General features: G+C 46.4%; 43 protein-coding genes and 1 other annotated feature. Of the genes, 24 read left to right on the forward strand and 19 right to left on the reverse strand.

The features are described 5' to 3' along the window. Positions 1–1,320 precede the first annotated feature (1,320 nt). Both GJ688_RS15540 and GJ688_RS15545 read right to left on the reverse strand, forming a co-directional pair. Complete coding sequence (locus tag GJ688_RS15540) at positions 1,321–2,289, reverse strand: UDP-glucuronic acid decarboxylase family protein (RefSeq protein WP_155477506.1); 969 nt, start codon at positions 2,287–2,289, stop codon at positions 1,321–1,323. After that, positions 2,273–3,646: a UDP-glucose dehydrogenase family protein gene (locus GJ688_RS15545; protein WP_155477468.1), complete on the reverse strand. Its 1,374-nt coding sequence runs from the start codon at positions 3,644–3,646 to the stop codon at positions 2,273–2,275. The genes GJ688_RS15540 and GJ688_RS15545 overlap by 17 nt, the downstream gene beginning before the upstream one ends. A 189-nt stretch (positions 3,647–3,835) precedes the next feature. Between GJ688_RS15545 and GJ688_RS15550 the strand changes: the two genes are divergently transcribed. The 6 genes from GJ688_RS15550 (at position 3,836) to GJ688_RS20795 (ending at position 12,740) form a co-directional block, all read left to right on the forward strand. Continuing rightward, entirely contained in the window at positions 3,836–6,391 is a 2,556-nt protein-coding gene (locus GJ688_RS15550) for a glycosyltransferase family 61 protein (protein ID WP_155477469.1), read from the forward strand. 39 nt (positions 6,392–6,430) lie between these two features. Continuing rightward, a complete protein-coding gene (locus GJ688_RS15555) occupies positions 6,431–7,546 on the forward strand; it encodes a glycosyltransferase family 61 protein (RefSeq protein ID WP_155477470.1) in 1,116 nt (371 codons plus the stop codon). Positions 7,547–7,599: 53 nt separating this feature from the next. Then, positions 7,600–8,745 carry a glycosyltransferase family 61 protein gene (locus GJ688_RS15560; protein ID WP_235911033.1) on the forward strand — a complete coding sequence of 382 codons (1,146 nt, stop codon included), beginning with the start codon at positions 7,600–7,602 and terminating at the stop codon, positions 8,743–8,745. Positions 8,746–8,803: 58 nt separating this feature from the next. Beyond that, complete coding sequence (locus GJ688_RS15565) at positions 8,804–9,589, forward strand: radical SAM protein (RefSeq protein WP_170292062.1); 786 nt, start codon at positions 8,804–8,806, stop codon at positions 9,587–9,589. Positions 9,590–9,631: 42 nt separating this feature from the next. Then, positions 9,632–10,837: a glycosyltransferase family 61 protein gene (locus GJ688_RS15570; protein ID WP_155477473.1), complete on the forward strand. Its 1,206-nt coding sequence runs from the start codon at positions 9,632–9,634 to the stop codon at positions 10,835–10,837. Positions 10,838–10,925: 88 nt separating this feature from the next. Continuing rightward, positions 10,926–12,740, forward strand: a complete 1,815-nt coding sequence (locus tag GJ688_RS20795) for a glycosyltransferase family protein (RefSeq protein WP_155477474.1) — start codon at positions 10,926–10,928, stop codon at positions 12,738–12,740. A gap of 113 nt (positions 12,741–12,853) precedes the next feature. Here the strand turns inward: GJ688_RS20795 and GJ688_RS15580 are convergent, their stop codons facing one another. From GJ688_RS15580 to GJ688_RS15590, 3 genes are all read right to left on the reverse strand, one after another. Next, complete coding sequence (locus GJ688_RS15580) at positions 12,854–15,037, reverse strand: glycosyltransferase (RefSeq protein ID WP_155477475.1); 2,184 nt, start codon at positions 15,035–15,037, stop codon at positions 12,854–12,856. Continuing rightward, positions 15,034–17,031 carry a glycosyltransferase gene (locus GJ688_RS15585; RefSeq protein ID WP_155477476.1) on the reverse strand — a complete coding sequence of 666 codons (1,998 nt, stop codon included), beginning with the start codon at positions 17,029–17,031 and terminating at the stop codon, positions 15,034–15,036. Before GJ688_RS15585 ends, GJ688_RS15580 begins: the two co-directional genes overlap by 4 nt. A gap of 113 nt (positions 17,032–17,144) precedes the next feature. After that, the gene (locus GJ688_RS15590) at positions 17,145–17,489 is read right to left on the reverse strand and encodes a hypothetical protein (RefSeq protein ID WP_155477477.1); all 345 of its coding nucleotides are present in this window, start codon (positions 17,487–17,489) and stop codon (positions 17,145–17,147) included. 181 nt (positions 17,490–17,670) lie between these two features. On the opposite strand from GJ688_RS15590, the gene GJ688_RS15595 reads away from it, so the two are divergent. Further along, positions 17,671–18,246 carry a hypothetical protein gene (locus GJ688_RS15595; RefSeq protein WP_170292063.1) on the forward strand — a complete coding sequence of 192 codons (576 nt, stop codon included), beginning with the start codon at positions 17,671–17,673 and terminating at the stop codon, positions 18,244–18,246. Between the two features lie 24 nt (positions 18,247–18,270). On the opposite strand, the gene GJ688_RS15600 is transcribed toward GJ688_RS15595, so the two are convergent. The 10 genes from GJ688_RS15600 to GJ688_RS15645 all read right to left on the reverse strand — a co-directional run bounded on the left by GJ688_RS15600 (position 18,271) and on the right by GJ688_RS15645 (position 28,468). Then, positions 18,271–18,795: a hypothetical protein gene (locus tag GJ688_RS15600; RefSeq protein ID WP_155477479.1), complete on the reverse strand. Its 525-nt coding sequence runs from the start codon at positions 18,793–18,795 to the stop codon at positions 18,271–18,273. A gap of 98 nt (positions 18,796–18,893) precedes the next feature. After that, the gene (locus GJ688_RS15605; protein WP_155477480.1) at positions 18,894–20,156 is read right to left on the reverse strand and encodes a phenylacetate--CoA ligase family protein; all 1,263 of its coding nucleotides are present in this window, start codon (positions 20,154–20,156) and stop codon (positions 18,894–18,896) included. 154 nt (positions 20,157–20,310) lie between these two features. Then, positions 20,311–20,733, reverse strand: a complete 423-nt coding sequence (locus GJ688_RS15610; RefSeq protein ID WP_155477481.1) for a hypothetical protein — start codon at positions 20,731–20,733, stop codon at positions 20,311–20,313. Between the two features lie 162 nt (positions 20,734–20,895). Beyond that, positions 20,896–21,651, reverse strand: a complete 756-nt coding sequence (locus GJ688_RS15615) for an amidohydrolase family protein (RefSeq protein ID WP_155477482.1) — start codon at positions 21,649–21,651, stop codon at positions 20,896–20,898. Beyond that, complete coding sequence (locus GJ688_RS15620; RefSeq protein WP_155477507.1) at positions 21,648–22,991, reverse strand: phenylacetate--CoA ligase family protein; 1,344 nt, start codon at positions 22,989–22,991, stop codon at positions 21,648–21,650. Before GJ688_RS15620 ends, GJ688_RS15615 begins: the two co-directional genes overlap by 4 nt. Positions 22,992–22,996: 5 nt before the next feature. Then, positions 22,997–24,220: a hypothetical protein gene (locus GJ688_RS15625; RefSeq protein WP_155477483.1), complete on the reverse strand. Its 1,224-nt coding sequence runs from the start codon at positions 24,218–24,220 to the stop codon at positions 22,997–22,999. 3 nt (positions 24,221–24,223) lie between these two features. Continuing rightward, positions 24,224–24,874, reverse strand: a complete 651-nt coding sequence (locus GJ688_RS15630; RefSeq protein WP_155477484.1) for a hypothetical protein — start codon at positions 24,872–24,874, stop codon at positions 24,224–24,226. Between the two features lie 31 nt (positions 24,875–24,905). Beyond that, positions 24,906–25,676 (reverse strand): 2-amino-3,7-dideoxy-D-threo-hept-6-ulosonate synthase, encoded by a 771-nt coding sequence (locus GJ688_RS15635; protein WP_155477485.1) that lies wholly within the window; start codon positions 25,674–25,676, stop codon positions 24,906–24,908. A 15-nt stretch (positions 25,677–25,691) separates the two neighbouring features. Then, positions 25,692–26,819 carry a 3-dehydroquinate synthase II gene (locus tag GJ688_RS15640; protein ID WP_170292064.1) on the reverse strand — a complete coding sequence of 376 codons (1,128 nt, stop codon included), beginning with the start codon at positions 26,817–26,819 and terminating at the stop codon, positions 25,692–25,694. 122 nt (positions 26,820–26,941) lie between these two features. Continuing rightward, positions 26,942–28,468 (reverse strand): bifunctional diguanylate cyclase/phosphohydrolase, encoded by a 1,527-nt coding sequence (locus GJ688_RS15645; RefSeq protein ID WP_155477487.1) that lies wholly within the window; start codon positions 28,466–28,468, stop codon positions 26,942–26,944. A gap of 505 nt (positions 28,469–28,973) precedes the next feature. On the opposite strand from GJ688_RS15645, the gene infC reads away from it, so the two are divergent. From infC to GJ688_RS15720, 15 genes are all read left to right on the forward strand, one after another. After that, complete coding sequence (infC, locus tag GJ688_RS15650; RefSeq protein WP_328597384.1) at positions 28,974–29,573, forward strand: translation initiation factor IF-3; 600 nt, start codon at positions 28,974–28,976, stop codon at positions 29,571–29,573. A 37-nt stretch (positions 29,574–29,610) separates the two neighbouring features. Continuing rightward, a complete protein-coding gene (rpmI, locus tag GJ688_RS15655; RefSeq protein WP_155477489.1) occupies positions 29,611–29,808 on the forward strand; it encodes a 50S ribosomal protein L35 in 198 nt (65 codons plus the stop codon). A gap of 61 nt (positions 29,809–29,869) precedes the next feature. Beyond that, positions 29,870–30,226 (forward strand): 50S ribosomal protein L20, encoded by a 357-nt coding sequence (rplT, locus tag GJ688_RS15660; protein ID WP_155477490.1) that lies wholly within the window; start codon positions 29,870–29,872, stop codon positions 30,224–30,226. A 133-nt stretch (positions 30,227–30,359) separates the two neighbouring features. Next, entirely contained in the window at positions 30,360–31,739 is a 1,380-nt protein-coding gene (locus GJ688_RS15665) for a TrkH family potassium uptake protein (protein WP_155477491.1), read from the forward strand. Positions 31,740–31,753: 14 nt separating this feature from the next. Continuing rightward, a complete protein-coding gene (locus GJ688_RS15670) occupies positions 31,754–32,431 on the forward strand; it encodes a potassium channel family protein (protein ID WP_155477492.1) in 678 nt (225 codons plus the stop codon). After that, positions 32,428–33,246 carry a TrmH family RNA methyltransferase gene (locus GJ688_RS15675; protein WP_155477493.1) on the forward strand — a complete coding sequence of 273 codons (819 nt, stop codon included), beginning with the start codon at positions 32,428–32,430 and terminating at the stop codon, positions 33,244–33,246. The genes GJ688_RS15670 and GJ688_RS15675 overlap by 4 nt, the downstream gene beginning before the upstream one ends. Positions 33,247–33,298: 52 nt before the next feature. Then, positions 33,299–33,388, forward strand: a complete 90-nt coding sequence (locus tag GJ688_RS21410; RefSeq protein WP_170292065.1) for a YqzL family protein — start codon at positions 33,299–33,301, stop codon at positions 33,386–33,388. Positions 33,389–33,395: 7 nt separating this feature from the next. Continuing rightward, positions 33,396–33,660, forward strand: a binding site (T-box leader). Positions 33,661–33,731: 71 nt separating this feature from the next. Further along, positions 33,732–34,751, forward strand: a complete 1,020-nt coding sequence (pheS, locus tag GJ688_RS15685) for a phenylalanine--tRNA ligase subunit alpha (protein WP_155477495.1) — start codon at positions 33,732–33,734, stop codon at positions 34,749–34,751. Between the two features lie 120 nt (positions 34,752–34,871). Beyond that, the gene (gene pheT / locus GJ688_RS15690) at positions 34,872–37,331 is read left to right on the forward strand and encodes a phenylalanine--tRNA ligase subunit beta (RefSeq protein ID WP_155477496.1); all 2,460 of its coding nucleotides are present in this window, start codon (positions 34,872–34,874) and stop codon (positions 37,329–37,331) included. 103 nt (positions 37,332–37,434) lie between these two features. Further along, positions 37,435–37,698: a cell division protein ZapA gene (locus GJ688_RS15695; RefSeq protein WP_170292066.1), complete on the forward strand. Its 264-nt coding sequence runs from the start codon at positions 37,435–37,437 to the stop codon at positions 37,696–37,698. Between the two features lie 80 nt (positions 37,699–37,778). Further along, complete coding sequence (gene polX, locus GJ688_RS15700) at positions 37,779–39,485, forward strand: DNA polymerase/3'-5' exonuclease PolX (RefSeq protein ID WP_170292067.1); 1,707 nt, start codon at positions 37,779–37,781, stop codon at positions 39,483–39,485. Between the two features lie 60 nt (positions 39,486–39,545). Then, positions 39,546–40,505, forward strand: coding sequence for a Nif3-like dinuclear metal center hexameric protein (locus GJ688_RS15705; RefSeq protein ID WP_155477499.1), 960 nt, complete (start codon positions 39,546–39,548; stop codon positions 40,503–40,505). A 214-nt stretch (positions 40,506–40,719) separates the two neighbouring features. Beyond that, positions 40,720–41,022 carry an STAS domain-containing protein gene (locus GJ688_RS15710; RefSeq protein WP_155477500.1) on the forward strand — a complete coding sequence of 101 codons (303 nt, stop codon included), beginning with the start codon at positions 40,720–40,722 and terminating at the stop codon, positions 41,020–41,022. A gap of 337 nt (positions 41,023–41,359) precedes the next feature. Further along, positions 41,360–41,986 carry a flavodoxin family protein gene (locus GJ688_RS15715; protein ID WP_155477508.1) on the forward strand — a complete coding sequence of 209 codons (627 nt, stop codon included), beginning with the start codon at positions 41,360–41,362 and terminating at the stop codon, positions 41,984–41,986. Positions 41,987–42,997: 1,011 nt separating this feature from the next. Further along, entirely contained in the window at positions 42,998–43,192 is a 195-nt protein-coding gene (locus GJ688_RS15720; protein WP_155477501.1) for a (2Fe-2S)-binding protein, read from the forward strand. A gap of 103 nt (positions 43,193–43,295) precedes the next feature. Here the strand turns inward: GJ688_RS15720 and GJ688_RS15725 are convergent, their stop codons facing one another. Continuing rightward, positions 43,296–44,603, reverse strand: coding sequence for a methyl-accepting chemotaxis protein (locus tag GJ688_RS15725; protein WP_155477502.1), 1,308 nt, complete (start codon positions 44,601–44,603; stop codon positions 43,296–43,298). 647 nt (positions 44,604–45,250) lie between these two features. On the opposite strand from GJ688_RS15725, the gene GJ688_RS15730 reads away from it, so the two are divergent. After that, a complete protein-coding gene (locus GJ688_RS15730) occupies positions 45,251–46,096 on the forward strand; it encodes a hypothetical protein (RefSeq protein ID WP_170292068.1) in 846 nt (281 codons plus the stop codon). A gap of 26 nt (positions 46,097–46,122) precedes the next feature. Here GJ688_RS15730 and GJ688_RS15735 read toward each other — a convergent pair whose 3' ends face one another. Next, positions 46,123–46,596 (reverse strand): hypothetical protein, encoded by a 474-nt coding sequence (locus GJ688_RS15735; RefSeq protein ID WP_170292069.1) that lies wholly within the window; start codon positions 46,594–46,596, stop codon positions 46,123–46,125. A gap of 335 nt (positions 46,597–46,931) precedes the next feature. Further along, the gene (locus tag GJ688_RS15740) at positions 46,932–47,150 is read right to left on the reverse strand and encodes an SHOCT domain-containing protein (RefSeq protein WP_155477505.1); all 219 of its coding nucleotides are present in this window, start codon (positions 47,148–47,150) and stop codon (positions 46,932–46,934) included. Between the two features lie 85 nt (positions 47,151–47,235). On the opposite strand from GJ688_RS15740, the gene GJ688_RS21060 reads away from it, so the two are divergent. Further along, positions 47,236–47,364 (forward strand): hypothetical protein, encoded by a 129-nt coding sequence (locus tag GJ688_RS21060; protein ID WP_268892086.1) that lies wholly within the window; start codon positions 47,236–47,238, stop codon positions 47,362–47,364. A 34-nt stretch (positions 47,365–47,398) separates the two neighbouring features. Here GJ688_RS21060 and GJ688_RS15745 read toward each other — a convergent pair whose 3' ends face one another. Continuing rightward, positions 47,399–47,812, reverse strand: coding sequence for a VOC family protein (locus tag GJ688_RS15745; protein WP_155477509.1), 414 nt, complete (start codon positions 47,810–47,812; stop codon positions 47,399–47,401). Positions 47,813–48,155: the final 343 nt, after the last annotated feature.

The raw sequence follows: 48,155 nt of genomic DNA on the forward strand, positions 1-48,155 counted from the left end.
GGGTTAGCTTTAGGTTGTATCGAAAAACAGTGAAAAAGCGAGTATTACGGAGAAATGATTAATTTATTGAGGGAGGTATTCCTTTGGAGTGTCATAAAAGAAAGAAAAGCCCTAAGAGAAGAGCCTCTTTTTGTTCAAGTCCTTATGATTCTTCGCACCATTGTCATCATCCCAACTATGAATCGCACCATCTTTGTCGACACCATTATCTACCGATCCATCACTGTCGACATACCCATGACAGGTACCACCGTTCTTATGACGACCTAATTGGCTATATCAACAGATGCTGTGAGGAATATTCGAAAGCTTATAGTAAGTATTATTCATGCTGTTACAGTAGGGAATACTGTGACGACTACTGTAACGATGAGGACCTTAAGATTTGTAATCATAAAGAACATCATGATCGGTTACTACCAAAAGATAGGTGCTGTTGTTGCTGCAGTTGTTGTCGTCGATGTAATAATGAATACTAATTTATTAAGACCAGAAGTCCTCTCGCGAAGGGCCGCTGATGTAGATCGGCGGCTTTTGATCTGTCTATCAACGACCTGTGAGGTTACGAGATATTTTGGAAACGGTGTTTTGAAAAATGTAGCGATTTAAGAGACGATACATATAATGGGAGTGAATAAACGGGCGTTGTTTACGATGAAAGGGTGATGCTCCCTGGACTGTACTATAAAAGATGCATCGACCTCTGTGACGGTAGGTCCCAACGAGGTAACCTGTACATTGGTCGAGTTACCTTGTGAAACGCCAATACCCGGAGAAATTGAGTTTGAATGCTGTGTCCTGTTACGAAAAGTAATTCCGATCCAACTTGAAGCAAATCTGGTTTGTGAAAAAGACAAGTATGAAGAGATCATAGGTCCACCGGTCTGTATCATCGCTTCAGAAATTGTGTTTAAAGAATCAAAATGTTGTTGTACAAAGCAACGGATTAAGGTGTTCGGGATTCCCAAATCCGCTGTAATCGTCGCCTGCCATCCATTAAACGTTGTGAAACATATTGAAATGATCGGGAACGATAATCATCATTGCTTAGCTAATGTGAAAGTGACCGTTTGTTTTGATGCTGTAGTCATATTTTCGGCCGTTGTAGAAGGTAAAACTCGCATCGTTTCACGGCAGTTCTGTAACTTAAGCTGTCATTGTTACTTTTGCGTACCCGAACCTAAAGAAGGGAATCTTGTCGCTAAAGTAAAGATTAGGACCAAGACACCGGTATGCTGGATTTAATCGGTAAAAAAATGGATATGTCAAAGGTAAGCGTGCATTCAAAGCTTAAACAGTGAATGCACGCTTTCGTTTTTCTTATATTTCTTTAAGGGCTTGAAAAGTGGTTAGAATGTTCATCAAGCCTTGCCGTAAAGTAACTTTAGGTTCCCAAGAGAGCAATTGTTTTGCCAAGGTGATATCCGGTTTCCGCTGCTTCGGATCATCTGATGGCAGAGGTAAAAAAGATAGATGTGACGTACTGCCGGTCAATTCAAGGACGATTCTTGCCAACTCAAGCATGGAATACTCCTCGGGGTTGCCCAAATTAATCGGGTGAGCATAATCCGATTCCATCACCAACAATAATCCATCTATCAAGTCGTCAATGTATTGAAAACTGCGGGTTTGGGTCCCGTCCCCATAGATAGTGAGCGGTTTTTCCTCCAGTGCTTGAACGATAAAGTTAGTGATTACGCGGCCGTCATTCGGACGCATCCGAGGTCCGTAGGTATTAAATATACGGACAATGCGAGTTTCAACAGCGTACTTGCGATGATATTCCATCGTGAGGGCTTCCGCAAAACGCTTACTTTCGTCATAGCATGCTCTTTCTCCGACGGGATTCACGTTTCCCCAATAGGATTCCTTTTGGGGGTGCATCGATGGATCGCCATATACTTCAGAGGTGCTGGTCAACAGAAATCGCGATCCTTTTTTTTTCGCCATATCCAACATGTTCTTAGTACCCAAGCTATTGATTAACATGGTATCGATACTCAACCGCTGATAATCTGGGGGACTCGCCGGTGAGGCAATATGCCAGATGAAATCGTAAGCTTGATCAGGGATCACAGTAGTATCCGACAAATCACCTTGAATGAAACGGAAGAGTTCCGGTTGTTCAAGGGCATGACAGAGGTTCTCACAGGAGCCTGTAGATAAATTGTCAATGCCGATAACGTTATGACCTTTTTGAATCAATCGATCGACGAGATGACTTCCGACAAAACCTGCACACCCTGATACGAGTGACAGCGGCTGTTTCGAATTATGAACCGATTCCATAGTAGACAAAGCCGATCGCCTCCAAACAGTTCTTATCCAAAACGTTGCGTCCGTCCACTACCACCTTGTGCTTCATTTTGTCGTAGATCTTTTTCCAATCAAGTTGAGTAAATTGGTCCCATTCAGTGACTAAAATGAGGCCGTCCAGCGAATTGACTAAGTCATATTCATCATTCGCGTATTTTATGGGGAGGCTTGGGTAATTCGCCCTAAAATGATTCATAGCGACGGGATCGTAGACTTTAACGATGGCATGTAGGTCGACCAACTTTTTAATAATTTCTATAGAGGGAGCATCCCGTAAGTCATCTGTATCCGGTTTGAAGGAAAGACCGAGTACACCGATAGACTTGCCGCGCAAGGACTTCAAGTATGACTGGAGCTTTAGAATAGGCACTGTGCGTTGCAGGGAATTCGACTCCAATACAGCCGTTAATACTTTCGGGTTGTAACCGGAGGCACTGGCATCGAAAACTAATCCTTTCAAGTCTTTACCGAAACAGCTGCCTCCCCAACCTAAGCCTGACTTTAAAAAGTGAGGCCCTATCCGTCGATCTAAACCGATTCCGCGACTGATGTCGTGTATATTTCCGCCTAAACGGTCAGAAATATTGGCGATTTCGTTAATAAAAGAGATTTTCATCGCTAGAAAAGCGTTAGAGGCATATTTGATTAATTCCGAACTGATGGGATCTACCTTTATCAGTGGGACTTGAGAAAAACCTTCCGGACGAGGGGGGATGGTGGTAGGGGGATTGAAACTTTGATCTAAGAGAGGGCGATAGAGTAACTCCAGTCGTGCTAACGCTTCTGTGTTTTCGCTCCCGATGACGATACGGTCCGGATAAAAAAAGTCGATGATAGCGCTTCCCTCGCGCAGAAATTCCGGATTACTGGCCACTGCAAAATGGACGTTATCATTACCGGATTGATAAACCCCTTCTTCGATCATCTTCTGAACGATTTTATGGGAGCCGACGGGGACCGTGCTTTTGTTGATAATTACCGGAGATTTATCAGGGGTGAGAAGTTTCCCGATAGATGTGGCGGCTTTACATACGTATTCCAGATTAACGGCGCCGCTTACCTGGTCTGTTGGTGTGCCGACAGTAATAAAGATAAAATCGGCATCGCTTATACAAGTGGATAAATTACTGCTGAAGATCAGTCTCTTCTGCGTCACTTGATCCTGGACGATGGACTCTAAATAAGGCTCAAAAAAAGGAACCCGCCCTTTTAATAAGAGGTTGACTTTTTCTTGATCGATGTCATGGCATTTCACTGTGTTCCCCAGCAAGGCTAACGATGCACCAGTCACAAGACCGACATAGCCGGTTCCGATGATGGCAACGTTCAAACCAAATCACCTCGTTACATTATCTTTCTTGCTAATACATAATCAACTTATTTTTTTGGAAGTAAATTGGTTACGGATTTACGAAATAAGAACCGATCACCTTTCACCTGAATAACATGTGAAGAAAGCGTCTAATAAAGAAAAATCACCCCAAGAGGGGATGATTTTACTAATCTTCCAGGAGGGTTTATGGACAAGCAAAACTTTGACCGGAATTGTCTCTGTTTGCACTTTGACATACCCTTCGCTCGGACTTTTTTTGGTGACTATTTTAATGACAAACAATTCATCACGGTGAGTTGGAAAGGAACAGCTCACATTCAATTGCACGAGGAATGTTACAGCATAGATGATATCAAAAATAGATTTCCTGACGGTTGGGTGCCAGATATGATCTTCGTATGGAAGCCAGAAGATCACGCTAACCCTTTAGGATTGTTCATCGAGAATATCCCGATTCTCGCATTCATTTGCCATTGGGATAGGGGAGGGAGTGCTTTTATTGAGCATCTAGGCGATTACGACTGGATCTTTACTGTCAACCAAGGGAAACGAGTACTCAAAAAGTTCGGTTTGCAACATGTTTCTGCTCTCCCTATGCATAAGCTCAAAGGCGCATTCGAATTGAGAAAGTCGGGAGACACCGTAGACGATGACGAAGAAGAAGAATTTCAGAACATGGTTAGAGATGGGGAAAGGAAGACAGACAGCAAGAAGAACGATGAAGAGCCTGTTCGATTAATTGTTAATTTGCTGACAAAGAATCCACTTTTCTCGCAACAAGGGAGAGTAGACAGGACAGATTCCAGTAAATCTATCCGAGGCCAGGCTTTACAGATTTACAACGCCTCTTACGGAGCAATCGGAAAGATGCTAAACGAGTTTTTCCAAAAGCACTGCGATGACAGCGACAGTTGGTGGCTGAATGCTAGAGGTTGTGTAAAAATGCTCGCTTCCGCTGATGAAAATGTACCTGAGACCGAGAGATTTTTATCGTTTCAGAGCGCATTAGAGGACTGGGAAAATGCAGCGAAAATAGATGATTACTATTTTTTGCCCTTATTTAACTGGTTTAGTGCTCTTGTACTCACTGAGAATTATCGTATGGCTCTCGATGAATTTGACTATATCCGTAAGTACTGTTCACTGGGGAGAAACCATAGTTTCGATGGATTTATTCTTCCGAGAGAGGAAGATGGTTCTGCGGAACGACACAGCATAGAAGTGAGATGTTTTCGAGAGATAATGGGACAGTCCTATTTGATAACCAATTTTTTAAGTGAGCTCTACGAACTGAAAGGTAAAGCCCATATCGCTCTAGGAGAACTAAGCAGCGCTGTTGAGGCTTTTGATATAAGCGTCACCTATCGTGCTACGAATATACGTTCAAGGTATCTACTCGCTTTGGTATTACGAAAAGAAGAAAAGAACCATGATGCAGTAGAACACTTGAAGCTTTTACTAGAATATGATCCCTTTTATTTTGATGGGGTCGTCACTCTCTGTGAAACTTATCAAAGCGCGGGAAAATGGGAAGCATCGAGAGAACTCGCCCTACACTATCTAAATGTCATAGAGACGATGCCAGAGTATGATGGATGGGCAACCCGACTTACAGACTTCTTATCGGTATCGCCAAAGAATTCGATAGGTATTACCGGACTTATGAGTACGAAAGCATGGATAGACATTCAAATTGCTAAACATCGACCAGAGAATGAGATTCTCACAATTGTTCCCTCAGAAGAGATCAAGCGAACCTTGCCGGGAAAAGCAGGTGAAGAAGTTCACTGGATTTTTCGTGATCGAGAAACCTTTACAAGCCCAGAATGTTTTGTAGCAACCATTCCTGAGGGAAAGGTCTATGGAACGATTGGGGCTGTGATCACGCCAGATCAGAGACTATTGATCGATGTTTCGAACATGTTTAATTTCCCGCCGGAGCGACATCCGCTGCTAACTATAGGGAGATTCCCACCACCACAAAAGATCGACGGGACGGTTGCCGTTGTCTCGGCGGCCGGTTGGTGGAACTATTACCACTGGATGTTTGATATCCTGCCCCGTTTTGAGTTGTTACGACGCAGCGGGATTGTTATAGATAAATACATCATTAAGACGAATGTATTAGATTTTCAGAGGGAAAGCTTGCAGTCGCTTGGCATATCTGAAGAAAAAGTAATTAGCCCCGATGACAACGCCTATTATTGCGCGGAGAAACTAGTAGTGCCGTCGTTACCTTCTGTTGTTGATAATATGACCAAGTGGGTTTGTGACTTTTTGCGGAGTAAATTCTTACCGCAAAATCTGGGGGAAGAACCTCATCGTCTTTTATACATTTCTCGTGAACGTGCGCAATGGCGCCGATTGATAAACGAGCCGGAGATCATACAGTTCTTACAGCGTCTTCGTTTTGACGTTGTGTATCTAGAGGGAATGTCCGTAGCGGATCAGGCCCGTCTTTTTTCGCAAGCCAAAGTCATCGTCGCTCCTCACGGTGCAGGCTTATCCAATCTTGTCTTTAGCTCGCCTGGAGTTACAGTCCTTGAATTGTTTGGACCTACGTACGTGAATACAATGTTCTGGGCTTTAAGTAACATTATGGATCATAAGTACCATCATCTAATCGGAGAGGGAGAGCAAGCATCGAGAGATATCGATCCTTTTACAACCGAAAATTATCGTGACGACTTTGTTGTAAACATGGATAACCTCAAAAGCGTAATTGATACATTAGGATTATAGAAAGTGTATAGATAATTTCCGGTTAGGGGGATTAGGTCGATGGATAAATCAGACATGGACTCTCCTCGTATACCGATTAACGCGCTGGAATGGGTGGAAAAAGGTGCTGCTCATCAAGAGAGACCAAGGTATGTACCGGTGATACCGGGCCACATCATTCGTAGGTCGCTCCCCAAAACGATTGAACCTGATGTACATTGGGCTTTTCGAGAAACCAAATTCGATCAACCAGAAATATTTGTCACCGTAATTCCAAAAGGGAGAGTTTGTGGTTCAAATGGTTTTATCATAACACCGGACAATAAACTGATTGCTGATTTGTCTAATTGGTTTAATACTCCAGCCAAAGCTCATCCTATTTTTTCGGGCAAACCGTTGCCGCCGATGAAATATATCGAAGGAACCGTTGCCGTTTTGTCAACGCCGGGCTGGTGGAACTACTATCATTGGATGTTTGATGCATTACCGAGATATGAGATTCTACGGCGAAGCGGGTTTCAAGCAGAAAAATATATTGTCAGCTATTTTTTCTTAGCCTTTCAAAAAGAAACGCTGGAGATTTTAGGAATATCCAGAGAGGCAATGATTGATGCGCGAGATGAATTTCAATTTCAAGCGGAAAGATTACTTGTGCCCTCTTTCCCTGGTAGTCTATTTAAAATTCCGAAATGGGTATGCCAATATCTACGAGATGTATTTTTACCTCATGTAACCATGAATCAGGGGAAAAAGGATTTTCGCATTTACGTCTCGCGTTCTAAGGCCGCATTTCGGAGGTTAGAAAATGAAAAAGCCTTGGAGGATAGGCTATCTTCGCTTGGCTTCGAAAGGGTCGACTTAGAAACTCTCCCTGTACTTGAGCAAATAAGACTATTTGCAAACGCGAATGTGGTGATAGCTCCGCATGGAGCCGGCTTAACCAATCTTGTTTTTTGTCGACCCGGTACCAAAGTGATAGAACTGTTCGGACCGAAGTATATAAATAACGTATTCTGGGCGCTGAGTAATCAAATAGAGCTAGATTATGCATATTTAATTGGAGAGGGAGAAGAACCGCCGAGAGATGTTAACCCCTTCGATACGGGAAATTCGCAGGCTGACTTTACTGTTTGTCTGCAAAAGTTTGAGAGGTTATTAAAAAAAATGAACCTGTAAGGGCAGAAACAGAAGATGTCGGAGACATAATGAGTAAGGGGTTTGTGAAATTGATGGAAAATGAAGATTCTACACATCAAATAAATCGGTTGTCCGTTCCTCACGGTCATGTGACCACAAAAGAATGGGTGTACAAACACAGTGAGCTTCATGATCAAATACAATATATAAGAGTTTTTCCAGAGCATAAGATACAACGGCCACTTCCGAAGCTAAAAGATGGTTCCGTAAATCATGGTGCTTTTTTAGATCAGCAAACCGTAGAAAGTCCAGAAGCATTTGTGGCCGTTATACCTCAAGGTAGGGTTTGGGGTACCGTCGGATTTGTGGCTTCACCTGATAATATGCTGCTATCTGATGTTTCTAACTGGTTTAATACTCCTGCCGATGGGCACCCGGCTTTTGCGAAATCAAGCTTGCCAACAGTCTGTGATTTTGAAGGAAGCGTTGCGGTCTTATCTACTGCAGGATGGTGGAATTATTACCATTGGTTATTTGACACACTGCCTCGGTATGAATTGCTGCGAAAAAGTCATATTGAAGTAGATCGCTTCGTAGTAAGCTTTTTTCCAGACTCATACCAGACAGATACATTAAAAATATTGGGTGTTCCAGAAGTGAAGATGATTCGATGTACAGAAATGAGCCATATTCGTGCAGAGCGACTGGTCATCCCTTCTCTACCGGGATTCATGGGTCGGATCCCAGCGTGGGTATGTGAATTTCTCCGAAGGACCTTTTTGCCGAGTGAAAAACCGAAAGAAAATGGCAGGCTGAGGTTATATATATCCCGGGCCAAAGCGGCGGGAAGAAAGATTATCAATGAAAGCAAACTGTTAGATTTCTTACTTCAACAGAACTTCCAATTATTGTACTTAGAAGAGATCGGTATTCATGAACAAGTTCGATTGTTCTCAAATGCGGAGGTTATCGTTGCTCCCCATGGGGCAGGATTGGCAAATCTTGTTTTCTGTACTCCTGGAACAAAGGTGCTTGAATTGTTGGGACCCCAATATATCAACCCTATGTTTTGGGGACTTTGTTCACATATTCCCTTAGAATACCGCTATCTGATTGGAGAAGGAGAGCAAGATGCCGCCGAAGTAAACGCTTTTAGCAGCGGCAATTATTTAGCCAACTTCGCTGTAGACGTAGAGAAAGTGGAAAGTCAACTTAAAGATTGGATCTCGTTTAAATGACAGACGCAAGCGCGATGCTGAGAACCTCTATGGGTTTATCATGATGGGGGGAACATTGATGGCTGACGTTATTCATACAGCACTTCCCGTGTTGCCCTATATAGAGTTTCATTTAACCGATCATTGTAATTTAGATTGCAAAGCCTGTAGTCACTTTTGTCCAATTGCAGATGAAAACTTTCTTTCATTGAATGAACACTTAAGGGATATGAGTAGACTGGCCGTAATTTTTGAAAATATCGGCCAAATTCGAATTTTAGGTGGGGAGCCCTTACTCCATCCGAACGTGTCGGAGTTTATCAAAACAACGCGCCAATTCTTCCCGTATAGTTATATTACTCTGGTGACGAATGGGATTCTGCTGCCCAAAATGGACGACGATTTTTACAAGACACTAAAAACCTATCAAGTGGGATTAGATATATCCATTTATCCCATAGCCGGGTTAAAAAAGGATGCACTCCTGGTAAAGGCAAAGGAGTACGACATATCTATTTCCATTAGAGAGGCGAATGAGTTTTTTATTAGTTTGAATCCAAATGGTGATTCAGATATAAAGAGTACCTTTGAACATTGTTGGTTAACACAATGTATATTTTTGAGGAATGGAAAGATATATCATTGTGCTTTCGTAGGTCTCGCAGGAACAGTGAATAAAGCTTTTAACTTGGCCATACCCGACTCTAGTATTGATATTCATACAAAAACGGGGTCAGAAATCTTAGATTTTCTCCGTCAACCGCCAGCTGCCTGTGCCTTTTGCACAGGCCATGTATATGTACCTTGGGAAAGGTCAAAAAAGACCTTGCAGGAATGGTGTGCAGTCGTTCGAAGAACCAAATAAAACGCTGTAGCTTACTTGAAGGTTGCAACTAAGGAGGTTGTTATGCGTGCCTTTACCATTAAGAGAGCAGGAAAATTTACTTTCCAGACCTATCCTCCGAAAGAATATATCACTGCGAAAGAATGGATCGAACGGGAAGGGACAAAACACCCGGGAACCCAATATATAAAAATCTTCTCCAGTGAACCGATCTCTCGCCGTCTACCGGGAACACTAGATAAAGAGGCTCACTGGAAGTTTCGATTAGCAGAGGTATTATCCAAAAATATAGAAATCAAGTGTCATGCTCAAATCAATTGGGAATTGTGGAAAAAATACACTTATCAAAGCCCGGAAGCCTTTGTTGCAGTCATTCCCAACGGACGGGTTTGGGGGACAAATGGAACTGTAATTACGCCGGATAATCAGCTTCTGTATGACTTATCCGTGGAGTCAACTCTATTTTTGCCACAAACTCATTCCGTTTTTTTGCAATCGTCTCTTCCGAAAATGGAGAAAATCGAAAAAACAGCAGCGGTGATTACGACTTCCTACGCCGACAGCTTTTATCACTGGATGTTCGATGCATTGCCTCGTTTTGAGTTGATCCGACGTAGTGGGATTTGTCCAGATTATTATATTGTCAATGAATGGTACCCCTATCACAAAGAAGCATTGGATATCATCGGTATTCCCGATGAAAAAATTCTTCATTGTAACCAGTTACAACATTTTGAATTTCCGCTTTTGCTGGCACCTTCACTTCCGGGGATATGGGGATACATACCCCGATGGGTCCATGATTATCTTCGCAGTACCTTTTTGCCGCAAAAAAGTCTACTGATGAAGAAACGAAAATTATATATATCCCGGGCGAAGTCGGCTTGGCGCAGGGTGATGAATGAAGAGGCGTTGAGAGAATTGCTCGAAAAACAGGGCTTTGAAACATACTATTTAGAAGAGCTATCACTGACAGAGCAAGCGGAGCTATTTGCCCATGCGGAAGCGATTATTGCTCCACATGGTGCGGGATTGACCAACTTAGTTTTCGCTTCTCCGGGAGCAAAAGTCATCGAGTTATTCGGTCCCTATTATGTACAGGGACTCTATTGGGCGATGAGTTGCCAAGCGGGTTTAGAGTACTACTATCTGATCGGCGAGGGGCCACAGCCTGCGGAATATGAAGAACCATTTAAGATTCATTCCGAGGATATGCTGATTGACCTTGAAAAGGTAGAAAAATTGCTAGCTATAGCCGGCTTGATGTAAGGCCGGTGTTTTTTTGCCCGTTAACTTCGAGTAAACCTATCCATTATTTATTTATTCAAAAAAGAAATTAAAAAAAAGGAGGGATTCTGTGAACCAGGCTATCAACGATACGAAAGTTCTCTGTATCCATTTTTCCGATACGTTCGCGAAAGCCTTCTTTGGTGAGTATTTTGATGAGAACCGTTACATTACGGTCAGTTGGAAAGAAGATGGCCAGATTCAGATGTCCTCAGACTGTTTTACAATGGAACAGTTAGAACAAAAACTCCCACAGGGATGGCATCCGGAACTGATTTTTGTTTGGTCTCCCGAATTTTATGCCAACCCGATAGGGCTATTTGAGCAGAATGCTCCTGTTATCGCCTTAGTGAGTGATTGGAATCTAGGTTATTCCACCCTGGTGAAGACGTTACACTTGTACGATTATGTCTTCATGGACAAAGAAGGGACTCGTCATTTTCGTTCGCTCGGTTTTGACCATGTATCCTACAGCCCGCTCTACAGTTTTGAACCTCAAGTTCATTTTGACAACGGGAAGGATGAGCGCGATATAGATGTATCCTTGGTGGGCAACATCAATCACGAAGTCCAATATGACCGCTCCTTCTGGCTCAAAGCGCTCTGCGATTTACGAAAAGAAGGCATAGACGTTCGGATTCTTTCAGGACTCTTTGGTGAGGAGTACAATGATATTCTAAATCGCTCCAAGATAGTTTTTAATCGTTCGATACGGTCAGAAATGAACCTTCGTTGCTACGAGGCACCTCGGGCAGGTGCGCTACTAATGGTGGAAGAGGAAAACAGCGAGGTGGATGAGCACTTAGAGCCGTTTCAAGAATATGTACCTTATCGCCGGGATAATTTCGTCGGACTGATCAAAAGGTACCTTACGGATGAAACGAAACGTAAGGCCATGGCTCTGCGGGCGCAGATAAAAATCACGGCGAGGGATAGTTACACCTGTCACTTTAAGAGGATCACCGATATTTTAGAACAATCGGGCTTCTTTGGGAGATACCAAAAGAAGACCGTAACGGTGACGGGTGATGAAATACTCCAGATGCAGGCTAGGCAAGTGTTTAGTGCAACCTATGGTGAATTTCACAGCCTCTTAGGCCGGCTAATCACGCTTCATAATCAACAATGGCCCGATGATTCCACCGCTTGGTGGCTCAACATGCGGGCCTGCGCTCAAATGCTCAACCTGCTCGAAAAGAATCTTGAACCAGAAACAAAAAACAGACAGTTTCAAAGAATACTGTCCGATTGGCAACAGGCGGCCATCATCGATGAGAACGCCTTTGTTCCCCTTTTTAATTTATTTTGGGTCCTAGCAACGTTTCAAAATTATCGGCTAGTTCTCGATATTTTTTCCGATATCCGGCAACGTTGCCTCACGGCCGGTCTGGAAAGTTTTGAGGGCATCTTTTTTCCCCGCAAGTATGATGACTTTCGAGTGGAGCGGGAACGAATCCTCTTCTCATCGCCGATCGAGAGTATCGTTCATTCCCGGCTTACCAATCATATCTTAAGCGAACTTTATGAGCAAAAAGGAAAGGCCCATCACGGTCTCAATGAGCGGGAAGAGGCGATAGAAGCGCTCGAAGCGAGCATAGGCCTTAGAAGCACGAACGTGCAGGCAAGGTACGTATTGGCTCGGATTTTGCTAGAGAAAGAAGAAATCGAGCAGGCTGAGAAACACCTAAAAATGACCTTATATTACGCTCCTTTCTTCTTCCCTGCGGTTCGAGATTTGTGCAATCTTTATGAAGCGCTTGGCGAGGGAAATGCCGCATACTCCTTAGCGAAGGAATATATGCATGTCATCGAAGCCATGCCCAGTTACCGGGGATGGGAAGAGCATTTACGAAAATACCTGTCTCATCAGAACCTTGCCGGGTGAGCATAGTAAACCCCCCGAAATAGACCGATGGTCTTATACCGGGGGGTTATCATTTCCTGTGTTCTTTACAATCCCTAGCGCACTTTTTACCTTAGATCTGCCGCTTATCTCTTTCACATCTCGAAAAAGCGTAAAGGAGAACTTTCGGATAAAGCTTCGCAAACCTGTTGGTGAAACTGCCGCAGCAACTCTTCCATGACGGACTGGAGAAGGTGAAGGGGTAGTTCATCGCGGTCCTGAGACCAATTACCCAGAGCCGTGGAAAGTACGGTAAGGCTTTTTTCGAATAAACCTAAGGTTGCTAAGGTCTTAGCACAGATAAGCAACCTGTAGGTACTCGTTAAGTGATATTCCTCAAGATACTGTTTCAGCGGAATAGACTGTCTTTCGGCGATTCGCACAATCTGCTCAACAGACTGTGAACTTATATCCGGTTGATCGAGGGTCTTTATGAAAATGTCTATCGCTTTCGAGTCATCGCCTTTTTCCGCATAAAGAACGCCCAGTAATAATTCTGCAGCATATCTGCCTGTTCCGGCGAGGACAACATATCGACTCCAAGGGGCGTCGCCCAATTGTAGGCACCGCCGTATAGACACTTCTGCCTCCTGGTAGTTCCCGAGAGAAAGCTGTGCATAAGCCTCAAAATAATAAAGATCGGTGTAATCCGGGAAAAGCAGGATCCCTTGCCGGGCGATTTGAATGGCTAATAGATAGGTTGCCTTTTGCAAAAGAGCATAAACGTAGTAAAAGTAGAGTTCAGCGTCCTTCGGTTCGGCCTTTTCCTGAATACACCGCTCAAAAACTCGAACTGCCGAATCATACTCTCTATCATTGCATTGATAGAGAGTGACATCAGCCGAAATCAGCTTGTCTGCCACTGTCTCCGAATTTCGAAACAGTCGACACATGCCTTTACGGGTTCGACGGGGTATCGATGGGTTTCCGGGAAGCATAGATTCGATTTTAAAGATATAGCCATCGGCATCGCTAGTCGCAACAAGCTGGCTAATTTTTTTCCGGTCCTCGGCACAAAGCGTCTCGTTCGTGTTGACCATAAGAATCCATTTTCCTTTTGCCTGCACGAGGGCCTTCTTTCGGGCGTCGACGATAGGAGTCGTTCGGGAAACCTGCAATACAGTTGCTCCAAATTGTTTGGCCCGTTCTGGCGTTTCATCGAGGGAGCCCATATCGACATAGATGACCTGTTCACCGAGTTCGTGGATACTCTGAAGACATCGGCCGATTTCATTGACTGCGTCATGACCGATAATACAAATGGTAATGTCAAGGTTTGAGTTAAAAGCTCGTTGCTTTTTTACGTTATCGAGAAAAACGGCGGGGGAGGTCCCGTGAAAAGGGGTCTCTGAGGGGTATTGCAAAGAATCGGAGGAAGCAAGATAGCTTTCGAATATTTCATAAGCTTGACTATACCGTCCGCAGTGGTAATGACACATTCCTTCCAGGTATCGTAAGTCTCGATATCCTTTGAATACCTTTAGATAATCGGTGAGATGACTGAGCGCATCGGCATAGCGGCCGAGTGCCATTCGCGCTGCCGTGAGCTTTTTAATCAGAAAAGGTACATAACCCTGTTGAAGTGACGATGTTAACTGTAGGCTCTGTTCAAAGCTAGAGAGAGCCTCTTCGATTTGGCCTAGCCGTAAGTACTCACTTCCCTTGTTATACCAGAAGAAGCCGTCTCTATCTTTTGCTGGGTAATTTTCTAAGATTTGCAGGTTTCGTTGTATTTTTGCGTGAATGTGGGTTTTCGATGGATCGTATCCATAATGAATAATTTTAAGGGAACTCGTACCGACGCAATTCGTGCCTCCGGCTTTATAGAGCGAGGGAAGAATCTGCTCGTGAATTCGACCCGTAAACCGGTACTGTTCTTTATTGCGGAACAGGCGCACCGTCGGAGAACAGATCTCGAGGGTACTTCCAATCCGATTTACGATCTGCAGATGATAAGCTTCGTAAGCAGAAGCTGTGGTGATGTTTATAAGTTCAGTGGCGGAGGCTTCCTCTAGCTCTTCATCACAGTCCAAGACAAGGATCCAATTTCCCCGTGCTTTCTCCAGGGACTTGTTTCGGGCGAAACTAAAGTCGTCCTGCCAGGGTTCTAGAAAGACCTTCGCTCCCATCGCTTGGGCAATTTCTATGGTTGCATCGGTGGAACCGGTATCGACGACGATCATTTCTTCCACATAATCTCGGGCACTGGATAGGCAGCGCCCGATGTGTTCCGCTTCGTTCCTCGCAATTAGGCAAAGGCTGATAGAGCTACTGTTCATGTGAGCAAAGCCTCCCTATAGTAGGCTGCTTTTTTTTCTATCGAGCGGAGCCAGAGGAGAAGTGGCCTAAGTTGGGGAGCGTCATCGGGTATTTTTTGCTGGACGTCACTAGCTAGTACAAAGCAGCTTTTTGCCATTTGTTCTAATGCAGAGGCGGCATAACTTTCATTGGCGGGGTTATGTTTGAGTGCGGTCAAATAATGGTGAAGTGCCTTTTGTGGGGTGGTAAGCCTTTCCGAAGTCCTACCCAGAAGAAAGTGTACTTCGTCGTCATCAGAAAAACCACTCGCGACGGCCTCTACCAATAGGGGATATGCTTTCTCCTCATTCCCTTGAAGAAAGGACAGTTTCCCGAGCAGAAAGAATGCCTCACCGATGTCGTGGCTTTCCGTATAGAGCCGTCGTAAGTGGAGAGCCTTCTCTAGATATCCCAAGCTCTCCATTTCTAGGGCGATCGATAATATCTCTAGAGCGATTTCATCGTTTCGTACAGATAAATCGCTTTCACTGCTACGGTTCAGGATGATCTTGTCCGCAAGCTGTAAGGCTTGGCTCAAGGGGGAATCGAAATCGAAAAAAGTACGGATCAGCGGAGACGCTTCTTTCGGAGGATCTTGAAGCCATAAAATTAGGCAATGATAGAGAAGCCGCTCTCGGGTTGAGGAATCGTGAGGAAAAACCTTCAGGATCGCTTCGGCTTCTTCAAAACGTTTCAAAGGAATAAGGCATTTGATCTTCCATAACAGAAGGATTGGGTCAATCTCTTTGAGTTGGTTCAGACAATCTAAACAGGGTTGGAAATGTTTCCCCGCATATAACAACTGGATAACGATGTGGGTATGAGTGAAGAAGTGTTTTCGTAATCCTTCGGCCGTACTTGGTGTAGCCAGGATTTTTCGGATATTGCTATCTAGCTGTAGTTGAGTATGAAGGGACGATTCTTTCGGCTGGGTCTGAAGGAGCTGTTCGATAGCTTCTTCATGGAGATTGATTTGCGCATATAACTCAGCGAGTTGGAAGTGGGGGAGAGACCCTGTGATTCCTTCCTCTGTCGGATATTCAAAAGGTACTTTGCGAAATAGGAGACATTTTGAGAAGTCAGCGATTGCTTCTTTTCGTCGATTCAGATCTCGGTTTAGACATCCTCGTAGAAAAAATAGGTCTGGATAATCGGAAAAATAAGTCAATCCCTCATTCACGATCTCCAAAGCTAACTCGTATTCTCCATACATGTATAAACAACGGCCGTAATCCCGATACAAAGCCGGCTCAAATCCACGAAAAAAGTCTAGCCGTTCACGGGAAATATGAAAATGTTCTAGCGCCTTGTTGAGGACGCCGAGTGCCATATAACTAACACCGAGGTTGTAGTGATGAAAAGCATTATGGGGATCTAGCCTAATTTCTTTTTCAAGTAAGCGAATATTGCGTTGTGCCTTGTGCTGCTGATCGACGAGCTGCGGATTATATCCATGATGAAGGATGGGAAGTTGGGAATGTATTACTGACCCTAAATGGGCTCTGCGTATACTCGGGATGATTTGTTCGTGGATTTTTCCTTCAAAGCGGTACTCTTGACGGTTGCGAAATAAGCGCAGATTCGTGTGGGTGATGTGGTTATGTCCATCTACCAGTGAATTGACATTGATTACTGTAAAATTCCATCCTTCAACATCAGGCTCAGCGACGAGTTTACGTAAACGCTGAGCCGTATCCAGGGGGAGCTCTTCGTCGGCATCCAAAAAAAGTATCCATTGCTTTGTTGCCTGGCGAATGGATTCATTTCTGGCTGCCGAAAAATCATCCTTCCAAGGGCTTTTAATCAGGGTTGCCCCGAAGGAAAGGGCAATATCCGGTGTCTCATCGATGGACCCGGTATCTACGATAATGATTTCATCCACAAAGGGAGATACACTCTCCAGACACCGGTGCAAATGCTTTGCTTCATTCTTGACGATCATACAGAGACTAATGGATAGGGGACTAAGACACATAAGCTCCACCTGTCTTTAACCTTATCTCTTCCCCCAGCTTATGAAGAATCGGCGAAGTGGTCACAAGGATAAAAAAATCAGACCTAACCATAGGTCTGATAAAATCATTTAGACTATAGTGAACAAGGCATAGTCACGCATTCTGCAGCAAAAATATCGACATCGTAGGTAGCCGAGGCGCAGACCGTCTCACAGATGGGAATTACGGTACCGTTCAAGGCGCCAGGAGTAATGGCATCAACGAATTTCATGGCCACTACCGTACCGCCGGGTGGATTAGTACGGCGTACTCGAACGAGGAACTTAAAGGGACCCTGACTGGCGCAGACCGGACATTCGGGATCGACCGAAACACTTAATTGGATAGCACGGTTTGTGTCACATTGCAATGTAACGGGTACGATCCGACACCGGTTGGGGTCAACAGTGGCTGTGGTCATGGCATCTCTAAGTCCCATTGCAACAACCTCCTGATAAAAAAATTAAGACTTACAATTCCATCATATGGTACTTTACAACAAAGAGTTACTGGATGAGTTATAGACCGATGATGTCCTGTGGAATATTTCACTAGGCACATCGTTTTTTAGAAAACATAGTATGGGTTGGATAGGAGCAAACGAGCGGAGGAATTGCACTATGGAAAATTCTCCTCTTGATCGGTCCACATATAAACAGACTCCCTCGACACAGGTAGTATACAGCCCATTACCGACGGGTCCTGTCGATTACGAATGTATGACCGCCGCGATCCAGTTTGACTGCATCATCCACTTGCACAAAATTGTGCAGAACGAGGTTAAGGCATCGGTTCTTCCTGAGGAAAAAAAGGAAAATATTCGTGGCGATTCTATATCACTGATATCTCCGATAGTTGTACGTAAAGAGGCAAATAGATTTCGCTTTATTCATCCGATTAAGGTTTATAGATTTCCGAGAGATGCGAAAATTAAAGCGGGTCATGTCCTGAACATAAAGGAAAGCACAGAAATCTTCGCTTCGGAGTACGGAAGCTCTAGCAAAACAGATATAAAAGTTACAGTTACCTTTGACGTTCTGCTGTTTCTCTCTGCCTTAATCTTCGGGAAAAATAGGATTTTTATTTGGCAAAGCAGGGGTCTGGAAGCTCATCAATTTTTTCAAGTCCCCTCAACCAGTGAAGGAGATTTTATGGCCCAAAGTCAAATCACCGTCTCAGGCTGGTTTTATCCGTAAACGCAAGGACAAACGGAGGAGAACTTATCTCCTCCGTTTTCTTTTTCTGCTACTTCCCTGTCGGGAAATTCCAGTGAATTGATAAGGAACTTGAGATATGGGTGATGGTGTAGTACCAACAGAAGGATGATTGCCGCTGGTAGCGGGCTTGATATTAAAGCCCTTCAGCATCTCCATGACACCTTGTTGAATGGCCTCCCCGATTTGACTACCTGCACTGGAAGGAGAGGTGTTGTTCCCTAAGGAAGACGCGGATTCGACTTCATGATGATGGTCATGGCGTTCCTTTCTTCTCTTACGGGACGTTTGAGGCAGGGGGGCTCCGATAGCTGGACTGTACGTTTGAACTTGTTCTGACGATTGAACCCCTTCCAAGGAGTCAGAAGCTACGGACGGAAAGGCGGAGGGAATTTGTACGGGGAGGCCCATCGATTCCAACATCTCGCTGATTGCGCCCTGGATGAATTCCGCCTTGTTTTCGGCATGTTTCACCTGAGCCATTTTTTCGGTCATGGAAGAGATCGCCTCTTGAATTCGTTGTTGATCCACTCAATTTGACCTCCTTTAAGATGCAAGAGTCTTTCAACTCCTCACAACATCATATTCCATTCGTTTCCAAAGGACACAACAGAGCCTGTTTTAACCGGTCATACTTTTACGGAAGACAAGTACTTTTGGTTTACCATCTCTGCTGCCGTATAGATATATCGAGGTTTTCCCACAACCCCAACACTGAGCAGTTCATCGCGGTTATAAAGAGTACCTTTCGGAACGATTTGTAGATCCAAGGGCAAGCCGAGTTGCTGCTCCATTCGTTGCTGAGTATCGGCGGTAACCTGATCCTCGGCAGATTCCGCTTCGACGATAAGTTGTAGCCCCTTCTCACCGGGTCCCGCAACCCAGAACCGTTGGCAAGGAAGATGTGAGACAATCGCATCTAGATCCCATAGATCTATGTTTTTGCCGTCGATGGAAATAACCTCTTGCCTGCGACCTCTGACCTGAAGCACTTCATCATTCCCACAAGGGCATGTGTGGGAAGTACGGATCACCCGATCATTGGTAACATAGCGGACAAGCGGTGTGGCCTTCTCTGTCAGTGTAGTTATGACAAGGTAACCGATTTCACCGGGAGCGGCTTCCGTTTGCAGATCTTCTTTCAGTACCTCGAATAGGTAATAATCTTCAAGCAGGTGAAGTTTCCCATTGGAGCAGCCGGTGGCCATCGTACCGGTCTCCGTCGTGCCGTATAATTCGAATACAGGGACGCCCCAGATCCTTTCAAGCAGTTTCCGTTTTCCTGTAGACAGAGGCTCGCCGCCGGTAACTAAAGCTCGCAGTGCAGGAAAGTCCGTAGCCGGATTCATCCCGAGCAGTTCGGCGGTCTCGGCGATCAAAAGCATTTGCATTGGTAAACCGGCGAGAACAGTCACATGTAACTTTTGCATCAGTTCGATAACCCTGGGAAATGGGCTGATCGTCGAACGGGAACTCGCTGCGATGACACTTCCTCCCTGGTCCTGAACGGCGCGATGAACCATATGGGCGATGAGTGAAATCGCATAAGGGAAGCGAATAAGTACGACATCATCCGGTCGGAACTGGACACCGCAGGTATTTATTTGGTCGGCGTTATCTCGCAGGTCTGGTTCGTTGAGCCAGGTGGAAGCGGTAGCGCTCGTCGTCCCAAAGGTTTCATGGTACTGTCGAAGCTCACCAGGGGGCACGGAGACAAAGCCAAAAGGGGAGTGACGAACTAAGTCGTCTTTAAAGGTCAAGGGGAGGGAGCGAAAGTCTTCCATGGAGTGTAAACAATGATTCGGAAGCCGCTCCCGGTAAAAAGGGGCATTTCGGGATCTTTGTAATGCCCAGTTTAATCGATCCAGTTGATTTTCGATAAGAGGACCCATTCGCCTCACTCCAAAGTTCGATTTACTCTCAGAGAATAGGCTTCAATCGGCCAAAATTTTTCTGGCTAATTGAAGCCTATTCAAAGAAAAGAAGCGGCGTGACGATTCTAATCACTAAAAAGTGAGAGGGGAAAACCCCTCTCGACAAGTAAGATTAATGTCTCCGTCTTTTTCTGGAGCGACTGCTTCCGGTGGAGCTGCCGATAGCCTGAGTCGCGGCACCGATCATTGCGGCCAAATTTACCGTGGGCGGAATGGGGATATTTAGGTTGTTGATCGTTTCAAGGATAGCTTCTTGAATCGCTTGCCCTTTGTTGCCGCTGTTCCTTACAGTAGCGATTCTCTCTTGAATCGCTTGGGTTACCTCGTTAACTTGCGCAGTGTTCGTGGTGGTACTATTGCCGCTCTGGTTCGCTTTGGGAACTGCTGCTGCCGTTTCTTGCGGGTTTATGCCCATACCTTGAAGCATTTCATGGACGGCGTTTTGTATAAATTCTGCTTTGTTTTCTGCATGCTTTACTTGGCTTAATTGAACTCTCATGTTGGTAACAGCTTGCTGTACATTTTTCTGATCCACTCTACGAAAAACTCCTTTCAGTTATTATTGAGAGTCAGTAATGACTCCCTAATTCCATGTTATGCTAATTTAGAAAGTTCGACACTTATAGATTATTAATTTAAAAAGATATAAAAAGTCTTACTATTAGTTTGTTATATTAAAAAAGGGAAGCGAGATCGCTTACCCTAATTGGATCAATTCAGCTATATTCTTTCCGAGGATTTTCTCCCGTTCATCATCAGAGAGTTTCAAGAGGAGAATCTTTTCAAGTTCTGCTTTCGGGTGAGAGAGAGGGAACTCAGAACCAAAGATGATCTTTGAGGGACCAGCTCGGCGAACGGATTCCTGTATATGAAGGAAACTTCCCGTAGATGTCTCCAAAAAGAAGTTATCGAGACTCACGGCAGCTTCCAGCCCTTCTTGATCGGCTGGACCAAAGCCCATGTGGCCGAGAATGAAATTGACCTTGGGGTACTGTTTTGCCAAACTGACAAATTTGGCTGTACAGGCGCCTGGGCTATAGAGGACGTGGCTATAGACAGGAACCCCGTATTGGCTGCAACAGGCGATGAGATCGGCGACGGCACGGCTTGTAAAGGTAAACTGGTGCGTAAGCGGCGAAAATTTTAAACCGCGAAAGCCAGCTTTTAGGTAGCTCTCAAAATGGGCCGCACTATCGCTAGAGTGAGGGTCGATGCAGGCAAAACCATGGAATCGATCATTCTCTTGACAAGCTTTAGTGATGTAAGCGTTATTGGGTACGGTACTTTCAGGCTCAGCACGACCGGTGATGTAATCGGTCATTTTGCGCACATCCACCATGCCGCCGGGTACCAAGACCGCCTGGTCAATCCCGGTTTCCTCTAACTGAGTCAAATACACTTGTATATTACCGTAATCGCTGTCGGAAAGGTGACTATGGCCGTCGATGATCATGCCGTCTCCTCCTCGCTGCGGATGACTCGCACTGTCTTAGCGCGGGGACGGGGAACCTCAGGAACAATCACTATCTCGCAGGGGACTCCGAACGCAAATTCCATTTTGCTAGATAGTTTGTCGGCTAAGGCAGGGCTCGGTACAACGCCCGGAGCGAGCTCAACACGGATTTTCAAGACGTCATTGTTTCCAGGTTGTGCGACGAACTGGTACCAGTTCCCCACTTCCGGTTGCCGCATCAAAAACTCTTCCAGATAAAAGGGGGAAAAGTCGATATTGTTCACCCTAACTTGGTCGCCGAGCCTTCCCCGTAAGAAGATGCGTGGAAGCGCGGTGCCGCAGTCACAAGGCTCTGGGTCGATATAGCCAAGGTCCTGGGTTCGATAACGGATCAAGGGGGTACCAAAACGGGCTAAGCAGGTGACAACGATCTCACCGATTTCCAACGGTTCGAGAACTTCACCAGTCGTAGGATTGACGATTTCTACAATCACATGGCTGTTGGCAATATGATATCCCGCATGGTTATTGCATTCGATGCCGATTACGCCGCCTTCCAGCGTACCGTAATAAAAGTTTGCTGTCGTTCCCCAGAGTTTTTCCACCCGTTGCCGGAAAGCCGGAGAGCAGCCTTCGCCGGTGATCCACATAAGTTTTAAAGGGAGAGTGGTCAAGTCAAAGCCTTCCTTTGCTGCTGTCTCCGCCAGAGTGACAGCATAGGAGGGACTGGTTATAGCGACGGTCGGCTTTAAATCGCGCATCATTTTTACCGTTTTTTCCGGTGTGGAATAGGCCCCGCCTTTGCCCGCCGTAAGGACGGTGGCGGAGCAACAATGGATAAAAGATTTATGAAAAGCTAGTCCAGCCGAGCTCATTTCATAAGGCAGTGCGTTTAATACGATATCTCCCTCTTCAACAGGCACAAGCTTGCAGAAACCGGGAGCAAGGTCGTTTAGAAAAAAGTCTTGGTACGTATGCATAACATAGATCGGTTCTCCGCCGGTCGTACCAGTGGATACATGGATGATACTGATATTCTTTTTATCGCAGGTTAAGAACCGCCAAGGGTCTCCACGCAACTCATCTTTCGTGGTAAAGGGGAGTTTGGAGAGGTCTGAAATGTTCTGAATATCCTTCGCATTGATCCCGGCTTTTTGAAACTTTTCTCGATAGAAGGGGGATTTCTCCGCCGCGTGAGTGATGATTTCTTGCAACGCTTCTTCTTGATACGTTGCCATTAGCTCCGTCGGCATCGTGTCTGCGTCATGATTCATAAAGTACTTTGTCAGCAACGGATGGGTTCTTTCCGTCAGAAAACGCTTTTCGGCAGGCAGTTCCATTGAATTCACTCCATATTACTCGAAATTCTTTTTGAAGCAAGCTCCCGATCAGGGCAATCGGCCAGCTTCGCCCAAGTTTGTCTAGCTTCCTGGTCGCGGTCGAGACGGCTGTAGGCTACTCCCAGGTCGTCAATCATCTGCCAGTATTCCTGGGGAGAGAGAATGGCGGGGTTTTTCTCATAAGCGTCGAGCAGATAGAGGAATTCCTTGATGGCCGTTTCTGTGGTATGAAAGAAGACTTCCGGGAGCGAAAAATTCATATAAGCGCGTAAGAGGTGAATTCGAGGATTTTCAGGATCTTTGGCCAAGGCTTCAGTTAGCGTTTTTAAGCCGTAAATGGCGCTAAAAAACAATGCATTCGCGTCGTTCCCGTGAAGGCAGGTCAAAGCGTTAGTGCTGCCTAAGTAGGCGTGGATGAGGGCGTCGTCTGGATCGAGTTCGTAGGCTTTCGACAAGGCTTGGTGGGCCAGTTTAGCTGCTCCGCTATGGCCGACGACGCTGAGATCGTGAAGCCGGATGCCTTCTTGTAACAGGTCTTCCTTTGCAGTTAGTGAGTTGACCTTTTCTTCCCACTCAACCGGTATGAGACCCCGTTTCTTTTCGATTTCCTTCTCGTAAGACGAATCAGGAATAAGAGAGAGCAGCCGATTCCAGGTATGATCAGCTTCTGTTGTCATCTGGGTGCGCTGATAGGCGCACCCTAAGTCAAAAAGAAGTTGATGGTACTGTTTTTCCGCCAGGGAGGTACGACCGGATTCATATTCTTCAATCAGGTACTCAAAGTCACTAATGGCTGTCATGGTCCGCCAAAAGAACCCCTCGGGGAGACGAAAACTTTGATAAGCTCGTAACATCCGGATTTCATGATTGTCCGGTTGATTGTTCACTGATGAATCGAGCAGTTTGGATGCAGTTACCGCATTCTTAAACATGGCAAAGGTTTGTTGTGAAAACAGTGAAGATAGGGACAAGCAATCGGCATAGTAAGCGGCAACCACGTCATCTTCGGGATACTCTTGGTAAAGCTGTTCAAAGAAATCAAAAGCTGCTCGATGGGCCTCTTTATCTCCTGATAAAGCCTTGTGGTGTAATTCTCTCCCTTTTTGTATGCGAGCTTTGTCTACCACTGCATAGTCATATCCGGTACCCGAGTAGATTGCACTAACGCCGCGGCGTATGGCTGACCAGGAATTGATTCGCGGTGCAATTTCTCGACGCTGATTATGCATGGCTCATTGTTTCAACTCCCTCTCAACTAAGCGCCGATACTTTCCATCGGATGTGACACTGAGCAATTTGGCCCATATGCTTTTGGCTTCGTTCACTTTTGACATGTTTTTGTGGGCAGTTCCGAGATCGTAGAGGATTTTCCAATAAAATTCTTGCTGAAACAGTGCAGGGTCTTGTTCAAAGCGGGATGCCAGATAGGTTAAATCGTCGACAGCGACCCGATTTCGGTGAAAGTACTGTTCGGGGAGTCGGAGACAGACTTGACTACGGAGAATCCGGCTTTGAATATGATCGGGGTGGTTTTTGACGACTTCATCGAGGACTTTCAGGCCCTGCAGAGCTTTAGAAAATTGTTCATTCGGGTCTTTTTTGTCCCTGGCTAAAAGGCAAGTTGCGCTTCCGTAATAGGACTGGACCAACGGATCCGATGATGACGAATGCAAATCCGATAAAATCTGGTGAGCGCGTATCACTGCAGATTTATCTCCTTTTACTCCGGCATCATGGAGTTCAATCGCTTCAGACAACGGATCTTTGTGCTCCTGCTTTTCGTCTATGGACGACGGTGGCGTCAGCCCTCTCGGTACCTGATTGGGAATAAAAGCCCAGGAAGATCTGGGCTGAAGGCTGGTATGACGGTGTTTGCGAGACATGATTGCTCCCCCTTATGCATAGTTAAGGTTCTTACGAGGGCTGAGATAACAGCGGGTTGAAAACATCTCGAAGGGCGCGACTGAGCTCCTGGGGATTTGGATCTTGAAAGACATTTCTACCGATAGCTACCCCTTTGGCGCCGGCTTGAGCAGCAGCAGAGACCATTTTCAAGAAGTCTTCCTTCGAATTTTGTTTGGGACCGCCAGCGATGACGATGGGTACTCGGACAGAACTGGTAACTTCCTTGAACGAATCAACCGAACCCGTATAGTTCACCTTGATGATGTCAGCGCCCAATTCTTCGGCGACACGAGCGGCATGCTTAACTTTCTCCGTATTATATTCACTATCTTCGGAACCGTCCCGCACGTACATCATGGCGAGCAGGGGCAATCCCCAAAGATCGCATTGTTCGGCCACCATTCCCAGATGGGACAGCATCTCGTTTTCTGAGGGGGTTCCCAAGTTTACTTGTACGGAAACGCCTGTCGCACCGAGACGCAGCGCTTGTTCCACTGACGATACGAGGCTCTTGCGGTTCGGTTCTGGTGATAAGGTGGTGGAAGCAGATAAATGGACGATCAACTCGATCTTGTTCGCCAAGAACGGGGCGATGGTTTTCACCAGGCCTTTATGGACGATGACGGCGTCCGCGCCGCCTTCTGTTACCTGACGAACCGTTTCGGCGATATGGGTCAACCCATGGATCGGACCGACCGTTACCCCATGATCGAGAGGGACGACGATCAAACCTTGTGCATCTTTCATGAGACGTCCCAGACGGATCTGTTTACCTGTCATTTTTTCGATGGCCTCCTAGTATTCAAGGATTTGTTCATTTACCTTGATACCGACGTGGCGCCCCGGTTCGCATACATAGGCAAGCAGTTGATCGCCTGGTTGGACCGTGGTCGCATTGCGAGGCTGACCGTTCACATCCATAACTCGAATATGCCAGTCGTCCTGAACAATCACGTTAATCGGCGTTTCTGCGGCAATTCCTCGAATCAGCAGCAGCGGCCGGACTTCCGTCTTGATCCGTCCGACGATCAGTTTCCGAGTCTCCCCCTTGGTGTTGACGCAGAGAACTTGGCTGCCGGCTCGTAAGTCCGTCAAATATTCGGTGGCGTTGTTGGGAGCCCAGACATAGGAATGCACTGCCCCGGCGTTGACTCGGAAGGGGCGCAGATTCATATAAGGCAGAAAATGCGTCTCTGAGCAGACGAAAATTCCCCCGTTCGACGTGGAGCCCACAATCATGCCTTCGTCGGTTTTCATAATCCCCGTTGTGTCGATGCAAGCCCGTAAGCCCATGCCGATATGACGGACTTCCTTGACGAGGAGAGGGCAGAGGTCTAGAGTGGTTTTGTCTTGAAGAGATACATAGTCACTGGCTTTAATGATTTCGTGAAAATCTGTCGTCGCTAATAAAACGCCATCGCTTCCTTTTTCCAGAACACCGAAAGCTACTTCCATGTCGGCGTAGGTGGATTCCCTTTTTAAGAGAACCGTCTTGCTGTCTTGCAGACGTGCGATGATCAATTCCAAAGGAATGTTGGTGGGCAAATCAAAATCGACGATAGCGAAATCATGTTTCATGGCCTCTAAGCTGGCTTTTTCTAGGTCATCTTGGGTACCTTTAATGAAGAAAGAAATGCAAGTTCGATAGCCTTTTTCTTTGGCGGCTTCAAGGAGAGGACCATTCTCAGAGAGGACGATTTCCCCGGTGGGAATGCCGTCGAGGTCTGAAGTTTCCATGATTTCCGTAATCAGTTCCGTTTTCAATGGAAAGTTTCCATTATGCCGCTGTGCTGGGTTGACAACGACCTTAGTAATATTGGAATTGTGGATCAAGGACCAGAGATCATGTTGTTCCAACGGAACGGGTCTGCCGTCAAACCAAACCTGACGTGTGCTAAGTCCGACCCTAGTCTGTTCGCTCACAGTTACCACTCCATTACCCACTGTTCTTACAGCCAAATACCCGGCTACAATTAAAGTCTATTCTGTGGAAAAAAATGGTGTGATTGTATGGGGAATCGAAGAAAATAAAACCTCCCCTGTCGTCACAGGGGAGGTCTGGGAGGATTGGCGGAGATATTCGGAATGATTTTCAAAAAGTGTTTAATCAAATGGGGGTCGAACTGGGTAGCGGCATTCTTTGCAAGCTCTGCACAGGCAGCTTCGACAGTCATTCCTTTTCGATAAGGGCGATCGTTCGTCATCGCATCAAAGGCGTCAGCAATGGCTAAAATCCGGCACTCCAAGGGGATTTCTTCGCCTTTCAACCCAAGAGGATATCCGCTGCCATCCCACCATTCGTGGTGTTTTAGAATCCAGTCGGCGATCGGGAGAAGATCCTGTGAGGCACAGGCGATGCGATAGCCGATTTCACAATGGCGCTGCATGACCGTCTTTTCTTGCTCCGTCAGGGGTCCCGGTTTGTTTAAGATATAATCGGGGATACCGACTTTACCGATGTCGTGAAATTCGGCCAGGAGTTGTAGATCGGCCAATCCCTGCACAGGGAGATTCACCGCTTTGGCGAGGGAGGTGACGAACTGCTCAAGTCGTTGGGCGTGTCCTTGGGTGAGATAGTCTCTGGCTTCTAAGGCTTTCGTCAAGGTTTGCACAAGCTCACTACGAACACTTTGTCGATGATGAAGCTTTTCTCGATACATATTGTTGTCGGCTTCTTTAAAAACGTCATTCATGCTTACAGAGGGAACGGATCGTACGGCGTAGCCCATCGACAGGCTTAAAGGAAGTTCCCTGTTTTGCTCGTTATAAGCGGCTATCTTTTTCTGAATCCGATGGATGATTACCTCCACAGCCGTCTCATCGGTATTCGGCAGCAGTGCTGCAAATTCATCACCGCCAATCCGGGAGAGGATAGAGGAGGTATCTAAAGACTTGCGAAGGATTTTCCCTGCTTCCATGAGCAGGTGGTCCCCTTGATGGTGGCCGAGGGTGTCGTTGACGAATTTCAACCCGTCTACGTCGCATACGATGATGCTGACCGGGGAAAAGCCCTCTTTGTCGATGCTCTCGATTTCCTGTTCAAAATAGCTGCGGTTGTAGAGACCTGTTAAAATATCGTGTATCCCTAGATAACGCAAACGCCCTTCGGTTCGCTTGCGTTCCGTAACATCGAGAACGTATCCAATGATCTGTTGCAACTGGTCATCTGCCGTAAAAAGGCCGACTATGTTTTTTACCACGTTGATGCGGCGCTGGTCGAGCGTGACCATTTCTACCTCGAAATGCTCCAGCTTTTTTTCCTTCTCTATCGTTTCCAGCAACCATGGATAGGTCTGCTTGTCGGGAAAGAGCTGAGCGAGGTGGCTTAACAAAACATCGTTCACAGAAGGATAGCCAAACATTTCAGCAAAAGTTCGATTACATAGAACTATCTTTCCGTCAGGTGCGGCAATGAAGTTGGCCGTCAAGGCTTCATCAAAAAGGTAGCGATATTCTGCTTCACTTTGCCGGAGTTGAGCTTTGTCGCCTTCTATCGTGGTTAGCATTTCGTTTACGTCATCGATAAGGTCAGCAAGTTCATCATTACCGTCGATGATGATGCGCTGTGACAAATCGCCGCTTGAAGTGATCCTACAAATGAACGCATCGAGGCTTTTTATACGGTGTATGAGTCTTTTTTGAAAAAACAGATGAAAGACGAACCCGACTGCCCAACCGAAAGCCAATAGAGAACTTATCGTATAAAGAAATACTATATTATCTTCTATAGAATTCTACCTCCTTTATTCATGATGTAATTACAAATTATACCAAAAGTTAAAAATTAGTTCGTTGCAATACAGTATAAAAACTGAGATCAAACTTGACTGGAAAAATCCTTGACATGACTGTGCCAACCGTGCTATATTTTACTGCGGAATGACAAACAAGCAGAAGCCATCCGCTTCTCACCCAGGAGCGAAGGAGTTCCCTGGGTTAATCCGGCAAGGCCCCTGCGGCGCCGAATGCGATAAAAGCATCGGTACGCCTGTTGGAGCGGTTTTGTGGAAAGCGCGGGTGGAAAAACCCGCTTTTTTGTTTGTCTTTTTTTCGAAAGTTTTCAGGGGGTGAACATTTATCAGCAAGGACCTGCGCATCAATGAGGAAATCCGCGTCCGCGAAGTTCGCTTAGTGGGCACCGATGGTGAACAACTGGGGATTTTAGCCGTGCGGGACGCGCTGCGCATGGCGCAAGAGCGTAACCTCGGCCTGGTGGAAGTGGCTCCGATGGCCAAACCGCCGGTATGCCGGATTATGGATTACGGCAAGTATAAGTTCGAGCAGAGCAAACGGGAACGGGAAGCTCGGAAGAAACAAAAGATCGTCAATATTAAAGAAGTCAAACTACGCCCGAACATTGAAGATAATGATTTCGACACGAAAGCCCGCAATGCCATCCGGTTCCTAGAGGATGGAGACAAGGTCAAAGTCACCATCATGTTTCGTGGACGGGAGATTACTCATCCCGAGTTGGGACGGCAGCTGTGCGTCCGCCTAGCAGAGGTTTGCAAACCGATCTCCAACGTGGAGCGAGACGCCAAAGTAGAAGGTCGCAACATGATCATGATCCTGACCCCAAAAGCCGAAACCCAGCGGGAGCCTAAGGCTGAGAAGCCTCGCGATGCCAAAACGGCTGAGAAAGCGGAAGCCCCGGCCAAAGGAGAAGTTAGCGAATAAGACGCTGTCTCTTTAACCCGTAAAGGAGCTGAACTAGATGCCTAAAATGAAAACTCACCGTGGGGCAGCCAAACGTTTCAAGAAAACGGCCTCCGGCAAATTTAAATCGAAAAACGCTTTTACCCGCCACATCCTGGAGAAAAAATCAGCCAAACGGAAACGCCAACTCCGCGGCACTGATGTAGTCTCCAAGCAAGATACGCCGAAACTGAATGCTCTTCTGCCTTACCTATAAACGAATCGTCGATCCTGCTTAAATTAGAAATTTCGCCAAAAGCGCCACAGGAGGTCTTGTTATGGCTCGTGTAAAAACGGGACCCATGTCTCGTAAACGACATAAAAAAATCTTAAAACTGGCTCGCGGCTACCGGAACGCCCATTCCAAGCTGTTCCGCACAGCCCACCAGTCCGTCATGAAAGCGCTGCAATATGCTTATGCGCACCGGAGAAAGAAAAAAGGCGACTTCCGCAAGCTTTGGATCACCCGGATCAATGCGGCTGCCCGCATGAACGGCATTTCCTACAGCAACATGATGAACGGTCTGAAAAAGGCTGGCGTCGTTGTCAACCGGAAGATGCTCGCCGACCTGGCTGTAAACGACCTGCCTGCATTTGCCAAGCTTGTCGATGTGGCCAAGGGACAACTGAAGTAATACGTGATTACAAAACAAGACATGGCCATTGGTCATGTCTTGTTTTTCTGGGAAAGCTAAGGGAAAGTTGTTTAGATGACGTCCTTATAGAGTCTATTTGTTAAATCTATACAGGGAGATAAGAGGTTCATCTATGCAAAGATATGAGCCGCCGAAGCCCGTGTTTGCCCCCTATGTACGCGGAAAAAGACCTGCCTACGGTTTCTCGCCGTCTCAGGTGCTGGTCTTGGGATTTGCTCTCATTATATTCCTCGGAGGATTCCTGCTGAGCACACCGGTTGCATCTCGCAGTGGTTTGGGTACCCGTTTTTTGGACGCCCTGTTCACATCTACTTCTGCCGTCTGTGTCACAGGTCTTGTCGTCGTGGACACCCATGATAATTTCTCCCTTTTGGGGCAATTGGTCATCATCACCTTGATACAGGTGGGCGGCCTGGGCTTTATGACGATGGCAACGCTAATCTACCTGTTGATGGGGAAAAAAATCAACCTTAAAGAGCGTCTGCTCATGCAAGAGGCTTTGAACAGCATGTCGGTACAAGGGGTTGTACGACTGGCTCGACACGTGCTTTTTGCCACCTTTCTCATCGAAGGAATTGGCGGTGTCATCTTATCGTTGCGGTTTATTCCGGAGATGGGACTGGCAAAAGGGATATACTATGGTTTTTTTCACGCCATATCTGCCTTCTGTAACGCTGGCTTCGATCTATTCGGCGGCTTTCGTGGTATCACGGGGTACGTGGAAGACCCCGTGGTCACTTTGACGATTTCCACCTTAATTATTCTTGGCGGCCTTGGTTTTACAGTCATCGCCGAAACCTACCGATTCCGAGAAATCAAACGTTTTTCACTGCACACCCGGCTTGTCTGGTTGATGACGATCGCCTTGGTCATCATTGGATCCGTTTCCGTGTTTTTACTGGAACTGAACAACCCGAAGACACTCGGAATCTTGAGTTGGTCGGGAAAACTGCTGGCATCCTATTTTCAGGGTGTTACGCCCCGGACAGCAGGATATAACACATTGGCTATTCTGGATCTTCGTCCGGCCACACAGTTTTTCATGGTCATACTTATGTTTATCGGTGCATCGCCAGGTTCGACAGGCGGTGGGATCAAAACTACGACCTTAGCGACCCTCCTCGCCGCGGTCTGGAGTATGCGCAATGGGAAAATCGATGTGGGCATAATGGAGCGGAGGATCCCGCCGGATAACGTTTATAAAGCGATTGGGATTGCCGTGTTATCGGGGCTATTGGTAATGATGGTAACGATGTTGCTGACGATTAGTGAAAATGCGAATTTCTTGGCGTTGCTTTTTGAAGCGACATCGGCTTTCGGAACAGTCGGCCTTACCATGGGATTGACGCCAAACTTAAGCGATTTCGGCCGCATACTGATCGCGCTCACCATGTTTGCTGGACGGGTGGGACCGCTAACTCTTGCTGTTGCTTTAAATAATGGGGAACCTTCGAAAATTCGCTATCCAGAAGAACGTGTTATGGTCGGCTAGGGGGAGACGAAGACATGGCCAAATTAAAATCGAAAGAAGCCAAGCAGTTTGCGGTGATCGGATTAGGACGTTTTGGTACCAGCATTGCCAAGACGCTCTACCAGATGGGATATGAAGTGCTGGCCATCGATACGTCGGAGGAACGGGTCAACGAAGTCGCCGACTTTGTCACCCATGCTTTACAGGCTGATGCCAAAGATGAAGAAGTCCTCAAAAAAGTAGGCATCCGCAACTTCGACACGGTCATCGTCGCCATCGGATCTGATATACAGGCGAACATCCTGGTGACGGTGATCTTAAAGGATATGGGAATCAAGCATGTAGTGGCTAAGGCCCAGAACGATCTCCACGGTAAGGTACTGACGAAAGTCGGAGCCGATCAGGTTGTCTATCCCGAAAGGGATATGGGGGTTCGAGTTGCTCATGCGCTAGCCACTTCTTCGGTTATGGACTATTTGGAACTATCACCGCACCATTCTTTGGTGGAGATTCGCACACCGGAACGGTTCATCGGTCAGACTTTAGGTGAAGCGGACCTGCGGGCTCGCTATGGCATCACCGTAATCGCTGTTCGTAAAGGTGATGATGTCATCGCGTCTCCAGGGGCCGATACGACTTTTGCCGCCGGAGACATCATCGTGGCTGTCGGCTCCAACGAAGATTTGAACCGTTTTGAGGGGGAATCCCGTTGACGATCACATCGCTCAACAACCAATATATAAAGGAAGCGCGCTCTCTTTCGCGGAAGAAAGAGCGAATCTTAACGGGGAAGTACCTGATCGAAGGAGTACGCCTCGTGGAAGAAGCCGTAGCTTCCGGACTCGCTCTCGAATACGCTCTTTACACGGAGAGGGTCGCCAACAATCCTCGGGGGAAGATCCTTTTAGATAAGCTCATCGCGGCCGGCCTCAACTGCGTTGACGTCGACGAGCGAGCCTTGGCTTCCATTACGGAAACGGAACAAAGCCAAGGTATCGTTACGGTAGCCCCGCTGCCTACCGTTCCCTGGAAGGCTGTGCTTGAGAAAGAAGATCCTTTTATATTGATCGTCGACGGACTGCAAGATCCGGGAAACTTGGGAACCATCATTCGGACAGCCGAAGGGGCCGGCTTATCGGGAGTGTTGCTCACGGCAGGGACGGTCGATCCCCACAGCCCCAAAGTCATTCGGGCGGCGATGGGTTCGCTTTTTCGCTTACCCGTAGCTACAGTGCCCTCTGTGGAACAACTGGTGAACATACTACAGGAAAAAAAGATCTCCATCGTTGTGGCCGATGCCACTGATGGTGTACCTTATTTCGAAGCCCAATGGGCACAGAAGAACGTCGCTGTCGTCATCGGCAGCGAAGCGGTCGGTCCGCAACCGCTCTTTCGGGATAAGGCGTCCATGACCGTGAGCATCCCCTTGGTTCCCCCGGTAGAGTCGCTCAATGCCGCCATCGCTGCCTCTGTATTGATTTTTGAAGCCGCTCGCCATCGTTCGGTTGCTTCGAAAAAAGGCCTATGATATAATTTCCCTAGCTGGTGGACCCTGGAACGCAGAAAGGTTGTGGTCGTCGGTGTTTTCCGCTGACTTTTTCTGGCGTGTCTTCACAATGACGGGTTCGGTTGCAGCATATATGCTATATCGGCGCTTGCTGATACAGTAGAGAGCAGGGAAAAGCGTAGAACGGGAGAAGTACTCCTAGCGTCGCTTGCCAGGGAGACGGGTGCCATAGACTGAAAGCCCCGTTCAAGCCGATAGGGAGGAAATTCGCCCGGGAGCTTCAGGCTGAAGCTGTCGGCATCTTCATGCCGTACAAGTGGGTAGGTCTCGACGGCGTTCCCGCCGTTATCGGGAAACGACACTTGTCGGCCGAGTGGGCTGTATTTTCTGCAGCCTAGCGGGGTGGTACCGCGGAAAATAACTTCCGTCCCCATTGGGGATGGGAGTTTTTTGTTTTTTATCAAAGGCCCTTCGTGGACAAACCGAATATACCGGAGGTTTACCAAATGCGCGAACAATTGGAACGAATTCGGCTCCAAGCTGCCAATGAGCTGCAAGGAGTGGAAGGGACGGAAGCGCTGCAAGACTGGCGCGTCCGTTATCTCGGAAAGAAAGGCGAACTGACCCAAATTCTGCGGGGCATGGGGGCAGTTCCCGCCGAAGAACGCCCAGCCATGGGCGCTTTAGTCAACGAAGTCCGGGCGGCCATCGAATTTATGCTCGAGGAAAAGAGCCGCCAGCTCAAAGAGAAAGAAAAACAAGCACGCTTAGCGAGTGAGGCCATCGACATCACTCTTCCAGGACAGGTAGCCCTCGTCGGCAGTAAGCATCCCCTTACCCTCGTCATCGACGAAATCAAACAAATCTTCTTAGGGATGGGGTATGAAATCGCCGAAGGCCCAGAAGTGGAGACCGACTATTACAACTTTGAGGCCCTGAACCTGCCGCAAGATCACCCTGCCCGGGACATGCAGGATTCCTTCTATATCACACCAGATATCCTGTTGCGCACCCACACATCGCCGGTACAGATCCGGGCGATGGAACGGATCCGTCCCCAACTGCCAGTGAAAGTGATCTGCCCGGGACGGGTTTTCCGTCGCGACGATGACGCCACTCATTCCCCTATGTTCCACCAGGTGGAAGGATTGGTCGTCGACAAAAACATCACCTTCGGCGACCTGCGGGGCACCTTGCTCACCTTTGCCCGCCAGATGTTCGGTCCAGAGCGGGAGATTCGGCTCCGTCCGTCCTTCTTCCCCTTCACCGAACCGAGTGCCGAGGTGGATATTTCCTGTGGTTGCGGCGGCAGCGGCTGCCGTGTCTGCAAAGGCACGGGCTGGCTCGAAATCCTTGGTTCCGGCATGGTCCATCCCAACGTGTTGAAATACGGCGGCTATAACCCGAGCGAAGTAACCGGCTTCGCCTTCGGTATGGGCGTCGAACGGATCGCCATGCTGAAGTACGGTATTGATGATATGCGTCTGCTCTATGAAAATGATATGCGGTTTTTAAGCCAATTTTAGATTCCCTTTTTCGAGAACAGAAAAATCTGGGGTGAATTGGCGGAGTAAGCCAATTCACCCCAGATTCTACGATCATGTAACGATAGATATTGAAACGCATAAAAGTATGAGGTGAATCCCATGCGTGTATCCTTGGAATGGCTGGGGGAGTACGTCAACCCCGGCATGGAAGCGGCCGATTTAGGCGAGAAACTGACTCGTTCCGGCATCGCCGTAGAGAATATCCTTCGCCGAGACGCCCGATTGGATCAGGTCGTTGTCGGTCATATCGATGTTATCGAAAAACATCCCGAAGCGGATCGTCTCTGGGTCTGCTCAGTCAATACGGGAGACCGTCAATATACAGTGGTCACGGGCGCCCAAAACGTTCGCCAAGGCCATAAAGTCCCGGTGGCTCTTCCCGGTGCGAAACTCCCCAAGGGAGTGGAAATCGGTGAAGCTGCTTTTCGCGGCATCAAATCATCGGGGATGCTCTGCTCCGCCGAAGAATTAGCCCTTGAAGAAAAGACCATCTCTCCAGAAGACCGAGAAGGCATCCTGATCCTCGATAAAGATGCCCAGGTGGGACAGCCGATCGCTCAGGCTTTAGGACTTGATGTGCCTATCCTTGAATTAGAATTGACGCCCAACCGGGCCGACTGTTTGGCTGTGATCAATGTGGCCCGAGAAGTGTCGGCTATTACGGGCCAACCGCTGCAGCTTCCCGATGTGAAAGTGGTGGAAAAAGGAGAAGGCCGGACAGAAGAGCAAGTGAAGGTCACCATTGAAGACAGCGACCTCTGCGGACGTTATGCGGCTCGCCTTTTCACCAACCTGCGGCCGGGTCCGTCCCCGCTTTGGATGCAGCGCCGCCTGCAGGCCGCAGGGATGCGCCCCATCAACAACATCGTTGACATCACCAACTATGTGATGCTCGAAATGAACCATCCCCTCCACGCCTTTGATTATCACACCGTCAAGGACGGTCATATTGTAGTCCGCCGCGCTCGTACCGGGGAGAAACTGGTCACCCTGGACGGTCAAGAACGGGAACTTAACTCGGAGAACCTGGTCATCGCCGACCCCGAAAAAGCCATCGCCTTAGCTGGCGTCATGGGCGGGTTGGAGACAGAGATCACCGAAAAAACGACTACAATCCTGCTGGAAGCGGCTCACTTCTATCCGGCTAGCGTACGCCGCACGGCTCGGCAAGTGGGCTTGCGCTCGGAAGCCTCCCAGCGTTTTGAAAAAGGCGTCAACATCAACACGGTCAAGCTGGCCATGGACCGCGCTGCCGAACTGGTAGCTCAGTTGGGTGTAGCCGATGTCGTCCCTGGTTACGTGGACAATTACTTGCGCCCGACGGAACCGGTGAAAGTCCCCTTCCGGGCCAGCCGGATCAACGCCCTGCTGGGTACGACGATTAAACCGGAGCAGATGGAAGACATATTTCAACGTCTTCAATTCCCTGTGCAGTGGGAAGCGGCAACCGAAGGGGAACAAAGGGATGCCGGTATCGTCGTAGCGCCCACCTATCGTCCCGATATCCAAGGCGAGCATGACTTGGCCGAAGAAGTGGCCCGTCTCTACGGCTATGACCGGATTCCAACCACCTTGCCTCAAGGCAAGACGACGGTCGGACAGCGCACATGGCCCCAGACGGTGCGGGAAAAAATCATCGATGCCTTGGTGGGCAGCGGATTCCGCGAAGTGGTGACCTTCTCCTTCATCAACCCCCGACATTTGGACCGTCTGGCTATCCCTGCAGAGGATCATCTCCGTCAAGTCATCCCGGTGCAAAATCCCTTGAGTGAAGAACAGGGGATCCTCCGGCCTACGATCATACCGGGACTTTTGGAATTGGCCGCCCGTAACGCGAGCCGCCGTATTCCTGACCTAGCTATCTTTGAGTTGGGAGGAACGTTCCTGCCGAAAGCGCTGCCGCTCAAAGAATTACCGGACGAAGCATGGAAAGTATCGGCCCTCGTCATGGGGGCAGCACCGGTCCATTGGAGCGGCAAACCCCAACCGTACGACTTCTATTTCCTCAAAGGGATTGTCGAAAAACTGTTGAGCGCTTTAAAAATCAAAGGCGTTACCTGGTCCCGCGAGACGGAACTATCTTATCTACACCCAGGACGTGCAGCCCGGTTACAGATCACTCAAGACGGTATGGTCTTTGACTTGGGTTACATGGGAGAAGTCCACCCTGACGTGCGGGAAGCTTATGACCTTGCGGCCCGTCCGGTCGTGATGGAACTGGATCTTTCTGCCTTAACCTTGCTGGCCCGGGCAAAAGGCGACTATCGACCACTGCACCGGTTCCCGTCTACAGACCGCGACATGGCGATGGTATTGCCCGTAGCCGTACCGGCAGGCCAAGTGGAAGCCGTCATCGCCGAAGTCGGCGGCAACCTCTTAGAACGGTGGCGACTCTTTGACGTATACCAAGGCAACCAGATCTCCGCTGGTTTCCGCAGCCTCGCCTATACGCTGCGCTATCAAGCACCTGACCGTACCCTCACGGACGAAGAAGTCAATCATGCCCACGAATCTATCAAAACGGCTCTGATGGAACGCCTAGGCGCACAATTTAGATAATTGTTTATTCAAAAAAGGGTTTTTCGACATTGGCAGCGAAAAGGAAATTGATTACTCAACCAGAAAAACTCGAATGCTGTCGCTGTCGAGGGGGAGCTACAAAGTGAGTGAAGAGGTTTTTAAGACAACCGTCCATATTTATGGTGAACCTTATACTATCAAAAGCCCTGTTCCTCCCCAACAGGTTAGAAAACTGGCTGGTATGATTGATGAGCGCATGCAGGACATCGCCCGTAAGGCGAACCACCTGTCCGTATCAAAGGTGGCTGTGCTGGTCGCTTTTCACTTAGCTCATGACTTGGCGAAGCTTCAGGAAGATTACGACGACCTGATCAAGCTTCTAGAAGATTCCGGCTCCTCTAAATGATTCCCCGATTTCTAAGCGCCGGGATTCCGGCGCTTTTTTCCTTGCTACCTGGGCAAAATAGCCGGAAGGGGGGAGAAGCGATGCACAACCAGGAAATTGCCTGGGCCCTCACGGAGATGGCCGATCTAATGGAGATCCTGGGAGAGAACCCATTTAAGGTACGGGCGTACCGTAAAGGAGCCCGGATTGTCGAAGGGATCGAGACACCGGTAAAGACCTTATCCGAGCGTGGGCAACTGGCCAAAATCGACGGTATCGGCAAAGGCCTCTGTGCTGAAATCGACGAGATGATGGAAGACGGCGCCAGTCGGCAACTCCAAAACTTGCGTGAAAAAGTACCTCCGGAAGTGCTCGATATGCTCCGCTTGCCCGGTGTGGGCATCCGAGCCGTAAGGACCTTTTTTAGCAACGGATATACTACCCTTGATGAACTCGAAGAAGGCGCCCGAAAGCATAAGCTTCGCTTGTTGCCTGGAATTGCCGCCAAGACAGAAGTCGCGGTCATCCGCGGTGTGGAGATGCTGCGCCGCCGGAGCGGGAAGTTTGGCATCGGCGTAGCCCGTCCAATGGCGGAAGAGTTTGTCCGATTTCTACAAAACCTGCCGGAAGTGCACCGAGTCGAAATCACCGGTGACCTTCGCCGCAGCCAAGAGGTCGTAGAGGAAATCCACTTGCTCAGCTCATCCCAAGAGCCTGATAAAATTCTTGATTTGGTCGAAAAACACCCTGCCGCTGTAAAATTGGTCGACGATGGCGCCAACTTTGTTCGCTTCCAGTTGAGCTTTGGCTTACCGGTCCAGGTGGAAGTCGTCGACGAAGCCGAATTCATCGCGCGGTGGGTGGAAACGACGGGGTCTTATGCTCATTGGTCCGCCTTGCAGGAGCGGGGAGCCAAGAGGGGCGATGGATGCAGTGGCGATTGGCAGCGTTTTATCACCTCACAGGAAGCTGAAATCAACTTCTACCGTGATCTTGACCTGCCTTGGATCCCGCCGGAACTACGAGAGGAAGGCAGCGAAGTGGCGCTTGCTGCCCAGAGAAAACTACCGGAAGTCGTCCAGATCACTGACATCCGGGGGGACTTGCATATTCATACCCATTGGAGCGACGGCGTATCTTCATTAGAGGAGATGATCGACGCCGGACGAGAACGAGGATATGAATACATGGCGATTACGGACCACTCCCAGTCGCTCAGCGTCGCCCGGGGATTGTCCGAGACGAGACTACGGGAACAACGGCAGGCCATTCGAAATCTCTCCCATCGTGATAAAAACTTTACCGTCTTTTCAGGGATTGAAATGGATATCTTGCCTGATGCCCGGTTGGACTTCCCCGATGAGATGCTACAAGAAACCGATCTGGTCATCGCATCCGTTCATATTGGTTTGCGGCAAGAGCGGCACAAGGTCCATGCCCGGTTGGAAACAGCCTTAAAAAATCCTCATGTCGATATCATTGGCCATCCGACAGGCCGACTCATCGGCGCTCGGGAGCCTTATGATGTCGATATGGAGTGGTTGCTTGACTTGGCGGCGAAAACAGGAACGATTTTGGAGATCAACTCATCGCCCGATCGTCTCGACCTGGCTGCGCCATACGCCAAAATGGCGAAAGAACGCGGCATCATGTTATCGATCAACACCGATTCTCATGACCGGGCTAAACTAGGGGATATCTCCTACGGCGTAAACAATGCCCGCCGGGCCGGGTTGGAGCCAAAGGACATATTGAACTGCCACCCTCTTGAGGAAGTCAAAAAGATTCTCGCGAAACCGAAAGGGTAATAAAATCTTGCGATACTTGCGGGAAAACTTCGAAAACCGCATTGTTTAGGAGGAATATCATTGAAGGCACGTGAAATTTACGAACTCATGGTCTCCATGGGTATCGATGCAGACCCCCGTGGTCGTAATGAAGTAGAATCCCTCTTATCCAAAAAATCGAAAGACTTCGAAGAAATGAAAGTGGAACAAAAAGCCGAATTCGACCAAGAGGCCTTAAAGAATCCCTATAGCGACACCCGATTCTTAGCAGGCGACCTTGATCGGGACGTGAAGCGGATCCTTGTCGGTGTGGACATCGAAGTCGGCGAAGTTCTGCTCGCCGATCGTCTCGGCCAAAAAGGCCAGCCCATCGACCTGATCATCGCACACCATCCGGAAGGCAAAGCCCTATCGGCTCTCCACGACGTCATGCATATGCAAGAGGATCTGCTGGCTCAATTGGGCGTACCCATCAACGTAGCCGAAGGACTGCTGTCTAGCCGCATCAGCGAGGTCAAACGTGGATTAGCTCCCCTTAACCATAACCGTGCTGTCGACGCTGCCCGTCTTTTAGGTCTGTCGATGATGTGCGTCCATACGCCTGCCGACAATCAGGTGCAGACTTTTCTGACCAAAAAAATCGAAGAGAAAAAACCGACCAAAGTGAGCGAAATCCTGAAGCTCTTAAAGGAAATTCCCGAATATAAAGCAGCCGCTGATATGGGTTCCGGTCCAACCCTTTTTACGGGTCGTCCTGAAGGTCGCTGTGGAAAAGTCATGGTCGACATGACCGGTGGCACCTCCGGTTCTGAAGACGCATACGGGAAACTCTCCCAAGCGGGGGTAGGCACCATCGTTGGTATGCACATGGGTGAAAAGCACCGCAAAGAGGCAGAAAAGAACCACATCAACGTCGTCATCGCCGGTCACATGGCCAGTGACTCTTTGGGAATGAACCTACTCTTAGACGCCTTGGAAGCCCGCGGTGTTGAAATCATCACTTGTGCTGGATTGATCCGGGTGTCTCGGAACGCAAAATAATGATAGTACCTAGGAAAAATCCCTAAGGCTTGACTGTAAAACCGCAGTTCTGTGAAAAAAACTCACGGGACCGCGGTTTTTTTGTAACCCATGCATTCATTTGAACAAAAGCGTTAAAAGTTCCTTTCCCGACTGCTTCTTGACTGAAATCGACAATATTTATACATGTGGGATGTTAAAATAGACACCGGAGCTTAGACATAAGGGTGGGGTTATGACTTATAAACTAACATTTAACGGAGATAATATCTACCTTAGACTAAAGGGGAACATTACGGTACTTCAAGCCAAAAAGTTAAAGCAAGAATTGTTTGATCTAGTTGGCCATGGTAAGTACTTTGTACACATTGATATGACCCAGGTTGATTTTATCGATGGACTTGCCTTGGGTGCTTTAGTATCTATATTAAAAAGAACTCAAGAGTATGGTGGGAACGTGTTTATTATCAAACCTAGAAATTTCATTCAGGAAATTTTCAGGCTCACTCGATTAAACGAAGTTTTTGAGATTCAATAAATAATGAAGTAAAGCGTCTGGCTCCTGACAGCTACGACGCTTTTTCCATTTTCAAAAGAAGTCAAACATATAGAGTTTATTCGGTGCGCCCTAGCTCAGATAGTTGTAACCGAATCGGTCCTGGTAAACCCGGTAGGGCTTTATTCACTTGCTTATTTGGATATCCGACTACAGTTATAGACGTATATGACTGTACGGAAAAAGCGATAATGAGTTACTTTGAACACAGCACAAACGGTGAGAAAGGAGGTTTTAATTGCCTGAAAAAGGATATATCTTCTGTACGTCGAACAAACTATTAGTGCTTGTAATTTTCGTAGCAGAGGAGCGATTTTTAATGAAAGTTTTACTTGTCAATGGTAGTCCGCGCGAAAAAGGATGTACTTATACCGCTTTGACTGAGGTAGCCGGAGCGTTAGAAAAACAGGCTATTGAAACAGAAATATTTCACGTTGGTAAGAAGCCGATTTCCGGATGTCACGGTTGTTATGCCTGTCAGCAAACTGGTATTTGCTTTATGAAGGATACAGTTAATGAATTTTTAGAAAAGGCAATTGAGGCAGATGGTTTTATTTTTGGCTCTCCGGTACATTTCGCTTCAGCGTCGGGCACGTTAACGGCCTTTATGGACAGAGTATTTTTTGTTGGTCTCCGAAGAGGGATCTTTCACTATAAACCTGCGGCAGCAGTTGTAAGTGCCCGACGTGGTGGCACCACAGCTACATTCGACCAAATTAATAAATATTTCACGATAAGTAATATGCCGGTTGTATCGTCTCAGTATTGGAATATGGTTCATGGTAATACACCCGACGAAGTTAGGCAGGATTTAGAAGGTATTCAGACGATGCGTACACTAGGTAATAATATGGCATGGCTTTTAAAATCCATTGAAGCAGGTAAGGCAGCTGGCATTACACTTCCGGAAAAAGAATCTCGGGCAATTACTAACTTTATTCGTTGAATCATTTCTTTCATACATTAGAAGCATAGCTTTTAATAGGTTTATAGAAAAATAAACCAACTTCAGCCCGACAGCCCCAGCCCATAAGGGAGGGCTGTTTTTTTATCACTGCATACCGACAATGGGCCTACATGACCGTAAAAATACCGCAAGTAATCACAGATCATAGCAGGAGAGGTAAAGCCATCGTTGAATACCGGCTTAAATGATGACATCAAGAAACCATTTCAAGACTCTGGTTATCGGCTGATGCATTGAATAGCAAAATTAAATCCAATTTACAATTATGCAAATCATCTTTGCCGGAGTTGGCATGAATTACTCGGCTCTTATAAGACCAAGGATTAGGTGATATATAATGTTAATACAATTCAAACATCTTTTCAGATATCGAACTCAGATCGCTATAGCACGTGTAATCCTAGGGGTTACACTGGGTAGTCTATCGACGTTTATGTTATTAGCCCCCGACACTGTCCGAGGTTTACTCGGAGCAGATGTAACGATATTTAACATGATAAATTTAAGCTTATTCATTATTCTAAGTGGATTACAGGGCATAGCAAAAAGAGGCCAATTAGTGAAACTTGCAGATATCACTAACGAGTTATTTGCTATTGTCATGGGTATCGTCATATTTCTTTATGTAATAGTTGTATTCTTTTCATTTAACAACTAGTGCGATTCGTTTTTAGGAGTTAGGTGTATCCACTGAAAAGATATCATCTGCACATTAGTTGTGCGTCCGGTCCCACCACTTGCCGTAAGGCTTTTCTGAAGTTTTAAGGGGGAGTAATTATCTGTCAAGGATATTCGGAGAGTGGGAAAGAACTTACCACAGTTCATTCCGATATCAATCCTATTTATTCATCGATGTAAAACAAAAGAAAACCCCAGCCTCCGATCGGATGAGTGGGGTTGTAGATATTGGAAACAATTGGATTGCGTTTAGATGTAGGCTACATACGTACTTGGCACAACTCTCTGCTATAATAGAAATAAAAATCAACAATGGAGGGTTGCATTATAGATACTAATAAAGTTGTTTGTAAATGTAAAAAGATAACTTACGGAGACTTAAAAAATGCTATTGAAAACGGTGCGAAGTCTTTTAAGAATGTAAAGGAAGTTACAAAGGTAGCTACTGATTGTAAAAAATGCAAAGACAAGGTGAAAAATTTAGTAAATCAACTGCTTGAAAAATAATTTGGTGAACCCGCTAACCTGCATATGTAGTGAAGCCATTTCTGAACATCCTGCGACTTCGCCACCACCGGCGAGGTCTTTTTTGTTTTGTGCTGAAGGGAGGTTACATCTTGAAACGTGCAACCATCTTATTGATTTGTTCAGCTGTTTTTGCCTGTGTCATCATAGCTAAGTTGACCTCAGAAATCGAGATATTGAGTTCTTCCGACCGTTTTGCAATATCTGTAGTCTCAGAAGAGATTTTGAAAATCAAATCGGCTACTGCAACAATCGCTTTGTTTACTTCGGATACGGAAGTGAGAACTTGTCCACTCATACTTTGCGTGTGATCAAATAAGCTTGAGAAGGTATCGGCATCAGAGAGGTATTGATTTCCGACGGTTACAAGTCGCTCATAATCTTTCGTGACAGTATTGTCGATAAATCGCAGCAACTCATTGGTTTTATCAACAAGCACATCGATCGCTTGGCCGACTTGTTTCGTTACAACTTGAATATTCGCTACCGTTTTTGACGATTCCTCCGATAGTTTTCTTACCTCTTCTGCGACGACCGCGAATCCTCGACCCTGTTCTCCAGCTCGTGCTGCTTCGATAGCGGCGTTTAAAGCGAGCAAGTTCGTTTGTGAAGCGATGGCAGATATAGAACTTGCGAGTGCAGATATCTGGTCAACAACTTTTGCATCATCAATTGCTGCAAGTACGGAAAGATTGATTGCTTCATACAGTTGATTGGCGGATGTACTCGAACGGATGGAATCGTTTTTGAGATTTAGGGCGCGTATCTCGATTTCCTTAGTTTGCCCTTTTCCATTGTCGACGCTTTGGTTCAGAAATTGTAATCCTGCATACATTTCTTGGCTAGAAGCGGTTATTTCCTCTACTGAAGCTGAAACAGACTGGGTCCCTGCTGATATTTCATTGGTTGAGGATAAGACATTGTTCATACTAAACGAAACGGTCTTGGTGGTTGCCGCTAATTGTTGACCGGAGGATGCTAATTCTTGTGCAGTTTGGAGCATCTCATGGAGAGTTTTGCGAATATTACCTTGGAAAATGTCGATGAAAGCGGCGATTTGACCAATTTCATCTCTTTGGGTTTTCAATGATGAGGATAGGGAAACGGAAAAATCACCCGCTGACATCTGTTCCGTTACATGCTTTATTTCATTTAATGAATTCTTCAGTCGACGGTAGACGAAGAAGCTTAATATGAAGGCAGAAGCAATGAAAAAAAGACAAGTCACAATAAGAAAAAGAGTTGATGATAAAAATCTTTCTCTGCTTTTATTTGCATCATTAGTGCCATAACCGTCTAGTATTTCGCCTAACTCATTGATGGAACCACGAGTTTTTTCGAACAATGTATCCGAATCGGCAAGACGCTGCATCAACTCGTCACGACTAACCACCGGTTGATCACTCAGTTCAATAAGTGAATCAGAAATCTCGACCCACGATTTAAAAGATGTTCGAAAAATATCGATGTTTTCAAAAGCGCTTTTTCCAGAGGTTTTGTGGGTAATAGGTAGGAATTCGCTCCTGTTCTTTTGAATAATATTGCTCGCGTTTTCAAAACGCTCAGTTGCCTGTTGGATACAACCATGAAAGAACCGCCCAACGGCCCCAGACGCCGCCAGTGGTTCACCTTACCGTAAAATCAATTTTAATAAAAACACACCGATTACAACGCAAAAAAACGGCCGTTAGCTCAGTGCCTCCGTCGGATTCCCCTGCGTACCGGCCATATCAACCCCATAGCCTTTCCATAGATGCCCGCTGTAACTACAACGGCAACTACTTTTAGTTTTTCTCTTCACCTTGTGATCCTGCTAACCCGCATTTGTAGTGGAGTCGGCGTCAGATACTTGAACCCGCAGTCTGTCACTATTCCTACTGGGATTATAGAAGGGGTGTGGATTCGGTGGTTGAGTAGGTTGATTAAAAAAACTGATTTCGAGTATATTTTTTCGAATACATGCAAAAATAGTACTGGAAGACAAACAAATCAAGGCATTCTCTGAAATCACTGTAAATACGGAATATATTGGAGAGAATTATGACAAACCTGTACTGGTATCATGGTTTGACTATTTTTGGCCTAGTATTAATAATCTTTACTTTGTTTAAGAAAAAAAGCATCATTGACTTATTTTCGTTTTTTTTATTCGTGTCAGCACTCGCCTATCTATGTGAGGTTGTAATACTATTTGTATTTAATAGTTATACATACAAACCAGGTTTATTCGCTGACTCTATTCAAGAAAGTATTTATGGGCACTTAGTGTGTAACGGCTTTTTTTGGGGTGGATTTACACTTTTGGTAGCTGCATTTCAATTAAAATATTACTGGATTTTCTTAATATCAGGTTTCTTTATGCTTGTAGAAGAAATCTTCCTTAAATTAGGAATATATACCCACCACTGGTGGAGAACTTACATGACGGGAATAGTAGTTGTTGTGTTCCTTTTTATTACAAGAAAGTGTTTTTGGATCATGAAAGAAGAGAAGCATAAGCTTCTGAGATTCACTGCATTTTATTTAATAGCATGGTTGTTATTATTAGGTCCATCTGTAATACTTTTGATTTTAAACAAACAGCATTTTGGTATTGGTTTGAATAATAATTACTTTCTTGATGATATTTTGTTTGATGTACCATACCACTTGATTTTATCTTTAGTTTATATATTCTTTATTAATTTTCTAAATAAGTCGTATTGGGAAATTGCCCCTTTTTTAGTGGTTCTATTAAGCGACTATATAATGATGAGATTGAACATTTTGACTTTTAATGACGGTTGGAATCTATTTTACTTAACACAACTTCGCTATTTATGTTTAGGACTATATATAATCCTGGAAAAGCATTCATTGAATATTGATTCTACTAGAATAACCTAGCTTTAGCTTTCCTATAACCCTAAGAATTACTTTATTATATCTCGTGTCTTTTTACCGGAATATACTTTATCTTCCCCGACTATAGCCAGCGACAACCATATAAATAGTGATAGTGCCGCTATACTATATATTACGCTAAATATCATATCAAAGCTTCCATACTTGAAAGCTCCTCTTTGGATATAAGCGTACTGTAGAATTGAGAATACTGCAGCCACAGAAGTAACAGAAATTAGCTTTGATATTGAACTTTTTGTTAACCAATTAATCATGAGTATACCAATCCCTGAATAAGCAAGCAGTTGAAATAATGAAGCTCTACCAATGGGGATTAAAACGTGTTCAAAGCTGTAAAACCCTAAGTATGACGATAGATTATCTAGAAAGATCATCCAGACCATAGACACATAAACAGCATACCGTAATTCAAAAATTCTTTTCATCGGAATAATTATTAGAACTAATGACCAAATGATTATACTAACTACCAAATGTTCCATGATGCACCTCTAAGCATTGAATTTACTACTATTTAATATAACCAATTAATTGATAGATTATTTAGAGCCCGATAGCCAAACCATATTTTCCAAAGTCTGTTACAAATTATAGATTTTAATAGTCTGGCCATTAATTGAACCCAAAATTGGACATTGAAGGTCACAATCGGACGATGAGGAAGTTACGGGAACAGCGGCGAACACTACGGCAATGATTGGCCCAAAATAAAAACGACCAGGCCGGTGTGATGGACCTGGACGTGTATGAACTGCGTACGGATACGATGGGTAAGTTGCCGAATACGATGTGGGATAAGGCGAGTTAACAAAAGGGGCTACTTCATAACCTCCAAATTCCTAAGGATGTCTTGCAACTCCTGAAAGGTAATTTCCCCTTTAGCATAACGTCTTTTTGCCACTTCTGCCGGTGAAGTAAACCTTTTATAGGCGATGTAGGCACCTATGATAAGTAAAATGGGAATGCCTACTTTAACGAACACAAGCAAAAGAATAAGAATGATGGAGCCTGCGGTTAACTCTAACCAACCGAGCATTTAGGAACCCGCCTTTCATAAATCATCATGTCACCATTATAACAAACATGCTTTGATCGGGGAATTAAAGGAGGCTGAACGGCGATTGGATGAAGCCTATCCGTTAGACATATACGGCGTCATTCAGAAGGAAGCAGCCCATTGGATGAACTTTTCACTACAGGCGGTCAGCGACCATGTTCAATCAAAAGCAGTGGTCCACCTGAGTACCTAAGATATGCGGTCCTCGCCCTTGACACCAAATAAAATCACTCCGACTTCGGTTCTCCTTTTCCCCATGAGCCGATCTCAATTAAATTACCTTCTGGATCAGCCACATAAGAGGTTCTCATTCCCCAAGGTTCATTTCTGGGTGATACAACGGATTGTGCACCAAGACGAACGACTCTCTCAAATTCATTGTCTACATCGGTAAAAAGAGGCAGGTCAATCGCTAATTCAAAAGATCCGTTCAATCCGGTAGGGAAGGAAACATCTGTTCCTAAGTAGCCCGGTAATAACTTTCTCTCATACATCATTATTCGGATTCCGTCATGTTTAAATTCGGCATAGGGACCTTCTCCGTTCCAATCAATTTCTAAACCAAGTACGTCTCGATAAAATCCAACCATTATTTTGATATCACAGACAAAAATTCCGATACCGTTGAATCTAACTCCCATGTACAACCTCATCCCCTCTTAATAGTTACTGATTTACTTTTTACAACAGGGTCATAAATCCTCTAGCTGTTATGAAAAAATCCCACGCCAAATAAGCGACGGTCAGAAGATTGAAATAACCCTCGCTAGATACGTGGTCGGACCTAGCAAATTTATGCGTGTCGTGTTGGTTTTAACGCGGTTTGTCCAGCCTGTGGAATGTGGGTAAAGAAGCGTCCGGTCCTATGACTGCCGAACGCTTGTTTTTTAATCCTTTAATCTTTTTTCATTCGTGATCGGTTAACCATATTTTCAAGATAAACCCAAATGAATTTAGGTTTAATGTTGAATGTTTACAAGTTGC

Origin of the sequence: Heliobacterium mobile, assembly GCF_009720735.1 — a bacterium.
Classification (GTDB): domain Bacteria; phylum Bacillota; class Desulfitobacteriia; order Heliobacteriales; family Heliobacteriaceae; genus Heliobacterium; species Heliobacterium mobile.

Excerpts from the sequence above, each read along its gene's own strand:
- GJ688_RS15540 (WP_155477506.1), bottom strand. The coding sequence starts at position 2,289 with ATGGAATCGGTTCATAATTCGAAACAGCCGCTGTCACTCGTATCAGGG.
- GJ688_RS15615 (WP_155477482.1), bottom strand. The coding sequence starts at position 21,651 with ATGATCATCGACGGCCATAGTCACCTTTCCGACAGCGATTACGGTAAT.
- GJ688_RS15625 (WP_155477483.1), bottom strand. The coding sequence starts at position 24,220 with ATGCATAATCAGCGTCGAGAAATTGCACCGCGAATCAATTCCTGGTCA.
- GJ688_RS15550 (WP_155477469.1), top strand. The coding sequence starts at position 3,836 with ATGGACAAGCAAAACTTTGACCGGAATTGTCTCTGTTTGCACTTTGAC.
- GJ688_RS15735 (WP_170292069.1), bottom strand. The coding sequence starts at position 46,596 with ATGGAACATTTGGTAGTTAGTATAATCATTTGGTCATTAGTTCTAATA.
- GJ688_RS15630 (WP_155477484.1), bottom strand. The coding sequence starts at position 24,874 with ATGTCTCGCAAACACCGTCATACCAGCCTTCAGCCCAGATCTTCCTGG.
- GJ688_RS15590 (WP_155477477.1), bottom strand. The coding sequence starts at position 17,489 with ATGGGACTTAGAGATGCCATGACCACAGCCACTGTTGACCCCAACCGG.
- GJ688_RS15745 (WP_155477509.1), bottom strand. The coding sequence starts at position 47,812 with ATGGGAGTTAGATTCAACGGTATCGGAATTTTTGTCTGTGATATCAAA.
- GJ688_RS15715 (WP_155477508.1), top strand. The coding sequence starts at position 41,360 with ATGAAAGTTTTACTTGTCAATGGTAGTCCGCGCGAAAAAGGATGTACT.
- GJ688_RS15605 (WP_155477480.1), bottom strand. The coding sequence starts at position 20,156 with ATGGGTCCTCTTATCGAAAATCAACTGGATCGATTAAACTGGGCATTA.
- GJ688_RS15585 (WP_155477476.1), bottom strand. The coding sequence starts at position 17,031 with ATGTGTCTTAGTCCCCTATCCATTAGTCTCTGTATGATCGTCAAGAAT.
- rplT (WP_155477490.1), top strand. The coding sequence starts at position 29,870 with ATGGCTCGTGTAAAAACGGGACCCATGTCTCGTAAACGACATAAAAAA.
- GJ688_RS15635 (WP_155477485.1), bottom strand. The coding sequence starts at position 25,676 with ATGACAGGTAAACAGATCCGTCTGGGACGTCTCATGAAAGATGCACAA.
- pheS (WP_155477495.1), top strand. The coding sequence starts at position 33,732 with ATGCGCGAACAATTGGAACGAATTCGGCTCCAAGCTGCCAATGAGCTG.
- polX (WP_170292067.1), top strand. The coding sequence starts at position 37,779 with ATGCACAACCAGGAAATTGCCTGGGCCCTCACGGAGATGGCCGATCTA.
- GJ688_RS15710 (WP_155477500.1), top strand. The coding sequence starts at position 40,720 with ATGACTTATAAACTAACATTTAACGGAGATAATATCTACCTTAGACTA.
- GJ688_RS15555 (WP_155477470.1), top strand. The coding sequence starts at position 6,431 with ATGGATAAATCAGACATGGACTCTCCTCGTATACCGATTAACGCGCTG.
- GJ688_RS15730 (WP_170292068.1), top strand. The coding sequence starts at position 45,251 with ATGACAAACCTGTACTGGTATCATGGTTTGACTATTTTTGGCCTAGTA.
- GJ688_RS15720 (WP_155477501.1), top strand. The coding sequence starts at position 42,998 with ATGGAGGGTTGCATTATAGATACTAATAAAGTTGTTTGTAAATGTAAA.
- GJ688_RS15580 (WP_155477475.1), bottom strand. The coding sequence starts at position 15,037 with ATGAACAGTAGCTCTATCAGCCTTTGCCTAATTGCGAGGAACGAAGCG.
- GJ688_RS15595 (WP_170292063.1), top strand. The coding sequence starts at position 17,671 with ATGGAAAATTCTCCTCTTGATCGGTCCACATATAAACAGACTCCCTCG.
- rpmI (WP_155477489.1), top strand. The coding sequence starts at position 29,611 with ATGCCTAAAATGAAAACTCACCGTGGGGCAGCCAAACGTTTCAAGAAA.
- GJ688_RS15570 (WP_155477473.1), top strand. The coding sequence starts at position 9,632 with ATGCGTGCCTTTACCATTAAGAGAGCAGGAAAATTTACTTTCCAGACC.
- GJ688_RS15620 (WP_155477507.1), bottom strand. The coding sequence starts at position 22,991 with ATGGAACTGCCTGCCGAAAAGCGTTTTCTGACGGAAAGAACCCATCCG.
- GJ688_RS15565 (WP_170292062.1), top strand. The coding sequence starts at position 8,804 with ATGGCTGACGTTATTCATACAGCACTTCCCGTGTTGCCCTATATAGAG.
- GJ688_RS15670 (WP_155477492.1), top strand. The coding sequence starts at position 31,754 with ATGGCCAAATTAAAATCGAAAGAAGCCAAGCAGTTTGCGGTGATCGGA.
- pheT (WP_155477496.1), top strand. The coding sequence starts at position 34,872 with ATGCGTGTATCCTTGGAATGGCTGGGGGAGTACGTCAACCCCGGCATG.
- GJ688_RS15740 (WP_155477505.1), bottom strand. The coding sequence starts at position 47,150 with ATGCTCGGTTGGTTAGAGTTAACCGCAGGCTCCATCATTCTTATTCTT.
- GJ688_RS15665 (WP_155477491.1), top strand. The coding sequence starts at position 30,360 with ATGCAAAGATATGAGCCGCCGAAGCCCGTGTTTGCCCCCTATGTACGC.
- GJ688_RS15560 (WP_235911033.1), top strand. The coding sequence starts at position 7,600 with ATGGAAAATGAAGATTCTACACATCAAATAAATCGGTTGTCCGTTCCT.